Origin of the sequence: Streptomyces sp. NPDC006197, from assembly GCF_040613865.1 — a bacterium.
Lineage (GTDB): Bacteria > Actinomycetota > Actinomycetes > Streptomycetales > Streptomycetaceae > Streptomyces.
This window is the reverse complement of record NZ_JBEXSZ010000055.1, coordinates 1-46,600: the sequence shown is the minus strand read 5'-3', so window position 1 is coordinate 46,600 and position 46,600 is coordinate 1. Positions and strand designations below refer to the sequence as shown.

General features: G+C 71.9%; 49 protein-coding genes and 3 pseudogenes. 30 read left to right on the top strand and 22 right to left on the bottom strand.

From position 1 onward, the window contains the following. Positions 1-607, bottom strand: a pseudogene (locus ABZ318_RS19110) (IS5 family transposase); the annotation flags it as partial. Positions 608-775: 168 nt separating this feature from the next. On the opposite strand from ABZ318_RS19110, the gene ABZ318_RS19105 reads away from it, so the two are divergent. Together ABZ318_RS19105 and ABZ318_RS19100 are read left to right on the top strand one after the other, a co-directional pair. Beyond that, on the top strand, positions 776-2,224 hold the full coding sequence (locus ABZ318_RS19105) for a hypothetical protein (protein ID WP_356903628.1): 1,449 nt from the start codon (positions 776-778) through the stop codon (positions 2,222-2,224). A 77-nt stretch (positions 2,225-2,301) separates the two neighbouring features. Beyond that, positions 2,302-2,452 (top strand): annotated as a pseudogene (locus ABZ318_RS19100) (transposase); the annotation flags it as partial. A 422-nt stretch (positions 2,453-2,874) separates the two neighbouring features. On the opposite strand, the gene ABZ318_RS19095 reads toward ABZ318_RS19100, so the two are convergent. Next, positions 2,875-3,840, bottom strand: coding sequence for a pirin family protein (locus tag ABZ318_RS19095; protein ID WP_356903627.1), 966 nt, complete (start codon positions 3,838-3,840; stop codon positions 2,875-2,877). A gap of 104 nt (positions 3,841-3,944) precedes the next feature. Between ABZ318_RS19095 and ABZ318_RS19090 the strand changes: the two genes are divergently transcribed. The 3 genes from ABZ318_RS19090 to ABZ318_RS19080 all read left to right on the top strand — a co-directional run bounded on the left by ABZ318_RS19090 (position 3,945) and on the right by ABZ318_RS19080 (position 5,540). Then, positions 3,945-4,289 (top strand): tetratricopeptide repeat protein, encoded by a 345-nt coding sequence (locus ABZ318_RS19090; protein WP_356903626.1) that lies wholly within the window; start codon positions 3,945-3,947, stop codon positions 4,287-4,289. A 51-nt stretch (positions 4,290-4,340) separates the two neighbouring features. Continuing rightward, positions 4,341-4,787 carry a DUF6153 family protein gene (locus ABZ318_RS19085; protein WP_356903625.1) on the top strand — a complete coding sequence of 149 codons (447 nt, stop codon included), beginning with the start codon at positions 4,341-4,343 and terminating at the stop codon, positions 4,785-4,787. A gap of 99 nt (positions 4,788-4,886) precedes the next feature. Next, the gene (locus ABZ318_RS19080) at positions 4,887-5,540 is read left to right on the top strand and encodes a DUF305 domain-containing protein (RefSeq protein ID WP_356903624.1); all 654 of its coding nucleotides are present in this window, start codon (positions 4,887-4,889) and stop codon (positions 5,538-5,540) included. A gap of 330 nt (positions 5,541-5,870) precedes the next feature. Here ABZ318_RS19080 and ABZ318_RS19075 read toward each other — a convergent pair whose 3' ends face one another. The 3 genes from ABZ318_RS19075 to ABZ318_RS19065 all read right to left on the bottom strand — a co-directional run bounded on the left by ABZ318_RS19075 (position 5,871) and on the right by ABZ318_RS19065 (position 9,847). Continuing rightward, positions 5,871-6,395 carry a hypothetical protein gene (locus tag ABZ318_RS19075; protein ID WP_356903623.1) on the bottom strand — a complete coding sequence of 175 codons (525 nt, stop codon included), beginning with the start codon at positions 6,393-6,395 and terminating at the stop codon, positions 5,871-5,873. Positions 6,396-6,732: 337 nt separating this feature from the next. After that, positions 6,733-8,394, bottom strand: coding sequence for an amidohydrolase (locus ABZ318_RS19070; RefSeq protein ID WP_356903622.1), 1,662 nt, complete (start codon positions 8,392-8,394; stop codon positions 6,733-6,735). 49 nt (positions 8,395-8,443) lie between these two features. Then, positions 8,444-9,847 (bottom strand): cytosine permease, encoded by a 1,404-nt coding sequence (locus tag ABZ318_RS19065; protein ID WP_356903621.1) that lies wholly within the window; start codon positions 9,845-9,847, stop codon positions 8,444-8,446. 160 nt (positions 9,848-10,007) lie between these two features. Here ABZ318_RS19065 and ABZ318_RS19060 point away from each other — a divergent pair, with 160 nt between their 5' ends. Then, on the top strand, positions 10,008-10,655 hold the full coding sequence (locus ABZ318_RS19060) for a TetR/AcrR family transcriptional regulator (protein WP_356903630.1): 648 nt from the start codon (positions 10,008-10,010) through the stop codon (positions 10,653-10,655). On the opposite strand, the gene ABZ318_RS19055 is transcribed toward ABZ318_RS19060, so the two are convergent. After that, on the bottom strand, positions 10,643-12,085 hold the full coding sequence (locus tag ABZ318_RS19055) for an NAD(P)/FAD-dependent oxidoreductase (protein WP_356903620.1): 1,443 nt from the start codon (positions 12,083-12,085) through the stop codon (positions 10,643-10,645). The two genes, ABZ318_RS19060 and ABZ318_RS19055, sit on opposite strands and share 13 nt — an antisense overlap. A gap of 114 nt (positions 12,086-12,199) precedes the next feature. Between ABZ318_RS19055 and trxA the strand changes: the two genes are divergently transcribed. Beyond that, on the top strand, positions 12,200-12,565 hold the full coding sequence (gene trxA, locus ABZ318_RS19050) for a thioredoxin (RefSeq protein WP_356903619.1): 366 nt from the start codon (positions 12,200-12,202) through the stop codon (positions 12,563-12,565). Between the two features lie 70 nt (positions 12,566-12,635). On the opposite strand, the gene ABZ318_RS19045 is transcribed toward trxA, so the two are convergent. From ABZ318_RS19045 to ABZ318_RS19035, 3 genes are all read right to left on the bottom strand, one after another. Next, on the bottom strand, positions 12,636-13,823 hold the full coding sequence (locus tag ABZ318_RS19045) for a thiolase family protein (protein WP_356903618.1): 1,188 nt from the start codon (positions 13,821-13,823) through the stop codon (positions 12,636-12,638). 143 nt (positions 13,824-13,966) lie between these two features. Continuing rightward, positions 13,967-14,236 carry a hypothetical protein gene (locus ABZ318_RS19040; RefSeq protein ID WP_123456778.1) on the bottom strand — a complete coding sequence of 90 codons (270 nt, stop codon included), beginning with the start codon at positions 14,234-14,236 and terminating at the stop codon, positions 13,967-13,969. A 163-nt stretch (positions 14,237-14,399) separates the two neighbouring features. Then, the gene (locus ABZ318_RS19035) at positions 14,400-15,434 is read right to left on the bottom strand and encodes a LacI family DNA-binding transcriptional regulator (RefSeq protein WP_356903617.1); all 1,035 of its coding nucleotides are present in this window, start codon (positions 15,432-15,434) and stop codon (positions 14,400-14,402) included. A gap of 155 nt (positions 15,435-15,589) precedes the next feature. Between ABZ318_RS19035 and ABZ318_RS19030 the strand changes: the two genes are divergently transcribed. From ABZ318_RS19030 to ABZ318_RS19015, 4 genes are all read left to right on the top strand, one after another. Then, positions 15,590-16,906 (top strand): MFS transporter, encoded by a 1,317-nt coding sequence (locus ABZ318_RS19030; RefSeq protein WP_356903616.1) that lies wholly within the window; start codon positions 15,590-15,592, stop codon positions 16,904-16,906. Between the two features lie 76 nt (positions 16,907-16,982). Beyond that, a complete protein-coding gene (locus ABZ318_RS19025) occupies positions 16,983-17,690 on the top strand; it encodes an alpha/beta hydrolase (protein WP_356903615.1) in 708 nt (235 codons plus the stop codon). A gap of 14 nt (positions 17,691-17,704) precedes the next feature. Continuing rightward, complete coding sequence (locus ABZ318_RS19020; RefSeq protein WP_225802569.1) at positions 17,705-17,935, top strand: hypothetical protein; 231 nt, start codon at positions 17,705-17,707, stop codon at positions 17,933-17,935. 82 nt (positions 17,936-18,017) lie between these two features. Next, positions 18,018-19,460: an SPFH domain-containing protein gene (locus tag ABZ318_RS19015; protein ID WP_356903614.1), complete on the top strand. Its 1,443-nt coding sequence runs from the start codon at positions 18,018-18,020 to the stop codon at positions 19,458-19,460. Between the two features lie 63 nt (positions 19,461-19,523). Here the strand turns inward: ABZ318_RS19015 and ABZ318_RS19010 are convergent, their stop codons facing one another. Together ABZ318_RS19010 and ABZ318_RS19005 are read right to left on the bottom strand one after the other, a co-directional pair. Next, positions 19,524-19,694 (bottom strand): hypothetical protein, encoded by a 171-nt coding sequence (locus ABZ318_RS19010; protein WP_177181548.1) that lies wholly within the window; start codon positions 19,692-19,694, stop codon positions 19,524-19,526. Positions 19,695-19,771: 77 nt separating this feature from the next. Further along, entirely contained in the window at positions 19,772-20,602 is an 831-nt protein-coding gene (locus ABZ318_RS19005) for a TIGR02452 family protein (RefSeq protein WP_356903613.1), read from the bottom strand. 198 nt (positions 20,603-20,800) lie between these two features. On the opposite strand from ABZ318_RS19005, the gene egtA reads away from it, so the two are divergent. Genes egtA through egtD form a run of 4 tightly spaced genes read left to right on the top strand, consistent with a single transcriptional unit; the run spans position 20,801 to position 25,096 of the window. Continuing rightward, positions 20,801-22,060 (top strand): ergothioneine biosynthesis glutamate--cysteine ligase EgtA, encoded by a 1,260-nt coding sequence (gene egtA / locus ABZ318_RS19000; RefSeq protein WP_356903612.1) that lies wholly within the window; start codon positions 20,801-20,803, stop codon positions 22,058-22,060. Then, on the top strand, positions 22,057-23,382 hold the full coding sequence (gene egtB, locus ABZ318_RS18995; protein WP_356903611.1) for an ergothioneine biosynthesis protein EgtB: 1,326 nt from the start codon (positions 22,057-22,059) through the stop codon (positions 23,380-23,382). Before egtA ends, egtB begins: the two co-directional genes overlap by 4 nt. Beyond that, complete coding sequence (egtC, locus tag ABZ318_RS18990) at positions 23,382-24,134, top strand: ergothioneine biosynthesis protein EgtC (protein WP_356903610.1); 753 nt, start codon at positions 23,382-23,384, stop codon at positions 24,132-24,134. Before egtB ends, egtC begins: the two co-directional genes overlap by 1 nt. Continuing rightward, complete coding sequence (egtD, locus tag ABZ318_RS18985) at positions 24,131-25,096, top strand: L-histidine N(alpha)-methyltransferase (RefSeq protein ID WP_356903609.1); 966 nt, start codon at positions 24,131-24,133, stop codon at positions 25,094-25,096. The genes egtC and egtD overlap by 4 nt, the downstream gene beginning before the upstream one ends. Here the strand turns inward: egtD and ABZ318_RS18980 are convergent. The 3 genes from ABZ318_RS18980 to ABZ318_RS18970 all read right to left on the bottom strand — a co-directional run bounded on the left by ABZ318_RS18980 (position 24,991) and on the right by ABZ318_RS18970 (position 28,092). Further along, positions 24,991-25,905: a lysophospholipid acyltransferase family protein gene (locus ABZ318_RS18980; RefSeq protein ID WP_356903608.1), complete on the bottom strand. Its 915-nt coding sequence runs from the start codon at positions 25,903-25,905 to the stop codon at positions 24,991-24,993. The genes egtD and ABZ318_RS18980 overlap by 106 nt on opposite strands. Further along, positions 25,902-26,702 (bottom strand): GNAT family N-acyltransferase, encoded by an 801-nt coding sequence (locus tag ABZ318_RS18975; protein ID WP_356903607.1) that lies wholly within the window; start codon positions 26,700-26,702, stop codon positions 25,902-25,904. Before ABZ318_RS18975 ends, ABZ318_RS18980 begins: the two co-directional genes overlap by 4 nt. A 139-nt stretch (positions 26,703-26,841) precedes the next feature. Next, positions 26,842-28,092, bottom strand: coding sequence for an extracellular solute-binding protein (locus ABZ318_RS18970; RefSeq protein ID WP_356903606.1), 1,251 nt, complete (start codon positions 28,090-28,092; stop codon positions 26,842-26,844). Between the two features lie 278 nt (positions 28,093-28,370). Here ABZ318_RS18970 and ABZ318_RS18965 point away from each other — a divergent pair, with 278 nt between their 5' ends. Next, positions 28,371-28,595, top strand: coding sequence for a dodecin (locus ABZ318_RS18965; RefSeq protein WP_356903605.1), 225 nt, complete (start codon positions 28,371-28,373; stop codon positions 28,593-28,595). Positions 28,596-28,789: 194 nt separating this feature from the next. Here the strand turns inward: ABZ318_RS18965 and ABZ318_RS18960 are convergent, their stop codons facing one another. Continuing rightward, positions 28,790-29,278: a hypothetical protein gene (locus ABZ318_RS18960; RefSeq protein WP_356903604.1), complete on the bottom strand. Its 489-nt coding sequence runs from the start codon at positions 29,276-29,278 to the stop codon at positions 28,790-28,792. Positions 29,279-29,677: 399 nt separating this feature from the next. On the opposite strand from ABZ318_RS18960, the gene ABZ318_RS18955 reads away from it, so the two are divergent. The 3 genes from ABZ318_RS18955 to ABZ318_RS18945 all read left to right on the top strand — a co-directional run bounded on the left by ABZ318_RS18955 (position 29,678) and on the right by ABZ318_RS18945 (position 33,075). Beyond that, positions 29,678-30,337 (top strand): deoxynucleoside kinase, encoded by a 660-nt coding sequence (locus ABZ318_RS18955; protein ID WP_356903603.1) that lies wholly within the window; start codon positions 29,678-29,680, stop codon positions 30,335-30,337. A 589-nt stretch (positions 30,338-30,926) separates the two neighbouring features. Continuing rightward, a complete protein-coding gene (locus tag ABZ318_RS18950; RefSeq protein ID WP_356903602.1) occupies positions 30,927-31,391 on the top strand; it encodes a DUF4240 domain-containing protein in 465 nt (154 codons plus the stop codon). Between the two features lie 406 nt (positions 31,392-31,797). Then, positions 31,798-33,075, top strand: a complete 1,278-nt coding sequence (locus ABZ318_RS18945) for a hypothetical protein (protein WP_356903601.1) — start codon at positions 31,798-31,800, stop codon at positions 33,073-33,075. A 284-nt stretch (positions 33,076-33,359) separates the two neighbouring features. On the opposite strand, the gene ABZ318_RS18940 is transcribed toward ABZ318_RS18945, so the two are convergent. Beyond that, entirely contained in the window at positions 33,360-34,310 is a 951-nt protein-coding gene (locus tag ABZ318_RS18940; RefSeq protein ID WP_356903600.1) for a LysR family transcriptional regulator, read from the bottom strand. 71 nt (positions 34,311-34,381) lie between these two features. On the opposite strand from ABZ318_RS18940, the gene ABZ318_RS18935 reads away from it, so the two are divergent. Together ABZ318_RS18935 and ABZ318_RS18930 are read left to right on the top strand one after the other, a co-directional pair. After that, positions 34,382-35,035: a maleylpyruvate isomerase family mycothiol-dependent enzyme gene (locus ABZ318_RS18935; protein WP_356903599.1), complete on the top strand. Its 654-nt coding sequence runs from the start codon at positions 34,382-34,384 to the stop codon at positions 35,033-35,035. A 5-nt stretch (positions 35,036-35,040) separates the two neighbouring features. Then, positions 35,041-35,532, top strand: a complete 492-nt coding sequence (locus ABZ318_RS18930; RefSeq protein ID WP_356903598.1) for a DUF1772 domain-containing protein — start codon at positions 35,041-35,043, stop codon at positions 35,530-35,532. Positions 35,533-35,694: 162 nt separating this feature from the next. Here the strand turns inward: ABZ318_RS18930 and ABZ318_RS18925 are convergent, their stop codons facing one another. Beyond that, the gene (locus tag ABZ318_RS18925; protein ID WP_356903597.1) at positions 35,695-36,363 is read right to left on the bottom strand and encodes a GAP family protein; all 669 of its coding nucleotides are present in this window, start codon (positions 36,361-36,363) and stop codon (positions 35,695-35,697) included. A 69-nt stretch (positions 36,364-36,432) separates the two neighbouring features. On the opposite strand from ABZ318_RS18925, the gene ABZ318_RS18920 reads away from it, so the two are divergent. From ABZ318_RS18920 to ABZ318_RS18905, 4 genes and pseudogenes are all read left to right on the top strand, one after another. Beyond that, positions 36,433-36,900 (top strand): SulP family inorganic anion transporter, encoded by a 468-nt coding sequence (locus ABZ318_RS18920; protein WP_356903596.1) that lies wholly within the window; start codon positions 36,433-36,435, stop codon positions 36,898-36,900. Next, positions 36,888-37,487: a SulP family inorganic anion transporter gene (locus ABZ318_RS18915; RefSeq protein ID WP_356903629.1), complete on the top strand. Its 600-nt coding sequence runs from the start codon at positions 36,888-36,890 to the stop codon at positions 37,485-37,487. The genes ABZ318_RS18920 and ABZ318_RS18915 overlap by 13 nt, the downstream gene beginning before the upstream one ends. Further along, positions 37,406-38,485, top strand: a pseudogene (locus tag ABZ318_RS18910) (alkyl sulfatase dimerization domain-containing protein); the annotation flags it as partial. The gene ABZ318_RS18915 and the pseudogene ABZ318_RS18910, both read left to right, overlap by 82 nt. A gap of 27 nt (positions 38,486-38,512) precedes the next feature. Then, a complete protein-coding gene (locus tag ABZ318_RS18905) occupies positions 38,513-38,998 on the top strand; it encodes a DUF1269 domain-containing protein (RefSeq protein WP_356903595.1) in 486 nt (161 codons plus the stop codon). Between the two features lie 112 nt (positions 38,999-39,110). On the opposite strand, the gene ABZ318_RS18900 is transcribed toward ABZ318_RS18905, so the two are convergent. Beyond that, a complete protein-coding gene (locus tag ABZ318_RS18900; RefSeq protein WP_356903594.1) occupies positions 39,111-39,644 on the bottom strand; it encodes a DUF5994 family protein in 534 nt (177 codons plus the stop codon). Between the two features lie 247 nt (positions 39,645-39,891). Here ABZ318_RS18900 and ABZ318_RS18895 point away from each other — a divergent pair, with 247 nt between their 5' ends. Together ABZ318_RS18895 and ABZ318_RS18890 are read left to right on the top strand one after the other, a co-directional pair. Continuing rightward, a complete protein-coding gene (locus ABZ318_RS18895; protein WP_356903593.1) occupies positions 39,892-40,158 on the top strand; it encodes a hypothetical protein in 267 nt (88 codons plus the stop codon). A 344-nt stretch (positions 40,159-40,502) separates the two neighbouring features. Beyond that, positions 40,503-41,057: a DUF5994 family protein gene (locus tag ABZ318_RS18890; RefSeq protein ID WP_356903592.1), complete on the top strand. Its 555-nt coding sequence runs from the start codon at positions 40,503-40,505 to the stop codon at positions 41,055-41,057. A gap of 225 nt (positions 41,058-41,282) precedes the next feature. Here the strand turns inward: ABZ318_RS18890 and ABZ318_RS18885 are convergent, their stop codons facing one another. Both ABZ318_RS18885 and ABZ318_RS18880 read right to left on the bottom strand, forming a co-directional pair. Beyond that, a complete protein-coding gene (locus tag ABZ318_RS18885; protein ID WP_356903591.1) occupies positions 41,283-41,567 on the bottom strand; it encodes a hypothetical protein in 285 nt (94 codons plus the stop codon). A gap of 404 nt (positions 41,568-41,971) precedes the next feature. Next, on the bottom strand, positions 41,972-42,619 hold the full coding sequence (locus ABZ318_RS18880) for a peroxiredoxin-like family protein (protein ID WP_356903590.1): 648 nt from the start codon (positions 42,617-42,619) through the stop codon (positions 41,972-41,974). 250 nt (positions 42,620-42,869) lie between these two features. Between ABZ318_RS18880 and ABZ318_RS18875 the strand changes: the two genes are divergently transcribed. After that, positions 42,870-43,469 carry a TetR/AcrR family transcriptional regulator gene (locus ABZ318_RS18875; RefSeq protein WP_356903589.1) on the top strand — a complete coding sequence of 200 codons (600 nt, stop codon included), beginning with the start codon at positions 42,870-42,872 and terminating at the stop codon, positions 43,467-43,469. A 256-nt stretch (positions 43,470-43,725) separates the two neighbouring features. Beyond that, a complete protein-coding gene (locus ABZ318_RS18870) occupies positions 43,726-44,229 on the top strand; it encodes a MarR family winged helix-turn-helix transcriptional regulator (RefSeq protein ID WP_356903588.1) in 504 nt (167 codons plus the stop codon). 43 nt (positions 44,230-44,272) lie between these two features. Here the strand turns inward: ABZ318_RS18870 and ABZ318_RS18865 are convergent, their stop codons facing one another. Both ABZ318_RS18865 and ABZ318_RS18860 read right to left on the bottom strand, forming a co-directional pair. After that, a complete protein-coding gene (locus ABZ318_RS18865; protein ID WP_356903587.1) occupies positions 44,273-44,833 on the bottom strand; it encodes a DM13 domain-containing protein in 561 nt (186 codons plus the stop codon). A gap of 122 nt (positions 44,834-44,955) precedes the next feature. Further along, on the bottom strand, positions 44,956-46,365 hold the full coding sequence (locus tag ABZ318_RS18860; RefSeq protein WP_356903586.1) for a vanadium-dependent haloperoxidase: 1,410 nt from the start codon (positions 46,363-46,365) through the stop codon (positions 44,956-44,958). 26 nt (positions 46,366-46,391) lie between these two features. Here ABZ318_RS18860 and ABZ318_RS18855 point away from each other — a divergent pair. Beyond that, positions 46,392-46,600: hypothetical protein (locus ABZ318_RS18855; RefSeq protein WP_356903585.1), on the top strand; the 209-nt coding region annotated here is incomplete at its 3' end.

Genomic DNA, 46,600 nt, shown 5'->3' with positions numbered 1-46,600 from the left:
TCGGGGATGGTGGCCTTGATCCCGCGCCGGCGAAGACAGGCCCGGAAGGTGCGGGCCGAATAGCCCTTGTCCGCGACCACGTGCTCAGGCCGGGTCCGGGGCCGTCCAGGGCCTGGCCCCGGGACGCGGATCTTGCCGATGACGGTCTTCGCCTGGGTGCAGTCGTTGCGGTTGCCCGCGGTGACCAGGAAGGCCAGCGGCCTGCCCTGTCCGTCGCAGGCGAGGTGGATTTTGCTGGTCAGTCCACCGCGCGAGCGTCCGAGGCCGCGTTCTTCGAGCCCCCTTTGGCGGCCGCGTGCTGATGGGCCCGCACGATCGTGGAGTCGATCGCGACCAGCCAGTCCACCTCCGCCCGGGACTGGGCCGCTGACAGCAGACGGTCGAAAGTGCCGTCGGCGGCCCAGCGGGCGAACCGCCCGTGGACGGTCTGCCACGGGCCGAACCGCTCGGGCAGGTCCCTCCAGGGCAAGCCGGTACGGAACTTGAACACGATGCCCTCAAGGACCTGACGGTGATCCCGCCACCGGCCACGAGCCCGGCCCACGGGCGGCAGCAGTGGTGCGATCACCGCCCATGCGGCGTCAGAAATCTCCCCATCCCTCACCATCAGACCAACGATCCGATGATCGGAAAGACACCCTCTAGGGCGTGGTGTGGTCTGCGGGAGTGGAAGTTCCGGCCGATCAGCGCGGCCACAGCCCCATGTCTTCAGGAAGACACGCCCTTGGCCGTGCCAGGACAACGGGATCCGCTGCGTGGACACAAGACGCCGTGGATGTTCGTGCGTCGGCAGCGCCGCGCCGGCCGTGTCGTGTGGGTGGCCGCACACTTACCGCTGACGCACGCCGCGACGCCCGAGGAAAGCGACAAGCACAAGGCCATGAAGGAGCGCATAGCCCGCTCCGCCTTCTGTCACGGACTTGACGTCCAGGTGGAGGCTCGGTCGTCGGACGGCCGGATCGTCACCGACGTCCTGATGTCGGGTGCCGGCGGACGGGTGGGGTGGGAGGCACAGTACTCCCCCATCAGTGCGAGCCGAGTGCGGCGGCGCTCCGGGCGAGCCCGGGAGAACGGCATAGCGCCCCTCTGGGTGACCGGCGACGCGTCGTCGGAGATCATCGATCGCGCACCATGGACGAGGGTCGACGACGTGCCCTGGCAGCGCATCGTCTCGCCCCTGGCGATGATCGTCCGAGGTGGTGTGCGGCACCTCCAGATCTGGAAGTGCACCGCGAGCAGCGAGCGATCCTGCCCTGAAACGGGTTCCCACTGCGGCAAGTTCCACAGCGGCTGGTTCCTGCCCGCCCTCTGCGTCCCGCAGGAACGCGCCACCGCTCTGGATGAACTCGTCGTCACCAGTGCCGACGGCGAACACGTAGCCGTGCGGGTCCGCAACACCCAGGACCCAAGGCGCGCCTCCTACCTCTGGGCGCTTGCCGAAGACGTGCAGCGGTGGCGCGACCTCACCGACCACGGCGAAGGCGAGCCGGAGGACCTGCCGGCGGATGACGAGCCGGTCACCTACACCGAAGAGGAACTCGACAGCTCCTGCCGCTACGGCAACCAGGACCGCCGGTACTTCAGCGACCCACGACCCCGGCGGGACCTGATGTCCGCTACGGGCCCCCACACCTTCGACACCGCCCCCGATCAGCCCTACCGAGCCCCCCAGCCGGCCGGTGCAGATGCGCCGCCTGTCCACCCGCGAGCGCGCGGTCATCGCAGACGAACTGGGCTGCCCGGTATGGGAGATCGGGCCGTGCACGCTCTACGCGGAGCCGATCCACCGTTACGGCCGGTCGAGTGGCCTCGCCTGCGTCAGCTGCAGGGCCACAACCCTGAGCAGGTGACTGGTCACCGCCGCGGACGACGGCCCGTCCCTACAGCACCACGTTCTGCAACGCCCGCATGCAGGCTCACGTCCCTGGAGCACGCCTTCGGAGCAGCGGTGCCGTCCACGATCGACAGTCGCTCGATCGCCTCGTCCCGCGTGCCGCATCCGGACTCCTCGCGCTGCTTGCCCAGCGCGTCACGGAAGCGGATCGAGTACGGGTGGGGGCAGCGGGTGGGCTTCGTGCAGCCGCAGTCCTTGAAGAAGGACCCCATGCCGCGGGCGAGCTGTCGGGCCATGTACGCACCATCCGTTCCAGCCCAAGAACCTGCTCAGGCGCCGCTCTGTCGGTCGCAGGTCGGCAAGCGGGGACACGTCCGGGACGCATGCTGACCGTTTGCTGACCTGCGGGGGGCACATGATGCCCCTGACCTGCGGCAACGCCGAATAGTCAGATCTTGGACTTGAACATCCAACGCGCCCGCAACGTAGTCGAACGACGCTTCGCCCGCCTCAAGCAGTTCCGTGCGATCGCAACGAGGTTCGACAGGCTCGCAATCGCTCCGGGCTGGGATTGTCAAAGCAGCTCTGATCTTGCGGCTGCGAGAACCCGTCGGATGATCATTTGTCAGGCAGGCTCTGGACGAAAATTCCTCAGCGGTGCCGGACGTCTCGCATCGGCCGCCAGACCGTAGTGACCGGGAGCACCACTATGAGAGCACTGCTTTGCCCCTCACATCACCTCAGCAAAGCCGTCGCGTACGCCACGGCCTCTCTGAAGTCGGCGCTTCCCGCCACTCCGCCCCCTATCTACAACGGCAGCAGCGAGACTCACTACCTGACTACAAGTCAGGTAAGTCGGCAAAAGGTCAGCATCGATCCGATCGAACCCTGTCACACATGACTTGAGACGAGACTCGACACGCTCCCCCGCGAGCCCAGTGGACCCCGCCCCTCGGCCACAGGACCGGCAGCGGATCGGGGGGCCTGGCATGGCGGTCACGAGTAGGCACCCGACCCGCCAGGTCACACGTTTACCCAGGTCAGCGCACTCGTCCGCGCGGCTTCAGCGGGGTGGCGGGCAGTTCCGGGGCGGTCAGCCGGGCGCCGTCGTAGCCATGCACCTCGCCGAACCGCGAGCCTTTCTCCCAATCGTTTCGCGCCCGTACGATCTCGTCACCGGATCGGCCGACGAAGTTCCACCACATCACGATCTCCTCCTCGAAGGGTTCCCCGCCGAGGAGCATCAGGCCCGCGTCGGAGTCGGCGCGGAGGGGGAGTTCCGTGCGGCCGCAGCCGAGGTAGAGCATGGAGCCGGGCAGGACGGGGACGCCGTCGACGTGGGCCTCGCCGGACATGCCGAGGACCGCGTACTCGAAGTCGGGCTCCAGGGGCAGGCTCGTCTCGGCGCCCGCCTCGAGGGCGAGGTCCGCGCCGACGAGCGGGGTGTACGTGGTGCCCGGCGAGGCGGCGCCGTCGAGGGCGCCGAGGATCACCGTGGCGGTGAGGCCGGGCGCGGCGATCCGGGGCAGGTCGGCGTGGTGCTGGAAGTGCGGCTCCACGTGCCGGTGGGCGTCGGGGAGGGCGACCCAGAGCTGTGCGCCGTGCAGGAAGCGGGCGTGCGGCCGGGGGCTCTCCTCCGAGTGGGAGATCGCCCGGCCCGAGGTCATGAGGCCCAGTTCGCGGGGGCGGATGGTCTGCAGGCTGCCGGTGGAGTCGCGGTGGAGCACCTCGCCCTCGTGGAGCCAGCTGACGGTCTGCAGGCCCATGTGCGGGTGCGGGGGGACCTGCATGCCGGGCTCGTCGGCGATGTCGTCGGGGCCGTAGTGGTCGACGAAGGCCCAGGCGCCGACCATGCGCCGGCCGAGGTTCGGAAGCAGTCTGCGGACCTCGGTCGACTCGCCGAGCCGGACGCGGCGGGGACTGAGCAGCTCCCGCACCGGTTCGGCGACGACGAAGCCGCGACCGCCGCACACGGACAGAGTGGCCTGACGATCGAGATTGCTCATGGCGCTCAACCCATCCTTGGTGGAATGTTCAACTAACCGGCGGTGTTGACGTGGTCGACCACCTACCAGGGTGGCAGATCCGAAGCTCTGGAAAGGGAGCGCAAGTGAGCGACACGTACTACGAGTTCGGTACGGCCGGGGAACGCTGGGAACGGGCGCAGCTGTTCTTCGACGCGAAGGAGTACGGAACCGCCGTCCGCATCCTGCGCGGCCTCGTCGCCGAGCACCCGGAGCAGACGGCCCAGCGGCTCCTCCTCGCCCGGGCCTACTACCACTCCGCGCAGCTCTCCCGCGCCGAGACCGAGCTGCGCACCGTCCTGGAGCGCGACCCGGTCGAGCACTACGCCCACCTGATGCTCGGGCGCACCCTGGAGCGCCAGGGCCGCCCGGACGAGGCCGCGCCGCACCTGCGGATGGCCGCCGCCATGACGGGCGAGACCCTGTCCTGACGCGCGACCGATACCCCCACACGGTATATTCGCCGCCAGGAGGTCCTGGCTGTGCGTACACACCGAGCGGAACGCGGTGAGCGAGCGGGAGGTGCCCTCGGGCGCCTCCTGCTCGTCGTCGTGCTCGCGCTCGGGGTCTTCCTGATGCACGCCGTCGGCCACCCCGAGGGCTCCGGCGGAGGCATGGACACAGGCACGCATGCCGCGTCCGTCTCGCACCACGGCTCCCCCGCGTACGCCCCCGCGTCGCACGACGGCGCACCGCACGCCGGAGGGGACTCCGACGCCCGGCACGGACCGGGTACGGGGAGGGACATGACCACCCTCTGCGTGGCCGTCCTCGGCGCCTGGCTGCTCGCGGGACTCGTCCGGGCCGCGCTCGGACGCCGCCCCGACCGGCTCACCCTCTCCCTCGCACGGCTCGTCCGCGCCATCGGGCCGCACGCCCCTCCCCCACGGCCCCCTGACCTCGCCCAGCTGTCCGTCCTGCGGATCTAGACCGAACCCCACGCGCCCGGGCCGCTCCACGCTGCCCCCACGCGCCGCCGGTCGTTCCCTTTTCCGCCTGTACGTACACACAGCACACGAGGTATCCCCATGCGCGCCTTCACGCACCGCACCACCCGCAAGCTCGCCCTGGTCGGGGCGCTCGCCGGAGCCGGACTGCTCCTGACCGCCTGCGGCACCGGCGACGGCACGAGCGGGACGGACCACGGCGGTGCGTCCGCCACGTCCTCCGTCACGCCTTCCGCCACCGCCTCCGCTCCCGCCGCCGGCGCGGACTCCGCTCCCGGGGACTTCAACGACGCGGACGTCATGTTCGCGCAGATGATGATCCCCCACCACGAGCAGGCCCTGGAGATGGCGGAGCTCGCCGACGGCCGGGCCGAGGACCCCGAGGTCAAGAAGCTGGTCGCCGCGATCGAGCAGGCCCAGGGCCCGGAGATCCGGAAGATGAAGGCCTGGCTGAAGGGCTGGGGCGAGCCGGAGTCCGCCGGCCACGGCTCCGGACACGGCATGTCCGGGATGATGTCCGACCAGGACATGAAGGACCTGGCCGCCACGAAGGGCAAGGCCTTCGACCGGAAGTTCGCGGAGCTGATGATCGCCCACCACGACGGCGCCGTCGCCATGGCGAAGGACGAGCAGAAGGACGGCGCCAACGCCACGGCCAGGAAGCTCGCCGACGACGTCGTGCGGACCCAGTCCGCCGAGGTCGACCAGCTGCGGAAGATCCTCGACCGCCTCTGACCCCGCCCGGCGCCGGGCGGCCCGTCCCTCCTCGGACGGGCCGCCCCCGCCGTCGCGCCCCGCGCCTTCCGTACTTTCGGCCGCCGGCCGAGGGGCGGGATCCGTCACGCCGGGCGGGTGTCCCGCCTCCCGGAACCTCGACCGATCTCACGGAACCCTGACCGGTCGCGCCGCAGTCGGGCGATGCGGTGGCACGGAATCGTCCCAGGAAGGCGCCGGGTGCGGGCGTTGCTGGAGAAAGGCGGTCGGCGGCAGGGTGCCGACGTTGCCGTCGGCACCCCGTGGGCGTCGCCGGTCTCACCGGCGGCGGCCTCGCCGCTCATGCCGGGGTCAGGACGAGCCTTCCAGGCGGGTAAGGGTGAAGATCAGGGACTCGACGTGCTCGGGAGAGCCCTCGCTCCCGTCCGAGAAGTCCTCGAACTCCAGGACCACGGCGTCCTTGTCCCTGCGTACCTTCACCTTGTTGCCGAGGCTCGACGACCAGCCGCCGTTCATGGAGTACTCCCGCGAAAGGGCATCCTCAGCCGGCTCAGGAACCGACGGGATGCGGTACGGGTGGTGAACCGCGTTCTCGCTGTCGACGCCGTCCATGATGATCGTGAGGCGAGAGGGGTCGTACTCCCACCGGCCCGAGAGACCCAACCGGGTCTCCGACCACGTCCCGTCGCCGGTGATGGTCAGCACCCCGTCGATGTCCGTGTTGGTCGTGAACCTCCAGGAACCCCTGGCGTACGCCGTGATCGCCTTCTCCACCGGGCTCCCGCACCCTGACACGGCGGAAGCAGCGATCCCGGCCAGCAAGTACCGCAGCGCTGCCCGGCGACCTACTAAAGCCACAAGATCACGCCTGTTCATACGTCCCTCCCCCTCCGGAGCCCCCGTCCCGGACGCCCCGCTCATCCGACACCCACAGCGGCAACAGTGCGCCATCCTGCTACCGGGCACAAGGACCCGACGTGCCAACCGACATGGGCCGATCCCGAACGCGCCTCGGACACCGGCCGCATGCCGGCCCACCGCGAGCGCCTGAAACCACTCGCCCCGACTCCCGGCCCCACGGGGCCGGCCCGTGGTGCGCCCGGTCGAAGTCCGTCGAGATCGCTCAAGGTTCAGTGAGACGGGACAACGGGATCCGTCACGCCGGGCCGGATCCCGTCTCGCCCCCGGTCGCCGACCGTCGAGCCCGGATCCGTCACACCTCCTGCCTCCGGTCCACGACCACCTCTCCGCCCACCACGACCGTCTCCGCCACCGTGCCCGGGATCTCCTCGGGGGCGATGCGGAGGATGTCGCGGGAGAGGACGACGAAGTCGGCGAGCTTGCCCACCGTCAGCGAGCCGCGCTCGTGCTCCAGGAAGTTGGCGTAGGCCGAGCCCATCGTGTAGCCCTCGACGGCGGTGGCGACGTCGATCGTCTCGCCGGCCGTCCAGGCCTCTCCGCCGCCGGGCGGCCGGCGGGTGACGGCCGCGTGGATGCCGACCATGGGGTCCATCTCGGCGACGTTCCAGTCGCTGGAGAGGGCGAGGACCGCACCGGCCGCGTGCAGGCTGCGCAGCGGCCAGGCCTTGTGCCAGCGCTCGGGGCCGACGTTCTCAGCCCAGTCCTGGCCGGGTCCGGCGATGTCGGGGGCGGCGTGCCGGGGCTGCATGCAGGCGACGACGCCGAGCTCGGCGAAGCGCGGGGTGTCGGCCGGGTCGAGGCACTCGACGTGGACGACCTGGTGGCGGGCGTCGCGCGGCCCGTTGACGGCGCGGGCCCGCTCGACGGCGTCGAGGACGGTGCGGATGCCCCGGTCTCCGGTGGCGTGGACGAAGCACTGGAAGCCGCGTGCGTCGAGCCGGGTGAGCAGCTCGGCGAACTCCTCGGGCGGGTAGAAGGTGTCGCCGCGGTGGTGGGAGCAGCCGGCGTACGGCTCCAGGAGGGCGGCGGTGCGGGGTTCGACGACGTCGTCGATGTACAGCTTGAGCGGTCCGACCCGCAGCCGGTCGTCGGCGTACTCGTCGGCCGCCGTCTCGAAGTCGTCCAGATCCGCTTCGGTGGTGCCGCGCGGATGGAAGAGCGCGGCGACGATCCGGGAGCGGAGCCGGCCCTCGGCGCGGGCGCGCTCGAAGAGGGCGAGGTCGTCGAGGGAGTTCTGCGGTTCGACGACGGTGGTGATGCCGTAGCCGATGGCGTCGTCCAGGCTCTTGGCGAGCCGTCCGTACTGCCGGTCGGGCGAGGCCCAGGGGAGGCCGAGCTCGCGCAGGGCGCGGTGGCCTTCGCGGGAGAGACCCTTGACTGCGAAGTCCTTGACGAATCCCGTGGGTTCGCCGGTGGCGGGGTCGGTGACGGCCCGTCCGAAGGGCAGCTCGGTGTGGTCGCGGTCGACGCCGAGGCGGCGGAGGGCGGCGGTGTTGAGCCAGGCGGTGTGGACGTCGTAGCTGAGGACGAGGGCGGGGGTGTCACCGGTGGCCGGGTCGAGGGCGGCGGCGGTGGGCATCCGTCCGTCGGGGATCGCGGAGTAGTCGAAGGCCTCGGCCTCGATCCACCCGGCGTCCGGGTGGGCGGCGTGCCAGGTGCGGATGCGCCGGTGGATCTCGTCGAGCGTGCGGGCTCCGGCGAGCTGGACGCAGGCGTCGTCGGAGCCGAGGCGGACGTGGTTGTGGGCGTCGACGAAGCCGGGCAGGACGAGTCGCCCGCCGGCGTCGAGGATCCGGGTGTCGGGGCCCGTCCAGTCGGCCGCTTCGGCGGCGGCGCCGATCCAGACGACGCGTCCGGCGCGGACGGCGAGGGCCTGGGCCTCGGGGAGCGCCGGGTCGACGGTGTGGATGCGGGCCCCGGTGAGGACGAGGTCGGCGGGGGCGGTGCGGTTCATGGGTGGGGCTCCGTGTCGTACGGGAGGGCGGCTACTGGGCAGGGGGCGGTTACTGGACGGGGGTCACGGTGCGGCGGGCGAGGAGCACGTACACCAGGGCGGAGACGGCGGCGCCGAGGAGCGTGAGGTCGGCTCCGCCGAGCGGGGCGACGAGGGGGCCGGTCCACAGCTCGGAGTCGCAGGTGAGCGCGGAGAAGAGGAGGCCGGCGAGGAGGGCGGTCATCCCGGCCGGGTGCCAGCCGGAGCGGTACCAGTAGGCGCCGCCGGTGTCCGCGTGCAGGGCGGCGGAGTCGTAGGTGCAGCGGCGGAGCACCATGTCGGCGAGGAAGACCCCGCCCCAGGGGGCGAAGACGATGATCAGGAGGGAGAGGAAGGAGAGGAGGGAGGTGGTGAAGTCGGTGAGGAAGAGGGCGCCGAGGGAGCCGACGGCGGTGACGGCCGCGCTGATGACGATGGCGCGGGCCCGGCTCCAGGGGATGCCGAGGACCTGGAGGTTCAGGCTCGACGAGTAGAGCGTGATGATCGAGTTGGTGACGGAGCCGCCGAGCACCAGGGCGAGGAAGAGGGGCTGGAACCAGCCGGGGAGGAGGCTCTCGGTGCCCGCGACGGCGTCGGTCATGTCGGCCTGGGTCGCGGCGGCGACCCCTGCGACGCCGAGCGCGACGGAGGAGACGAAGCCGCCGAGGGCGCCGCTCCAGGTGACGGCCTTGAGGCTGGTGGTGCGGGGGAGGTAGCGGGTGTAGTCGGCGGGCATGGGGAGGTACGAGAAGGGGCCGGCGAGCATGACGACGAAGGCGAGGCTCCAGCCGGAGGCGCCGGGCGCGGCGGCGGGGGCGGAGGTGTCGGCGCCGGGCAGGACGAGGACGAGCAGGGCGGCGAAGCCGGCGGCGAGGACGTACGCCATCCAGCGCTCGGCGAACTGGACGGTGGCGTGGCCCCAGAGGGCGACGGCGAAGGTCAGGGCGAGGGTGACGGCGAGCGCGAGGGCGCGGGCGGTGTGTCCGCCGTTCCAGCCGAGGTCGGCGAAGAAGGCTTCGAGGGCGAGGGTGCCGACCACGGTGTTGACGATGGTGTAGCCGATGCTGACGATCCAGTTCAGCAGGCCGGCGGGCCAGTTGCCGCGGCGGCCGAAGGCCGCGCGGGAGATGACGAGGGTGGCGGTGCCGGTGCGCACGCCGCTGAGGCCGGCCGCGCCGATGGCGAGGAAGGAGAGGCCGCCGAGCACGACGACGGCGGTGGCCTGCCAGAAGGAGAGCCCGAAGGCGACGGCGAGGGCGCCGTTGATGACGTAGGTGAAGGTGAGGTTCGAGCCGAACCAGAGCCAGAAGACGTCCTTGGCCCCGCCGTGGCGTTCGGCGTCGGGGATGGGGTCGATCCCGTGTTCCTCGACCTGGAAGACCTCGTCGGTGGCTGTCCGGCCCGTGGTCACGGGCGCCGTCTCGCGTTCGAGCACATCGCACTCCTGTCCTGATGACATCTTGAATGCCGTTCTAAGTTTTAGAACGGCATTCAAGATGCGTGAGGGTTCAGGCCACGTCAAGACCTCCGGAGGTTGCGGTTAAGGTCGACCCCGGACACGGGACGTGGTGGAACGGCAGGACGGGACGGCGGCGGTGGCAGGCGCGGCACGACGGCGGGACGGGAACGTCACCCAGGAGCGGATGCTGGAGGAGGCCATGGCGGCGATCGCCGAGGACGGCCTCGCCTCCCTCACCATGTCGGCGCTCGCCGAGCGGCTCGGCACCAGCGGCGGCCACATCCTGTACTACTTCGGCAGCAAGGACCTGCTGCTGCTCGCCGCCCTCCGGTGGAGCGAGGCCGCGCTCGCCGAGGAGCGGCGCGCGCTCCTCGCCCGGCGGATCACGGCCGAGCGCAAGCTCGACCTCTTCCTGCGGCTCTACCTCCCGCGCGGCCCGCGCGATCCGCGCTGGACCCTGTGGATCGAGCTCTGGGCCCGCACCCCCGGCAACACGGCACTGCGCGAGGCGCAGGCCGAACTGGACACGGGCTGGCAGGAGGACCTGGAGGCCCTGCTCGCGGCGGGCGCGGCGCGGCGGCGTTTCGCCCCGCTGGACGCCGCCGCCCGCGCCTCCGAACTCCTGGCCCTCCTCGACGGGTTGAGCACCCGGGTGGTCCTCGGCCAGGAGCCGGGCCGGGACCCCCGGCCCGCCCTCGAGGCCGCGCGCTCGGCGGCGCGCGCCCTGGTCCCCCCGTACCCTTCAGGCGGGCAAGGGACGGTGACGGTGCGTCAGCCCCGGTAGGCCTCCAGGAGGCGCAGCCACGCCTCGCTCAGCGTCGGGTACGCGGGGACGGCGTGCCACAGGCGGGCGATGGGCACCTCGCCCGTGACGGCGACGGTCGCCGAGTGGAGGAGCTCCCCGATGCCGGGCCCCACGAAGGCGGCGCCGAGCACCACCTCCCGGTCCAGGTCGACGACCATGCGCGCGTGCCCCTTGTACCCCTGGGCGTAGAGTCCGGCCCCGGCGACGGACCGCATGTCGAGGTCCACGGCCCGGACCCGGTGCCCGGCGCGCTCCGCCTCGGCGAGGGTGAGCCCGACGGAGGCCGCCTCCGGGTCGCTGAACACGACCTGCGGCACCGCCGCGTGGTCGGCGGTGGCCGCGTGCGCGCCCCACCGCCCGGTGTCCAGGGAGGCGTCGCCCCGCGCGCGGGCGGCGATCGCGGCACCCGCGATGCGGGCCTGGTACTTGCCCTGATGGGTCATGAGCGCACGGTGGTTGACGTCGCCGACGGCGTAGAGCCAGTCGCTCCCGGTGACCCGCAGGGTGTCGTCGACGTCGAGCCAGGAGCCCGGCGTCAGTCCGACCGTCTCCAGGCCGATGTCCTCGGTGCGCGGCTTCCGGCCGGTCGCGAAGAGCACCTCGTCGCCCTCCACGTGGTCGCCGCCCTCCAGGACCACGGTGACCGGTCCGCTGCCCCCGTCGCGCACCACCGCGCTCACCGTCACGCCCGTACGGACGTCCGCACCGCGCGTGCCGAGCGCGGCGGCCACGTGCTCGCCGAGGAACGACTCCATGCGCGGCAGCAGCCCCCCGCCCCGTACGAGCAGGGTCACCTTCGACCCGAGGGCCTGCCAGGCGGTGGCCATCTCCACGCCCACCACTCCCCCGCCGACCACGACGAGCCGCTCGGGCACCCGGTCGGAGCTGGTCGCCTCCCGGCTGGTCCAGGGATGCGCCCCGGGCAGTCCCGGCAGCTCCGGCAGGAGGGCGCGGGTGCCGGTGCAGACGGCGACCGCGTGCCGGGCGGTGAGCACGTGACGCTCGCCCTCGGGGCCCGCGACCTCGACCCGGCGCGGTCCGAGGAGCCGCCCGTGGCCCCGGAAGACCCGGACGCCCACGGAGTCCAGCCAGTCCAGCTGGCCCTCGTCCTTCCAGTGCCCGACGACCCTGTCCCGGTGGGCGAGGACCTCCATCGCGTCCAGAGGGCCGTAGACCGACTCGCGCAGACCGGCGACCTTGCGCGCGTCGGAGCGGGCGATCGCGGGGCGGAGCAGCGCCTTGCTGGGCATGCACGCCCAGTAGGAGCACTCGCCGCCGATCAGCTCGCTCTCGACGATCGCCGCGGTGAGGCCGCCGGCCCGCACGCGATCGACGACGTTCTCGCCGACCGGACCCGCGCCGATCACCACGACGTCGTAGGTGTGCTCGTCTTCCACCGTTCGTGTCATGGGTCCCAGTCTGGTGCCGGAGGCACGGAATAGCGCGGCTCGATACGCCGTTGTGCCGGGCGAGTCCCCAGGGGACCGTGAGGACACCGCCAGGAGCCCCGAAAGGTAGGCAGCATGAGCACCGTAACGCTCACCAAGGACAACTTCGACGAGATCGTGAGCGGGAACGAGTTCGTCCTCATCGATTTCTGGGCCTCGTGGTGCGGTCCCTGCCGTCAGTTCGCCCCGGTCTTCGAGGCGGCGTCCGAGCGGCACCAGGACCTCGTCTTCGCCAAGGTGGACACCGAGGCGCAGCAGGAGCTGGCGGCCGCGTTCGAGATCCGCTCGATCCCGACCCTGATGATCGTCCGCGACAACGTGGCCGTGTTCGCGCAGCCCGGCGCGCTGCCGGAGACCGCGCTCGAGGACGTCATCGGGCAGGCGCGGCAGTTGGACATGGACGAGGTCCGCAAGTCCATCGCGGACGCGCAGCAGAAGTGACCCACAGCGAGAGGGGTACGGGAGGCTCTCCCGTACCCCTCTCGCGTGCTGTGCGCGGGCCGCGGGCCGGTCAGCGCTCCAGGACCAGCGCGAGGCCCTGGCCGACGCCGATGCAGAGCGCCGCGAGGCCCGTGCCGGAGCCGGCCGCGGCGAGCTGGTGAGCCACCGAGCCGGCCAGCCGGGCGCCGGACGCACCCAGCGGGTGCCCGATCGCGACCGCTCCGCCGCGAGGATTCACGATCTCGGGGTCGAGTTCCGGCCATTCGGCAAGGCAGCCGAGCGACTGGGCCGCGAAGGCCTCGTTGAGCTCGAAGGTCGTCAGGTCCGCGAAGGAGCGCCCGGCCTTCTCCAGGGCCCGGCGGACCGCCGCGACCGGGCCGAGGCCGAAGAGCTGGGGCTCGATCCCGGTGACCGCGGAGGTGCGGATCCGGGCGAGGGGTTCCCGGCCGGTCTCGCGCAGCCCGTCCTCGTCGACGAGGAGCAGCGCCGCCGCGCCGTCGTTGAGCGGCGAGGAGTTGCCCGGCGTGACCGTGCCGCCCTCGGGGCGGAAGGCGGGCTTCAGCTTGGCGAGGGCCTCCATGGACGTGTTGTCGCGGATGCACTCGTCGCGGGTCAGCTCCGCCCCGGGGTAGGGGACGACCTCGTCGTCGTACAGCCCCTTCGCCCAGGCCTCGGCCGCCTTGCGGTGGCTGGCGAGGGCGAAGGCGTCCTGCTGCTCGCGGGTGATGCCGTGCTTGTCGGCGACGAGCTCCGCGCCCTCGCCCAGCGCGACCGTCCACTCGGCGGGCATCCTCGGGTTCGTCATGCGCCAGCCGAGGGTCGTGGAGTGGAGCTGCTGGTGGCCGGCGGGGAAGGCCCGCTCGGGCTTCTGCAGGACCCAGGGGGCGCGGGACATCGACTCGACGCCGCCCGCGATCGCCACGGAGGCGTCGCCGAGGGCGATGGCGCGGGCGGCCTGTATGACGGCCTCCAGGCCGGAGCCGCAGAGGCGGTTGACGGTGACGCCGGGGACGGTGACGGGCAGTCCGGCGAGGAGGACGGCCATGCGGGCGACGTCGCGGTTGTCCTCGCCCGCGCCGTTGGCGTCGCCGAAGTAGACGTCGTCCACGCGCGCGGGGTCGAGCGCGGGCGAACGGTCGACGAGCGCGCGGACGACATGGGCCGCGAGGTCGTCGGGGCGCACGGAGGCGAGGGCGCCCCCGAACTTCCCGATCGGGGTGCGGACGGCGTCGACGATGTAGACGTCGCGGATGCTCATCGGTTCTCTCTCCCACGTGACCTGCGAACGGCTCTGTTCGCCTGGTGAAGCAATCTTCGCCCCCTTGGGCGCGCAGAGTCTCTGCCCGTTGGGCCTCGCTGTCAACGGGCCGATTCGGGTCACACCGGGGAGGACGTCACGGCTCAGCCACGTGCGGCGGGGCGGACCAGCGCCGTGAGGCCGTAGTCGAGCTCGCTGCCGTCGACGAGCAGCGCCTCGACCGTGCGCGTCTCGGGGTCGATGTCGGCCCGGATGCCGTGTCCCTCGTAGATCGGATAGCCCGACTCGCCGTGCCGTCCGGTGGCCTCGACGACGGCCGAGCGGACGGCGCTGTCCGCGACGGCGGCGCCGCCGCGGTCCTCGACGTGCTCGGGCACCAGAAGGATCTCGAACCGCTTCGGAACAGTGCTCATGCACCGAAGCTAAGCGCTGGGCCGGACTCGCGCCGGACGACACCCCTGGAGGGCGGCGGCTCGACTCGCCCCCGGACGCCAAGGGGCCCGGTCCCCTCCCCGCCGACCGCCAGGGGCCGGCTCATGCCCGCCCGACGCCACCTCCCCCCGGGCGCCAGGGGCCTCAGCTCGACTCCCGTCGCACGACCCGTGAGTCCAGCAGGGAGCGGGAGACCGCCGGGGCGTCCGGTTCCCGTACGGCGCGGTCGACCAGTTCCGCCAGCTCGCGGCCGAGCACCATGTCGATCCGTACGGTGCTGAGCCGGGGCCGCAGCAGCCGTCCGAGGAGCAGATCGTCCGCGCCGACCACCGCGGTCTCCCCCGGTACGGAGATCCCGGCGTCCTGGAGCGCGCGCATCAGGAGCATGGCGTACTCGTCGTTGTACGCGAAGACGCCGTCGAGCCCGAGCCCGCGCCACCGTGCGGCGAGCTCGGCCGCCGACTCCTCCTCGTACCGCAGCGGCAGGGGTACGACGGTGGCGCCGGCGCCCTCGGCGGCACGGCGCGCGCCGTCGAGGCGGGGTCCGGAGAACATCGCGAGGCCCGGCTCCTCGGGCACGACGACGCCGATCCGGCGTCGGCCTGTCTCCAGGAGGTGCTCGGTGGCCACCTCGCCGACCCGCCCCTGCTCCAGGACGAGGGCGTGGGTGCCCTCCACGCGCTGGGTGCCGAGGGTGATCACGGCCCGGGCCCCGGACCGCTTGAGGACCTCGACGCCCTGCCCGGTGAGCTCGACCTCGCCGAGGGAGACCACGGCCACCGGCCGCAGCTCGGCCCAGGCGCGGGCGGCCTCCTCGCCCTCCAGGCCGACGCTGCCGTACTGCACGACCGTGTAGTCGAGGCGGCGCAGGGCCCACTGGAAGTCGTGGAAGAACTGGCTGTAGAGCGGCCCGACGGGGACGTGGGAGCTCGGGATCAGCACCATGCGGCTGTGACCCGCGCGCAGGCTGCGGGCGGCGGCGTGCGGCACGTAGCCCAGCTCCTCGGCCGCCTCGCGCACCCGCTGCCGGGTGGGCTCGCTGATGCGGACGGCCGAGGTGTTGTTCAGGACGTACGAGACGGTGGCCCGGGAGACGCCCGCGAGGCGCGCGACATCGGCGCTGGTGGGGACCGCTCGCCCGGAGGGGCGTTCGGGGGAGTGTTCGGTTGGCTGGCTCATCGATCCGGCATCTTTCCAGAACGATCCGGCGCAGGGTCTGGCGGATGGCCGGATTTGGGTGCTACACAGTGCCCACACGTGTCACTGACACGTGTAACCCTACCCTTCCATCCGCTTCTCGCCCCCGCATCGGGCGATCTCCTCAGGAGGGCACAGTGGCCCTTTCCTCCCCCGGGACCGGCCCCGACACGGGCGCCACCCACTCCGCGGACACCGGCGCCGCCCGACCCGCCACCGACCCGACCGCCGGCACGGGCGTCCCCGACGGCCTCACGGCCCCCCGGCCGACGCGCGGCCTGCTGCCCCTGCTGCTCACCGGCAACACCGCGATGTACGCCCTGTACATCGGCGTCCCCGGCATGCTGCTCGCGCTCCAGATCGAGGCCATCGACCCCGCGGACAAGGTGGCGAACTTCGGCCTCGTCTCCGGCATATCCGCGATCTTCGCCACCGTCTTCAACCCGGTCGCGGGTGCCCTCTCGGACCGCTCGGGCCGCCGCAACCCCTGGATCCTCGCCGGCGGCCTGCTCGCCCTCCCGGTGATGCTGCTCCTCGGCAGCGTCCACACGATCCTGCTGGTCACCATCGCCTGGTGTCTGGGCCAGGCCGTCATGAACATCTACCAGGCGGCCCTCACCTCCGTCGTCCCCGACCGGGTGCCCCTGGCCGCGCGGGGCAAGGCCTCGGCCGCCGTCGGTCTCGGCCTTCCCGTCGGCTCCACGATCGGCGCCCTCGTCGGCGCGGCCTTCTCCGAGCACTACCGCACCGGCTACCTCGTCTTCGGCGCGATCGTCGCCGCCACCGCCGTGCTGTTCACCGCCTGCGCCCGCGAGGAGCGCATGCCTCCCAAGGCCCCGATGCCGGTCAAGGAGCAGATCGCGGCCTTCGGCAGCGCCCTGAAGGACCACGACTTCCGCTGGGCCTTCATCGGCCGCGCCCTGCTCGTCCTCGGCTACTTCGCCGTGGCCGGCTTCCAGCTGTACATCCTCAAGGACCACGTCGACCTGCCCGCCGGGCTGAGTGCCGAGGAGGCCGTGGCGATCCTCATGCCGGTCAACTCGGTCGCCATGGTCGTCTCCACCGTCCTCGGCGGCTGGCTCTCGGACCGGTTCGACCGCCGCAAGCTCTTCGTGGGCGCCTCCGCGGCGCTCGCCGCCCTCGCGCTGCTCATCCCGGCCCTCTCGACGAGCTGGACCGCGATGCTGGCCTTCTCCGTCGTCAACGGGCTGGGCTTCGGCTGCTACATGGCCGTCGACACCGCCCTGGTGACCATGGTCCTGCCCAAGGCCGAGGACGCGGCACGGGACATGGGCGTCCTCAACGTCGCCAACGCCGGTCCGCAGATCGTCGCCCCCTTCGTGGCCTCGCTCGTCGTGTCCCTGAGTGGCGGATACACGGCGCTCTTCCTGGTCGCGGCCGTACTGTCGGTACTCGGCGCGCTGGCCGTGCGCCCCATCCGCAGCGTGCGCTGACCCCGTCGGCCGCGCACCGTCCGCGGCGTGCGCCGCCCCATCGGCGCACGCCGAACACCGCAGGAGAGGCGGCACCGTGCGCCTGCACACGACCACGTGGGGGTCCGGCGACCGGACGGCCCTGCTCGTCCACGGCATCATGGCCGACCACCGCACCTGGCGCCGGGTCGGACCGGCGCTCGCCGAGCGCGGCTACCGGGTGGTCGCCGTGGACCTGCGGGGGCACGGGGCGAGCGAACGGGCCGCGGGGCCGGAGGCGTACCGGCCGGAGGACCACGCCGACGACCTCGTGGAGTCCCTCCCGGCCGGCGCGGAGCTGGCGATCGGCCACTCGCTCGGCGGGCTCGTCCTGGCCCGGGCGGTGGAGCGCCTGGCGCCGGCCCGGGCGGTGTACTCCGACCCGGCCTGGCACCTGGCGGCCGGTCCCTGCGGCTACCGGGCCGACCTCTTCGTCCGGGGCAAGTCGATGTCCCGGGAGCAGATCAGGGGATTCAACCCGCACTGGTCGGACGAGGACGTCGACGTCGAGATGGCGTCGGTGCGGGACTGGGACGAGCGGAGCGCCCACGGCCTCACGGCGTTCGTGGGCGCCGACCTGTGGCCGGACCGGCCCGTGGTGCCCTCCCTGGTCACCCTCGCCGATCCGAGCACGCTGGTCCGGCCGGAGCACGCCCGGATGCTGGCGGCCCGTGGATTCGAGCTCCGTACGGTAAAGGGAGCGGGGCACACGATCCACCGGGACGACTTCGACGGGTTCATGTCCGCCCTGGACGGCTGGATCTGACGTACCGTTCAGCCATGGACGACACGTCGATGGACAGCTCGATGGTGGGACTGCTCGGCCGTGTGACCGGCACCGTCGGCCCCGGCCTCGTCGGCGAGGTGATCGTCCGGATCCGCGGCGGCGCCGAGCACTTCCTCGCGTACCCCGCCTCGCCGAAGGAGCGGATCGAGGTCGGCACGGTCGTGATGGTCATGGAACATCTCCCTCCGCGCACCGTCTATGTCACAGCCGCGTACGACAGTTGACCGAACCGTTGAGCCGTGCCCGTCACGGGCGCACACTCCCTTCACCGGATCCGTTCGGCTCCGGTGAAGGGGGACCTTGTCCATGGGCATCGGCATTCTGGCGGGCGTCGTCGTCGGCGCGCTCGCCGTTCTGATCGGTGTGTTCAAAATGATGTGGCGCGTCGCGGAACCCAACGAGGCGCTGATCATCTCCGGTTCCAACCACAAGAACGAGGGCCTCGGCGCGGGCATGGGGTTCCGCATCGTCACCGGCCGCGGCACCCTCGTGCTCCCCGGCGTCCAGGCGGTGCGGAAGCTCTCGCTGGACCTCAACGAGACGCAGCTGTCCGTCGAGTGCGTCACCCACCAGGGCATTCCGCTCAAGGTCCGCGGTGTGGTGATCTTCAAGGTCGGTGACGACTTCGTGTCGATCGCCAACGCCGCGCGCCGCTTCCTCGACCAGCAGAAGCTGATGAGCGAGCGGGTGCACATCGTCTTCGCCGGTCATCTCCGTGCCATCGTCGGCGGGTTGACCGTGGAGGACATGATCCGTGACCGGGAGAAGCTGACCGGGCAGGCGCGTTCGGCCTGTGGCACGGAGATGGAGAAGCTCGGTCTGATCGTCGACTCGCTGCAGATCCACGAGATCGAGGACCCCACCGGGTACATCAAGAACCTGGCCGCCCCGCACGCGGCCGCCGTCCAGCGGGACGCGCGGATCGCGCAGGCGGAGGCGAACCGGCGGGCGACCGAGGCCGAGCAGCAGGCCGCGGCGCGCATGTCGGAGGCGACCCGCGACAGCGAGATCCTCCAGGCGGGCTACCAGGCCGAGCGGGACCAGGCCTCCGCCCGGGCCCGGCAGGCCGGCCCGCTCGCCGACGCCGCCTCGCGCCAGGAGGTCGTCGTCCAGGAGACCCGGGTCGCCGAGCTGGAGGGACATCGCAAGGAGCAGCAGCTCCAGGCGGAGGTCCGCAAGCCGGCCGACGCGATGGCGTACGAGACCCGGACGCTGGCCGCGGCCGAGCGTGACGCCCGGATCTCGGCCGCCGAGGCCGAGGCGAAGGAGACGGAGCTGGCGAGCGCGGCCAAGGCGACGGCGACCCGGCTCACCGGTGAGGCGGAGGCGGCGGCGCAGCACGCCAAGGGCCTCGCGATCGCCGAGGCCACGCGTGCGAAGGGCCTGGCCGAGGCCGAGGCCATCAAGGCGCGGGCGGCGGCGCTCGCGGAGAACCAGGAGGCGGTGGTCGCACAGCAGCTGGCCGAGAAGTGGCCGGAGATCGTCTCCGCGGGTGCCTCCGCCTTCGGGAACGTCGACCAGATGGTGCTGCTCAACGGCGCCGACGGCATGGCGGACGTCTTCGCCAAGGCGCTGACCATGGGCGGGACGGGTCTCGGCCTGGCCCGGCAGCTCCTCGCCACGATGAGCCCGGCCGCGCAGGAAAAGCTGGGCGGGGCGGAGCTGTCGGTGCCGCCGGCGCAGCGCACGGAGAAGAGCGTGGAGATCCCGGTGAAGAGCGTGGAGATCCCGGTCGTCGACGGGCGGTGAACCGCGTGTGAAAGGGCCCGGTGCCGTCATGGCACCGGGCCCCTTCATGCCGTCCGCTCGACCTCAGTTGTGGCCGAACCTGCGTTCCTTGCGGTGGGACGCGTGCTCGACGAGGGGCATCGGTGCCGCTCTCGTGGGGGTCGGCGCGCTCTTCTCCTTCGCCGCCGCTTCGGTGCGGTGCTCATGGCCGCCGGTACGGGCTCCCCGGTTCGTCCGGGTCTGTTTCTTGCCCACGATCGTGCCTCCCGTGACGAGTGTCGGACGGTGGTCCGCATGTGCTCAGCCTGGCACGGGGGCAGGAGAGCCGCACGTCAGAGCGGGTGCGCGAGAACTTTCCGGAAGGCGGCGAGGGTGGGCGTGCCGGCGGAGCGGTCGAGGACGGCGAAGACGACCTCCTCGAAGTGCCCGGCGAACCGGCCGTCGCCGGTGAGCAGCGCCTTGAACGCGCCGGCGACGTCCGCCGGGTCGTTCTGGAACACCCCGCAGCCCCAGGCGCCGAGGACGAGCCGCCGGTATCCGGCCACTGCCGCCGTCTCCAGGACCCGCTCGGCGCGGGACGCGAGCGCGGCGGGCAGTCGGTGTGCGAGGTCGGGGGTGCGGCGGCGGACCACGCCCGCGTTGGGCGCGGGAGAGGTGAGGAAACCGACCGTGAAGGGCTCGGCGAGCAGTGCGCCCCGGTCGTCGCGGAAGACCGGGACCCGGGGCGAGTGGATGACCCGGTCGGTGTAGAAGGCGTCCCGCTCCTCCCGGTGGTGGGCGTAGTAGTCGGGCGCGCGCAGCAGGGTCGCGTGGAGGGCGGAGGACCGGCAGAGCGCCTCCTCCTGCGCCTGGGCGCCGTTGAGGTAGCCGCCGCCGGGGTTGCGGGCCGAGGCGAAGTTCAGGACGGCGACCGGGCGGGTGGGGTCGGTCCCGGTCATCCGGCGGGCCGCCGCCAGGCTGCTCTCGGGGGTGACGGTGAGGGCGGGCGCCCGGTCGGTGTCGGGCGTGACGGCGAGGGGCTCGGGTCCGTGGAGGCGGGTTCCAGCCAGGGCGGCCTTCAGGTCCTCGGTGAGGGAGACGGTCCGGCCGTCGGGGGCCCGGTAGTGGCCCTCGGCAACGATCTCCTCGGTCTGCCGCGCGATGGCGCGCAGTCGTGCACTCATGTCTTCAGGATGATCGTTTCGTTGCGGTGGGGACAAAGGGTTTTCCGGGACGGCGGGGATTTTCGGCCGAGCAGGGGCACAAGGGGCGCGTGGGGGTCGTGCAAGGCGCTCTTGCACGCCGGTCGGTGGTGGCTTTAGGTGGAAGCAGCGACTCACCGGGCGGGTCCCGCGTGGCCCCGAGGACCAGGAGGTGCACGGATGTCGCCGAGCGGCATACCGCGTGGCGGCCCCCCTCTCACCGAGGCGGAGGCGGAGGACCTGCTGCGATGTATCTGCTTCAAGACCGGCCCGCCCCGCACGGTGGGGGTGGAGCTGGAGTGGCTCGTGCACGAGCTGCGGGACCCCCGGCTTCCCGTACGGCCGCCGAGGCTCGCGGCCGCGCTGGACACCGTACGGGCGCTGCCCCTGGTGTCGGCCCTCACGTTCGAACCCGGCGGGCAGCTGGAGCTCAGCTCGCGCCCGGCCGGCTCCCTCATGGAGTGCCTCGACTCGCTCGCCGCCGACCTGGCCGCGGTGCGGGCGGCGCTCGGGCCGCTCGGCCTGACCCTCAGCGGTTACGGGGTGGACCCCTGGCACGCACCGCGCGGCCGGGTCCTGCACGAGCCGCGGTACGACGCGATGGAGACCGCACTCAACCGGACCGGGCCGGCCGGGCGGGCGATGATGTGCGAGTCGGCCTCGGTGCAGGTCTGCCTCGACGCCGGCCTGGAGGAGCCCGGTCCGCTCGGTTACCACCGGCGCTGGCGGCTCGCCCATCTGCTCGGCGCGGTCCTGGTGGCCGCCTTCGCCAACTCCCCGGTGCACGGCGGTCGCCGGACCGGCTGGCGCTCGACGCGGCAGGCGTTGTGGGCGGAGCTCGACCCCCGGCGGACGCTCGCGCCGCCGCCGGACGGGGAGCCCCGCGCGGAGTGGGCGGCGCACGTCCTGGACACCCCGGTGATGTGCGTACGGGCCGAGGAGGGGCCGTGGGCGGTGCCGGAGGGGCTGACGTTCCGGGAGTGGCTGCGGACGGGCCTTCCCCGGCCGGCCGACGCCGACGACCTGCGCTATCACATGACGACCCTGTTCCCGCCGGTGCGGCCGCGCGGGCACCTGGAGCTGCGGATGATGGACGCGCAACCCGGCCGGGACGGCTGGATGGTGCCGGTGGCGGTGACGACGGCCGTCTTCGACGACCCCGAGGCGGCGGAGACCGCGTACCGGGCGGTGAAGCCCCTCGCGGAGCTGGCGGGCCCGGGTCCCGCGCCGCGCAATCCGCTGTGGCTGACGGCGGCCCGTGACGGTCTCGCCGATCCCGAACTGCACGCCGCCGCCCGCGCGGTGTTCTCCGCCGCGCTCGACGCGCTGCCCCGGATCGGGGCGAGCGAGGGGGTGCGGCGGGCGGTCGCCGCCTTCCACGAGCGGTACGTGATCCCCGGCGGCTGCCCGGCCGACGACCTCCAGGTGGTGACGTCATGACCACGGCCGACACGGGAGCCGGCCCCGAGGCCCTGCGGCGGCGGGCCCTCGAAGCCCTCACCGCCGCGCGGGACCGTACCGCGCTCCTCACCTCCTGCGTGGAGGACGGCGAACTCACCGCACAGCACTCGCCCTTGATGTCACCGCTGGTCTGGGACCTGGCGCACATCGGCAACCAGGAGGAGCAGTGGCTGTGGCGGGCCGTCGCGGGGCGCGAGGCGCTGCGGCCCGAGATCGACTCGCTGTACGACGCCTTCCAGCACCCGCGCTCCTCCCGTCCCTCGCTGCCGCTGCTCGCCCCCGGCGAGGCGCGGGCCTACGCCGCCGACGTACGGATCCGGGTCCTGGACGTGCTGGAGAGCACCCCGCTGGAGGGGCGGCCGCTGGTGGACGCCGCTTTCGCGTTCGGGATGATCGCCCAGCACGAACAGCAGCACGACGAGACGATGCTGATCACCCATCAGCTGCGGAAGGGGCCCGTCGCCCTGACCGCTCCCCCGCCGCCCGCCCTGCGGTCCGGTCCGCTGCCCGCCGAAGTCCTGGTGCCCGGAGGCCCGTTCACCATGGGCACGTCGGACGAGCCGTGGGCCCTGGACAACGAACGGCCGGCGCACCCCCGTCTCGTCCCCGCCTTCCACATCGACACCACGCCCGTCACGAACGGCGCCTACCTCGCCTTCATGGCCGACGGCGGCTACACGGACCGGCGCTGGTGGCGGCCGGAGGGCTGGGCGCAGGTCCGGGAGCACGGCATCACGGCTCCGCTGTTCTGGCGGCGGGACGGCGGGCAGTGGCTGCGCCGCCGGTTCGGGGTGACGGAGCCGGTGCCCGAGGAGGAGCCGGTCCTGCACGTCAGCTGGTACGAGGCGGACGCCTACGCGCGCTGGGCGGGGCGACGGCTCCCGACCGAGGCGGAGTGGGAGAAGGCGGCCCGCCACGACCCGGTCACCGGGCGCTCCCGCCGCTTCCCGTGGGGCGACGCGGACCCGGGTCCGGAGCACGCGAACCTCGGGCAGCGGCACCTGCGGCCCGCGGCGGCGGGCAGCTATCCGGCGGGCGCCTCGCCCCTCGGCGTACGGCAGCTGATCGGGGACGTGTGGGAGTGGACCGCCAGTGACTTCCTGCCGTACCCGGGGTTCACGGCCTTCCCGTACAAGGAGTACTCGGAGGTGTTCTTCGGGCCCGAGCACAAGGTGCTGCGCGGTGGTTCGTTCGCGGTCGACCCGGTCGCCTGCCGGGGCACCTTCCGCAACTGGGACCTGCCGGTGCGGCGCCAGATCTTCGCCGGCTTCCGGACGGCGCGCAGCGCGGAGCTCGACTGATGTGTCGTCATGTCGCGTACGTCGGGGCGCCCGTGGCGCTGGGAGAGCTCCTGGTCCGGCCGCCGCACGCCCTGCTGCGCCAGTCCTGGGAACCCCGTACGCAGGACAGCGGCGTGGTGAACGCCGACGGGTTCGGCGTCGGCTGGTACGCCGAGGGGGACCCGGTGCCGGCCCGGTACCGGCGGACTGGCCCGATCTGGGGCGACCTGTCCTTCGCGGACCTCGCCCGGGTGGTGCGCTCCGGGGCCTTCCTCGGGGCGGTCCGGGGGGCCACGTTTCCCGGCGCCGACGGGGAGGCCGCCGCGGCGCCGTTCACCGCCGGGCCCTGGCTGTTCAGCCACAACGGCGCGGTCGACGGCTGGCCCGACTCGCTCACCGCGCTCGCCGGGACGCTGTCGGCCGATGAGCTGCTGCGCCTGGAGGCGCGCACCGACTCGGCGCTGCTCTGGGCGCTCGTGCTGCACCGGCTGCGGGCCGGGGACGCGCCGGGGGCGGCGCTCGCCGACACGGTGCGGGAGGTCGCGGCGGTGTCGCCCGCTTCCCGGCTGAACCTGCTGCTCACCGACGGCGACCGGATCGCCGCGACCGCCTGGCGCAACAGCCTCTGGTACCTGTCGGCCCCCGGCCGGGTGGCCGTGGCCTCCGAACCGTACGACGACGATCCGCGCTGGCGGGAGGTGCCGGAGCACACGCTCGTCACCACCGACCGCGCCGAAGTCACCCTCACCCCGCTCAAGGAGCCGTCCGCGTGAGCCCGTTCCAGCTGACCCGCACCCTCGCCCCGGACGCCGCCGGCGCCGATCTCCGTACCGACGTCCTGCACGGTCTGACCCGCTCCCCCAAGGAGCTGCCGCCCAAGTGGTTCTACGACGCCCGGGGCAGCGAGCTCTTCGAGGAGATCACCCGGCTGCCCGAGTACTACCCCACGCGTGCGGAGCGGGAGATCCTGGTCGCGCGGGCGCCGGAGATCGCCGCCGCCACGGGGGCGCGGACCCTGGTGGAGCTGGGTTCCGGTTCCTCCGAGAAGACGCGGTTCCTGATCGACGCGCTGCTGCCGGGACTGGACGCGTACGTGCCCGTGGACGTGAGCGAGTCCGCGCTGACAGGGGCGGCGGAGTCGCTGCTCGCGGACCGGCCGGAGCTGTGGGTGCACGCGCTCGTCGCCGACTTCACGCGGGGGCTCGCGCTGCCGGGGACGCCGGGGCCGCGTCTGATGGCCTTCCTCGGGGGCACGATCGGCAATCTGCTGCCCGCCGAGCGCGGTACTTTCCTGCGTTCGGTCCGCGCCCTGCTCACTCCGGGCGACGCGTTGCTGCTCGGCACGGACCTGGTGAAGGACGAGGCGACGCTCGTGGCCGCCTACGACGACAGCGCCGGGGTGACGGCCGCGTTCAACAAGAACGTGCTGTCCGTGATCGACCGGGAGCTGGGCGCGGACGCCGATCCGGCCGCCTTCGACCACGTGGCGGTGTGGGACGCCGAGCGGGAGTGGATCGAGATGCGGCTGCGGGCCCGCCGCGCGCTGACCGTGAAGATCCCGGAACTGGATCTCGTCGTGCCGTTCGCGGCGGGCGAGGAGATGCGGACGGAGGTGTCGGCGAAGTTCCGTCAGGCGGGTGTACGGGAGGAGCTGGCCGCCGCGGGCCTCGAACTGGCCCACTGGTGGACGGACGACGAGGGCAGGTTCGCGCTGTCCCTGGCCACGGTCGGCTGAGCGACGGCTCGTTGGGCTGCGGCGGCCAGGGCGCGGCGGTCTGGATACTCAATACTGGATATCGGATCCAGTATTCGAATATTGACGACAATCCGCCGCGCGGTGACGACCCGCCACAGGGACGCGCCCAACGGATCGTCCCCCACGTACGCGGCGGCCCAGCTGGGCCGGTAGTCGATCCGTACCGGCAGCACGGCGCATCCGCTGTCCAGGGCGGCCTGGAACGCCGCCGGGCGGAAACGTCCCCCGGCCCGCCCGCACCAGGTCGATCCCTCGGGGAAGACGACCACCCGGCCCCCGCCGGTGAGCACCGCGGCCATGGCCCGGACGGTGCCGGGCAGGGCCCTGAGCCGGTCGCGGTCGATGAAGAGGGTGCCGCCGAGCGCGGCGAGCGGACCGAGGACGGGCCAGCGGCGGACCTCCGTCTTGGCCACCATGCGGCCGGGCAGCACGGCCGCGAGGAGGGGGATGTCCAGCCAGGAGACGTGGTTGGCGACGACGAGGAGCGGGCCCGTGACCGCGCCGGCCGTCCCGTCGTACCGGGCGCGCACCCCGAAGGCGCGGACCACCGCCCGCGCCCAGCCCCGGACGAGGGCGAGCCGGGCGGTCGCCGGGAGCAGCCCCGCGGCCGGGGCGAGCAGGACGCCGAGGAGGACGGCGCCGGTCCCGGCGGTCAGCCGGGCCACGGCGAGGACCGTACCGGCCCGCTCGTCCGGGCCGGCGGACCCGGTCTCGGGGTGGGCCGCGCAGTGGTTCGGGGTGCAGGGCGCCGTGGGGAGCCACGGCGGGAGGGCCGTGGACCCGTTCACCGCGCCGGGACGAGCGACAGGAAGTGGTCGAGGTAGCGCGGGTTGGTGCGGCGCAACGAGAGCAGCACGTAGAGGTCGGCGACGCCGAAGTCGGGGTCGTGCGCGGGGGCGCCGCAGACCCAGGCTCCGAGGCGCAGGTAGCCGCGGAGCAGCGGCGGGAGCTCGGTGCGGCCCTCGGGGCGGGCGATGCCGTCGGGGCTCCACAGCTTGTGCGGGGTGACCCAGTACTCCTCGGGCGCGAGGTGCTTGGCCCTGACGGTGTCCCAGGTGGCGGCGGCGAGGGTGCCGCCGTCGGCGAGCGGGACCGAGCAGCAGCCGGCGAGCCAGTTGTGGCCGGTGCGGGTCATGTAGCGGGCGAGGCCGCCCCAGATGAGGGCGATCACGGCGCCGTTGCGGTGGGCGGGGTGGACGCAGGAGCGGCCGACCTCCACCAGGTCGTGCCGGACGGGGGCGAGCCTGGTGAGGTCGAACTCGCTCTCGGAGTAGAGACGGCCGGCGACGGCGGCCCGGTCGGGCGGCAGGATCCGGTAGGTGCCGACGACCTCGCCGGTGCTCTCCTCCCGTACCAGGAGGTGGTCGCAGTACGCGTCGAAGGCGTCGGTGTCGAGGCCGGGCTCGGGGCCGTCGAGCCGGGCGCCCAGCTCGCCGGCGAAGACCTGGTGGCGCAGCCGCTGGGCGGCCCGGACGTCCTCCTGGTCCCGGGCGAGGCCGACGACGTACCGGGGCGTGGGCTGCTCGGTCGGGACCTGGGGCTGTGCGGGCACGGGCACGGCGAGCGTGGGCGTCGGTGCGGACATGGCGGGCTCCTCCGGCGGGACGGAAGGGGAAGGGACGGGACCGGGCCGCGTGAGCGGTGGCCCGGCTCCTCGTTTCTTCCGTCACCGGCTGGATTCGACATGACCGTCCGGGGGCTCGCGGGTGTGCGAACGCTGAATGCTATTCGGCGAGGGTGTCCGTGATCGCGGTCGAGGCCTCCTTCGCCGCCTTGACGGGGTCCTCGCCCTGGAGGACGGCCGTCATGTACGGCTTGATGGGGTTGTCGGCCTCGACGCTGGCCCACTGCGGGGAGTTGGGGGTGGCCCGGCCTCGTGCGGCGCCCTTCGCCATGGCGGCGGTGGCCTCCTGGCCGGCGACGACGGAGGCGAGGCTCTTCTTGTTGGGCACGTAGCCCATGGCGCGGGCGAGTTCGGACTGCCACTTCTCGCCGGCGAGGGCCTTGACGACGTCGAGGGCGGCGCCGCGCTGGGGGGCGTTCTCCGGGATGATGAGATCGGAGCCGCCGGTGAAGACGGCGCAGGGCCGGCCGGCCTTCTTGCCGGGTATCGGGAAGTAGCCGAGTTTGTCCTTGAGGCCCGGGTCGGCCTTGAGGATGGCGGCGACGGCGCTGGGCGTGGCGATGAGCTGGGCGACGTCGCCCTTGGCGAAGACGCCGGCCTGCGGCGGGGTCTGCTCGTCGGCGTTCTTCGGGCCGGAGCCGAGGGCCTGGAGCTCCTTGTAGAAGGCCATGCCCCGCTGGGCGGCCGGGCTGTCGAGCGCGCCGGTCCACTGGCCGCCCTTGTCGACGGCGAGTTCGCCGCCCTCGTCCCAGATGAAGCCGGCGAGGGTGTACCAGTCCTGTCCGGCGAGGTAGATGCCCTGGGTGCCGTTCGTGTTGAGCTTCTCGGTGTCGTCGAGCCACTCGGCCCGGGTGGCCGGCGGCTTGTCGATGCCGGCGTCCTCGAACAGGTCCTTGTTGTAGATGACGATGCGGTTGGCCGCGTACCAGGGGATGCCGTACTGGGCTCCGGCGATGCTGCCGGGCTCGGCGAGACCGGGCAGCCAGTCCTCGCTGCCGAGGTCGCGGACCGACTCCAGGGTGAGGTCGAAGAGCTTCTCGGTGTCGGCGTACTGGGCGACCTGGGTGTTGCCGACCTCGATGACGTCGGGGCCGCCGGAGCCCTGGATCGCCTCGGTGACCTTCTTCCCGATGCCGGTCCACTCCTGGATCGTGAACTCGAGCTCGACCCCTTCGTGCTCCTGCTCGTACTCCTCGGTGAAGCGCTTCAGGAAGTCCTCGCTGACGCTGTCCCGCATGAGCCAGACGTTCACGGTCCTCGTCCCGCCGTCGCCGCTCGGGAGCATCCCGCAGCCGGCGAGGGCGAGCGCGGTGGCGGCTGCCAGGGGGCAGGCGAGAGGGCGGTTCTTCACGTGGGTCACCTTCTGCTCAGGTTCAGCACAGGGTCGTGCGCATGGGGGCTGACCCGGCATGGGGGGACCGAACGGGGTGTTCGCGCGGGTATGTGGCCTGGATTCTGGTCTGGACCAACGGGATGGTCAAGTCCTTGACGACCTCGCCGCGCACCCGGACGGACGATCCACTCGTTACCCTCGGTAGTTACTCGTGAGTCGCCCGGCCGCCGTCGTGTCGCGCGCCGACGCGCCCTGGGGCACCGTGGAGGGACCGCACCGAGAGGAGTTCGGCCCCCATGTCGAATCACACCTACCGCGTCACCGAGATCGTCGGCACCTCCACCGAGGGCGTCGACCAGGCCATCCGCAACGGCATCGAGCGCGCCTCGCAGACCCTGAGGGGACTCGACTGGTTCGAGGTCACGCAGGTGCGCGGCCACCTCGTCGACGGCGCGATCGAGCACTACCAGGTCGGGCTGAAGGTCGGCTTCCGCCTGGAGGACGAGGACACACTGTCCTGACCTCCGCACGGCCGGGTCGGGGATGCGTCGTCCCGACCTCCCCACGGCCGGGGCGAGGGCGCGTAGTCCTGACCTCCCCACGGCCGGTCGAGAACACACCGTCCTGACCTCCCCACGGCCGGGTGCCGGCCCGGGCCCGACCGGTTCCGACCCCGGTCGGCACCTCGCCCGGGCCTGACCTCGTGCGGGCTTCCTCAGGTGCGCCCCTCCTCCTCCTGAGCCTCCCTCAGCGCCTCGGAGGGCTCCGCCCAGCGGGCCCGTACGACGCGGAAGCCCGCCGCCTCCGCCGCGTCGCACACCGCCGGATCGTCGTCGACCAGCACCCTGACCGTGCGGTCGGCGGCGAGACGGCGCAGGATCTCCACCTTGGTCACCCTGGCCGGCCGGAAGTCACGGTTGCGCCGCATGTGGACGGCCCCCTCCGGCAGGCCCTGCCCGGCCAGCCACTCCACGGTCGCGCGTCGGCAGCGCTCGGGCCGCCCGGTGAGGTAGACCACCTCGCACTCCTCGGCCGCCTCCAGGCACAGCGCGATGCCCTCCTCCAGCGGCGGATCGTCGGGCGCCGCCGCGAAGAAGCCGTCCCAGTCCTTGGGCCTGCGCTCCAGGAAGTGCTGGCGGTGCGCGGTCGCGGCGAGGGTGTTGTCGAGGTCGAAGACGGCCAGGGGCCTGTTGTCCGATGTCACGGGCCCAGCGTAGGAGCCGCATGACGGGGGGCGCCCGGAATCCGCGCGCGGGGCAGCCGGGCCGGAGGGAGCGGCGGGGCGAGGCGCCACGCCGCCACCCCACCGTGCAGGCCGGTCCCGGCACACCGGCCGGCAGGGGGAGAATCGTCACCTAGGATTCAAGGCGGCCGCGGGGCCGCAGCCTGTCGCTGTGTGCGACAGCCGCGGAACGGCCGGCCCGCCGGCCGAGGCGAGCGGTCCGGTCCGGTCGGTCCGGAGCAAGCCTTCGGGCCTGACGGTCCTCATGATGTTGATCACGAGAATCCCGGGAATCGCGGGACCACCGGTGTGCGTCTCAGTGGTGCGGGAGGCCCAGCTCCCCCGCCCACGAGAAGAAGAGCCCCCAGGGAGAAGTGAGGTATGTCGGTGATCTGCGTCGGAGGCATGATCGGGATCGGCAAGACCAGTGTCGCCGAACTGCTCGCCAAGGAGCTGGGCAGCGAAGTCTTCTACGAGAGCGTGGACGACAATCCGATCCTCCCGCTCTTCTACTCGGCGAGCCCCGAGGAGATCCAGGCGAAGCGCTACCCCTTCCTGCTCCAGCTGTACTTCCTGCAGACGCGGTTCGCCGCGATCAAGGAGGCGTACAAGCAGGACGACAACGTGCTCGACCGCTCGATCTACGAGGACTGGTACTTCGCCAAGGTCAATCACGAGCTGGGCCGGATCAGTTCCCTCGAGATGCAGGTGTACGAGGGGCTGCTCGAGGAGATGATGCGCGAGATCGACGGCCTGCCGTACCGCAAGGCACCCGATCTCATGGTCTATCTCAAGGCGGACTTCGAGACGGTACTGCACCGCATCGGGCTGCGGGGACGCGACTTCGAACAGGACGAGAGCCTCGTCGAGTACTACCGGACGCTGTGGTCCGGCTACGACGACTGGGTCCACAAGCACTACTCGGCCAGCGAGGTCCTCGTCATCGACATGAACCGCACGGACGTGGTGAACAACCCCGACGACGCGGACCGCGTGGCGCGCGAGGTCAAGGACGCCCTGGCGGCGGGCCGGCGCGTCTGAGCCCGCGCTCTACGACCGGCCCAGGGTCCGAGCCCGGCCTGCCGGACCCGCGCCGGGGTGAGGGAGCCCCGGGGTGCGCACCACCGCCGGCCACAGCACCGTCCCCGCCGCGCCCACCACCGGGACCCCGGACAGGACCGTCACGGCGAGCTCCGTGATCGGTCCGGCCTCTCCGGGGACAGTGTGGCGAGTTCCGAGGCGATCCCGTCCGCGATCGCCTGCGGTTCGGGTACCCGCCACCGGGGCGCCGTCTGCCTGGCCACCTCACGCGCAGCCGGGTCAGCCGCTCGACGGTCAGCCGCTCCCCCACACACGCTGTTGTGGCGTCCGATGCCGCCGCCCCGGCTCTGGTACTCGTATCCGCGCATGTGAACGGACGCCTCCCCCACCACCCGACACTTCCACCAACTCGCCACGGCGCCAGGGGCGTCGGTGGCGAGACGAGGTGACTCAAGGGGGACGGACCGGATCGGTCCGCCACCGGCGGGAGGACGAGTCGGCCCCTCCCGCCGAGATCGATCTCTCCCACCTTGCCCCTTTTCGAGGCGTCAAGTATGTTGCCCACAAAGCCGTGCTGGAGAGGTAGAGGGTGCAAGACTCCGATTTTTGGGAAATCGTCGAAACGTCCGCCCAGGCCGATATCTCCAGCCACTGCGGCGCGATCTCGTCCAGACTGGAAAACTGTACGGCGAACGAGATCACGGGATTCGCCGACACACTGGCAGAGCACCTCTTTCGGCTCGACCTCAAAGTTCTTGCCGACACTCCAGTGAAGGGCGAGACTTCTGGATCCGGCCGACCTGTTCCGCAATCCGAGGACGGGTTTCTTTATGCGCGATGTGCGGTGATCCTGACAGGCCGGGACACGTACAGAGAGATTGTGTCGAATCCCGAGGGAATCGACTTCTCCCCTTATACGACCGACGACGCGGTCGTAGCCGAAGAGTTGCTTGAGGCCGCCCCGACCGCCTTCAAGAAAGTGACCGGCGCAGAGTGGGATCACATCGAGCCCTTTGACTACGAGACGGGCAGCAATGAGGACGGGTGGCCGTAGCTACCTCCACCTGCCGCCGGGGCCACGTTGCGAAAAATTCTCCCGCTCGGTCCAATCCCGAAACATCAAGCGGCGTCACTCGCGGAGACGGATGCGATGCGGGGAGGGTGGAGCTCGGCCGACCGTCAGACATTCGGGTTCTCCACTCGGACCGCCCTCGCATGTACGACCGCCATGAAGAGCACGACGGCCACCGGCGCCCCCAGGACACGAGCGCACCTGACGCCAGTGCGCACGACGCCATCACCTCAGCGCTCGTCAGCTGCCCCCACAGCCGCTCCACGCACGTCCTCCTCCAGGAGTCAGCCCCATGGCATGGCAGTGGGTCGGCCTGCTGATCCACTGCCACCGCGCCTGTCAGAAAAGACCCGCCTCCGTTGCCAACGGAGTGCCGCATAATCCTCGGGTGTCCCAGACTTCCCTGCCCATATCGACGGACTCCGCTTCCGAAGAGGTTCCTGCCTGGCTGTCCGCCGACGCGGCGGCCTGGGCGAGCGCCCGCCCAGCCTCGTGGGCGAGGCCGCTGTGGTCCGTCCTGGCGCTGCTGGCGACAGTGGCCACCGCGATCGCCATGGAACCGCTGTCCGTGTGCAGCGACGCGGCCCCGTGCGGTCCGGACTGGATCGGCATGGTGCAGGCGGGCCTGGCCATCGGCTTGTTGTACTGGAATGCCAGGCTCCCGGAGCTCGCTCTCGTCGCCGCGCCGGTGCTGGTCGCCATCGTGGCATGGGAGGAGCTTCCCTCCGCCGGCTGGGGATCCCGGGCAGCGAATCTGGCCGTCATCGCGGCCCTCGGCCTCGGCTGGGCGGCGGCATGGGTCAGGCTGGCGGCCCGGCGGAGGCAGTGGCAGCTCGTCGGCCGGGCCGCCACCACAGAGCGCCGGCGGTGGGAGCCGGCCGGCCCGCGGAGGCGGGGGACGATCCCGATCGCCGCCGGGCTGGCCCTGTGCGCCGTAGCCGCCGGCGCGATCGCCCTCGGCCTGCGCGCCGTACACGAAGACGAGCGGCAGGCCGCCCGGGCGACCCGTACCCAGACCGAAGTCACCGGCCGTACGGACATGTCGCTGCGGGTCCGCGCCCATGACGGGCGTCGTATCACCGTCGACGCCCTCTTCCCCGAGGACTACCGCCTCGGAACCACCGTCACAGTGCTGGAGGACGAATCGGGGCCGCGCCTGGCCGCCGAGCCGTACGACGCGCTCGGCTGGCAGTTGCTGGTCCTGGCCGGCGGATTGCCCGGGCTCTCACTGTTGACGACAGGGCTTCTGGCACGCCGACGAAGCACGGCGCTGCGCCTCGCACCGGTGCCCGCCCTGAGGGTGCTGGAGCGGTTGGGCCACGACGGCCGGACCTGGGTCTACGCCGCCGACGACACCGCAGGAAGCGCACCTCTGTTCACTTGTGTCTGCGTACCAGTGCTCCCGGACGCGGACGAGCGCGAGCAGTTCGGTGCGGAGATCACTGTCGCCCACCACACCGACGACATCGACGACATCAACGACGTCCCGATCACCGAGACGCGACCCCACGAAGCCGTCATGCTCGGCGCGCCCTACGAAGGCGGCGAGCTGGCCCTCATCACCCCAGGCGCCGACGGGAACCCTGTAGTGACCCACACCATCGGACCCGTCCGGCTGCCCCGCCCCGGGAAGAGGCCGGCCGGGGAGACCTCTGCGGACTCTTGACGCGCGCCGTCAGCGGTACCCACCTGAGCCAATGGTGGGCATCGCCGAGGAGGCATGCCCCATCCGTGCCCTCAAGCGGAACCTCTCGGCAGGCCCGACAAGGGGACTTGCCCGCAGGTCAGATGCCGTATTGGCGGCCCGAGCGGCGGTGATTCCCAAGCTTGTGGCGCGGGTTCGACTCCCGTCATCCGCTCTTCGTGCGAAGCCCCAGGTCGGTGACCCGGGGCTTCGTCCTCGTCCAGACTCCTCAGGGCCCGCGTGTCACTCCCGTGGCACAACCGCCCTCACGGTGCGTCAGGCCCGGTCCCGAGGCACTTCTCACCCGGTGGTGTGAGGGTCTTGCGCAGCAGGTCCAGCAAGACGGTGGCCGCGGGGCTGGAGGGGCCGTCCGCCCGCCAGGCCAGAGCGACGCGGCCGCGCAGCCGCGGCTCGGTGATCTCCAGCGTCCGCAGCCCGAGGGCTGCGGCCACACCAGCGGGGAGGGCTGGAACCACCGCCACGCCGAGACCGCGGGCGGCGAGCTGTGCGAGGAACAGCGGAGCGGCTGCCTCGAAGGCGATGCGGGGCTGGAACCCGGCCCGCGCGCACGCCCGGTCGAGGACCCCGCGCAGCCCCGTGCCACGGGGCAGGCTGATCAGTGGACGATCGCGGAGCTCGGCCAACGGAATGCTCGTGCGGTCCGGGGGCGTCAGGGCGCCGTCGTCCGGGGCCACGGCTGCGACCAGGGGTTCGTCGACCAGGACCTGGACCGAGGTGCCCGGCGGGGGTTCCTCGTCCGCGAGTCCGATCACGGCGATGTCGAGGTCCCCACGATTCAGTGCGGTGAGCATCCGCTCCGAGGTGTCCTCGGTCAGGGCGATCTCGACCTTGGGGTGGTCCTCGTGGAAGCCGGCCAGTACGGCGGCCAGGTCGAACTCGTGGGCCGCCGCGGCCGCACCCGAGACGAGGCCGAGGGTGACCTGGCCACGGAGCAGCCCGGTGAACTCCTCCGCGGTCTGCCGTGCCGCTTCGACGGCGGTGAGTGCGGCCCGTGCGTACGGCAGTACGGCCTCGCCCACCTCCGTCAGGGTCACCGAGCGGCCGGAGCGGTCGAGCAACGGGTGCCCGAGTTCCTTTTCGAGCCGGCGGACTTGGGCGCTCACCCCCGGCTGTGCCAGGTGCAGACGGGCGGCGGCACGAGTGAAGTTGGCTTCCTCCGCGACCGTGACGAAGTACCGCAGCTGCCGAATGTCCATAACTGATCATTCTAGTTGCGAGACATGCAAACTCTTGGACTTATGGCGACGCTGCCGAGAGCCTTGAGGCCATGGGGAACACGATGCACCGGAGACCAGCGGCGGATGTCAAAGCCGCGATCGCAGCCGAACGCCGGGAGTTGGCGGCCGTGCTGGACGGCTTGTCGGCCGAGGAGTGGGACGCTCCGAGCCTGTGCGGGGGTTGGCGGGTGCGGGAGGTCGCGGCCCACATGACGATGGGGTTCCGGTATTCGCTCCCCAAGATCGCGCGGGAACTGATCAGAGCACGAGGCAGCCTTCACCGGATGACCGACCGATGTGCCCACAAGGACGCGGCCGTCCATTCGACACGCGAATTGGCCGCGTTCCTCGGTGACAACGCGGATCACCCTTGGAAGCCGCCGGTCGGCGGGATCGAAGCGGCCCTGGGCCACGACGTGATCCACGGCCTGGACATCACGGTCGCTCTGGGCCTCGGCCGCCGGGTTCCCGAGGATCGCGTGCGCATCCTCCTGGAAAGCGTCGACGCCAGGACCCTCGGGTTCTTCGGAGCCGACCTGGACGGCATCGAACTCCGCGCCGACGACCTCGACTGGTCCTTCGGTACCGGAACGCCCCTGTCCGGCGCCGCACAGGACCTCCTCCTGCTCGCATACGGCCGACGGCTCCCACCGGGACACCTCCACGGCGAACCGCGCGACCGCTTCGTCACCGCGCAGGGGTGACGAACATGCGCGTCCGACTCCTCCAGGGGCTGGCCCTGCTCGCCACCGGTCTCCTCGCCGGCGCGTTCGGCTACGGCGCGGCCAACCTCGTCCCCACCTTCAACGCGGTACCGCTCGACATGCGGCTGTCGTTCCACGCCGAGCTGATGAAGATGAACGGCATCACCGTGCAGGCGGCGATGGCTGTGTCGACGCTGAGCTCTCTCGCTCTCGCGAGCTCGACACGTGGCCGCGCCCGGCTGGTCGCGGGTTCGGCGGGTCTGCTGACCCTCGCGTCCTTCCTGATCACCCGGCTCGGCAACGTGCCGATCAACGGCCGGATCAAGGAATGGGCGCTCAGTTCGGCACCGCTCGATCACGCGGAGATCCTGCGGCGCTGGGAACTGTTCAACACCTTGCGCACGCTCACCGCCCTCATCGCGTTCGCTCTGCTGATCAGCCTCTCCCTGAGACAACCGCCGGGAGACGGGAAGCAGCCGCGGACCACCCCGGCCTGAAAACGATCAAGGCGTGACTCGGGGACGGCGCCGCAAGTGCCATGACGAGGCGCCGGATCGGGCTTCCGACGGTCGCTCACGTCCACCGGCCGTCGCACCGGCCCATCCGCCCGCGTGGTGTGTTCCGGGGTCGGTGCCCCGGGCTCTCGTCGTCCCGGTCTCTCAGGTGGTCAGGCCGCTGATCGCGTCGCCGACGTACTTCGCGCCGAGGACGACGAGAACGGTGGTCATGATCGCGGCGTTGTGGGCGGCCATCCATGCCTTCCACTCGCCGAGGACCTTCGCGGACCTGGCGCCGCCGAAGAGGTAGACGGCGAGCGGGAGGAGGGTGCAGAGGGCGGCGATCAGGACCATCAGGGCGGCCGCGACGGTCTTGCCTCCGGTGGAGGCCGTGCTGGAGGCGATGGAGACGGCGCCGCCGACCGCCAGGACGAGGTTCTTGGGATTGGCGACGGCCAGGGCGGCGGCGAGGCCGGCGGCCTTGGCGGGGGTGAAGCGGTCGATGGCCTTCATCCAGCCGGGCGGCTCGCTCGTACGTCCTTCCCCGGGACGGCCCTTCCACTGTTTGACGCCCATGAGCAGGAAGAGGACGCCGAGAGCGAGCTTGAGCCACAGGGTCCACGTGGCGGGGCCTTCGTCGCCCCGGGAGGCGTCGGCGCCGGAGCCGGCCACGACGATCGCCGTGACCAGGGCGGCGAGGGACAGGACCCAGCCGGCGGTGAAGGCGAGGCCGTTGCCGCGGCCCTTCGGCGTGGCCGGCATCAGGATGACGGCGATGAGGGGGAGCGGGCTGATCGCGATGCCGGAGGGGATGGCGTACGCGGCGATCACCGGGTTCAGCCCGGTCGCGGGCGTGGCGCCGGCGATCGTGGGCTCGCTGACCCCCCCCGTACCGTCCTCATGGTCACGACGCTGACCAGCGCGATCGTACTCACCTCGCAGAGCGTGCTGTCCGACGCCGGGCACGGCCCGAAGGACGCCGGCAACGTGGCCGTGCTGACGGTGACGGTGACGGTCGGCGCGGTGATGCTGCTGATGGGCGTGCTCCGGCTCGGCGCCGTCATGAGCTTCGTGTCGAACGCGGCGATGACCGGGTTCTCCACCGGCATCGCGCTGCAGATCATCACGGGCGTGCTGAAGGGCGCGACGGGCTACCAGCCGCAGGGGCACAACAAGCTGTACCAGCTGGGCGACTGGCTGGTGCACGTCGGGGACTGGAAGGGAGCCACGACCCTCGTCGCCGTCGTCACCCTGGGCGTCTGGGCGGCGGCGCGGGCGGTGAAGCGGCTCGAACCGGTGGCCCTGCTGATCGCCATGGTCGTCGCGAGCGTCGGGGGGCGGCCTTGTCCGTCGACGTGGAACTGGTGAAGGGCATCGCCTCGATCCCCGCCGCCCTGCCCTCCTTCACCGCCCCCGACCTGTCCGCCGTGCCCGAACTGATCGGCGGGGCGTTCTCCGTGGCGCTCGTCGCCCTCGCGCAGGCAGCCGGGATCTCGCCGTCCATGCCGAACCCGGACGGCTCGCGTTCCGACGACAACGGCGACTTCCGCTCCCAGGGCTACGCGAACCTCCTCGGCGGCCTGTTCCAGGCGCTGCCCTCCGGCGGCTCGATGTCCCGCACCGGGGTGGCCGTCTCCGCCGGGGCCCGCACCGTGCCGGACGTGCCGTCCTCGGCCGTGTTCAAGCTCCTCGACCGGTACGCCCGGGCGCTCGCCGACGCCGGAGGCCGGCTCGTCCTGGCCGGGGTCCAGCCCCCGCTCGTACGGGCCCTGGAGGCGTCCGGGCTGGGCGGCCGGCTCGGCGAGGGAGGAGTCGTACCGGCCCGTTCCGAGCTGTTCGGGGCCCTGCACACGGCGGTCGCCGAAGGGCACGCCTGGATCGCCGCGCGGTCTTCATGTACGGCGACCGGCTGCCCAAGGCGCCCGACGGCCAGATCGGCGCCGGCCTCGGCATGACCACCTCCACCGGCACCATCACGCTCATCCCGCCCACCGTGGACATCACCGCAACCAGCCAGGAGGAGACGGTCGACGGCGTACGGATCGTCTTCCAGCTCACCCCCGGCACCGAGGCCCCGGCCGAGATGAACTTCCTCTTCCCGGACAAGCGGGCGCTGTGCCTGGCGGAGAACGCCACGCACAACATGCACAACATCCTGACCCTGCGCGGCGCCGTCGTCCGCGACTCCCGCATCTGGTCGCACTACCTCGACGAGGCCATCGACCTCTTCGACGGGCAGTACGACGTCGCCTTCGCCTCCCACCACTGGCCCACCTGGGGCCACGACAACGTCGTGCGCTTCCTCTCCGAACAGCGCGACCTCTACGCGTACATGCACGACCAGACCCTGCGCCTGCTCAACGGCGGCCTGACCGGCCCGGAGATCGCCGAGGAGATCCAGCTCCCGCCCGCCCTGGAGAACTCCTGGCACGCGCGCGGCTACTACGGCTCCCTGAACCACAACGTCAAGGCGATCTACCAGCGTTACCTCGGCTGGTTCAACGGCAACGCGGCCACCCTGTGGGAGCACCCGCCCGTCGAACTCGCCAAGCGGTACGTCGACCTCGCCGGCGGCCCCCGCCAGGCCCTCGCCAAGGCCCGCGACTACATCGAGCGGGGCGACCTCCGCTTCGCCGCCACCCTCCTCAACCACCTCGTCTTCGCCGACCCCGGCGACACCGAGGCCAAGGAGACCCTCGCGGGGGTCTACGACCGGCTCGGCCACGGCGCCGAGAACGGCACCTGGCGCAACTTCTACCTCACCTCCGCGATGGAACTGCGCCACGGCGAGAACGCCGCCCTGCTCGACACCGCCAACCCCGAGATGGCGATGGCGCTGACCACCGACATGCTCCTCGACGGCATCACCACCGACGGCGATCCGGCCCTACTGGCCCGCCTCTTCTCGTACGTCACCCAGCCCGACCCGGGCTTCCCGATCGTCACCCCCTGAACACCGCACCCCGCGAAAGGACCCCCCGTGGCCACCCTCACCGCCTGGAAGTTCCCCACCCCCGACGGCGCCGCCCAGGTCGAGGAGACTCTGCTCTCCCTCCAGAAGCAGGGCCTCGTCCAGGTCCACGACGCGGCCGTCGTGACCTGGCCGGAGAACCGCAAGCAGCCCAAGACCAAGCAGCTGAACAACCTCACCACCACCGGCGCCCTCTCCGGCACCTTCTGGGGCATGCTGTTCGGCCTGATCTTCTTCGTGCCGCTCCTCGGCGCGGCCCTCGGCGCCCTCGGCGGCGCGCTCGGCGGCTCCCTCGCCGACGTCGGCATCGACGACGACTTCATCGAAAGCGTCCGGGGCGAGGTCAAGCCGGGCACCTCCGCCCTCTTCCTCCTCACCTCCGACGCCGTCCTCGACCGCGTCCACGAGGCCCTCCCGGCCGGCAGCGCGGAGCTGATCCGCAGCAACCTCTCCAAGGACGACGAGGCCAAGCTCCGGGAAGTCTTCGACGCCTGACACCCTCGCGGTTTCCCCTCCACGACCAGCCCACGGCTGCGCGTGCCTCGACGTGCCAGGCGGGTTCGATTCCCGTCGTCCCCCGTCATCCGCTCGTGAACGAAGCCCCGGGTCAGCGACCTGGGGCTTCGTCATTGTCCAGGGCGGTGTCGCCCGACGGGGCCGCGGGGTGCGGGAGTTCGGCGAGGAGGATCTCGGCGGCCTGGGTGACGTTGTCGGCGTGGACGGCGCGGGCCATGGCCGTGCGGGCGGCATCGGACGTCGTGTTCGGCGGGACGACCATGAGGGAGAAGTGGTCGTTGTCGCCGCGGGTGATCAGGACGGTGTCGTCGCCGACGGGGAAGGAGTCGAGGTGCACGACCCGGTCGTCGACGATGAGGCGGGGCGGGATGCCGTTCCAGGCGGAGGCGTCCAGGCCGACCCGGGTGACGGGCCCGAGGTGCTCGGTCAGGGCGGTGATCAACGGCGGGATCTCCCGCTCGACGTCACGCGAGCGCGGCCACCACGCGCCGTCGAGGAGGCTCTGCCGGGACCCTGTCGTCTCCAGTCGGAGCAGCGCGGTGCCCGGTCCGACGGCCCGGTGGATCTCGTCCGGCAGAAGGCGCGGAGGCGTGGGGACGTGGGGGGTGAAGCCTGCGTCGGTCATGATCGATCCGCCCGTCCGCGGGGTGCTTCCGCTGCCGTCCCTCGGCGGCGCGGCGGGTGCGGGCCAACGGGCGGGACGACGGCCCCGTTCTTTCACCGTACTCCGGGAGGGCGCGGGTACGCGCCGCTCCCCGCTGCGGAGCCGTCCGGCACCGGGCTCGTCGGACGTACGGTGGACGTACCGGGGCGTGCCCACCTCGCTCGGCCCGCCCGCAGACGCGTCCCCGTGCCGAAAGGACGGTGCCACCTTGGACCGCAACGAACCAGAAGCCCTGCCTCCGGCGGGATACGCGGAGGTCCGCATCGTGGCCGCCTCCCCGGACGCCGCCCGTATGGTGGCCGACATCCTCCGCCACTGCTTCGCCGGCGGCGAGCAGCGCAGCTACCCCACTCCGGGCGGCGGCACCCGCCTCCACCTCACCGTCGACACCGCGCACCCCGCCGGACCGGCCCGGTCCTGGCTGTCCACCAGCAGGCCCCCGAGCGGCACCGGGCCCCACGCCGAGGAACCCTGACCGGCCCTTCGCCCCCGGGTGGGCACGCGTGGCGGCTCCCGCTGCCGGGGAGCATCCTGGAAGCCGCACCGCGATGCCGCCGGACCGGGCACACGCCGGCACCGGACCAGGCCGTCGGCCTGTCGGCCGCTTGGAGGCTCCGTGCGTCCCGCTTGGAGGCTCCGCACGTCCGACGGCACGGCCACCGGAAGAACCGGCCCGGCCCGTCGCCCCCGTCCGGCCCCGGCGCGGAGTACGTTGGAGGTACCGGAAGCACCTCGTACGCCCGCCTCCACGCGGACGTCGTTCCCGGCGATCGATACGCCGGGCCGCTCGCGGGCGTCCCGGGGACGGGTCTCGGTCTCATGACCAGCACGACCGCTCCCACCCGCCAGGCGCGCCTGGCGCTGACACCGAACACCTCCCTGGCCGGCCTGCTGGACGGCGCCTGGTGGCCGTACTCACGCGATCTCGCCACCGAGCTGCCGCCCCTGGTGGACGCGCTGCGGAAACGCTGGGGACGCGTCACGCGCATCACGGCGAACCCCGCGCCCTGGCCGGTCTCCCCGTACAAGGTCTCCGTCGGCGAATATGCCGTGTACGTCGGCTGGTTCACCGGTCAGGACCCCGACACGATGATCCTGCTGTGGTACGGCCGCGACCGCTGCGACCTGCTGGTAATTCCCCCCGAGACCGAACCCGCCTCCGCCACACGCCTGATGGCCGCCGCGTCCACCCCTGGCAACCTCCACACCGCAGACATCCTCATGTCCGACGAGAACGCGACCGGTCGCCGCCTGCGGGAGGCCCGAGCCGGTGAGGACGCTTGGGAGGCGGAAGGCGGGACCCCCGTACGCCCCCACCTCCGCCCCGTCGTCGGAGCACGCATGATCCCTCTGCCGCGGAGCATGCGAAGGTGACGCAGGCCGCCCCCGCCACCGTGCCGCTCCCCTGTCCCGGGAGGCGGCACGGCTGCTGCGCCCCGCCCTCCGGTTGCTCCCCAAGCCCCCGCGAGACCACCCGAGCCCACCGCGCTCCCCAACCAGCAAGTGCCTTCTCTGTACTTGGCGGCAAGGACGAGCCGGCGTGGAGCGCGTGGCATGAGCCGGCGGGCCGGGGGGACGCAGCCGTCCGGTCCGTCGGCGTCAGGGGCGTTTCTCCAGGTCTGCTTCCTCGTCGGCGGCGTAGGGGTGGACATATCTGTCTTCGTTGAACGGGGTGAACCATCCGCTGAAGGACAGGGGGGTGATGCCCATGGCGTCCAGGGCGGGGTCTTCGTCGGTGCCGTTCTTCGAGTCGTCGTAGAGCCACTCGAAGTCCATGTCCTCGTAGATCTCGTCGGCGAAGCGGTCGAGGGCGCCGGCGGCCTCCAGGCTCTCGCGGGTCAGGTCGATGTGCAGCTTGACCTCGCTTGTCACGGCGTACCTCACGACGGCAAGCCTGCCAGGTCGGTCCTCTCGCCGGGGCGAGTCCAGGAAGAAAGCTCGGCGCCGAGGAACGACGCGTCCCGGGGGTACGCGCCCGGCGAAGGAGCGGAGCGCGTACCCCGGGCGGGGCTGGCGGAGGCGAAGAGGGCGGGGAGGTCCTGTCGGCGGGGGGTGTGGGGCGAACTCGGTGAGAAGGCGGCCAGTGCGGGGGCGGCGGTGTCGGTGACGAACCACGGGGATTCCGGGGAGACGGTCGTGTCACCGAGGAGTACGGAGCGGGGTGCGGGGCGGAAGAGACCGACGCCGGGCCGACGGGGAACACCGGCGACTGACCCGGCTCGAAGCAGCAGGACGGCTCCCCGTCCGCCCGGAGAACGGCACGACCCGGGCGCCGCTGCGCGGTGGGCTCAGGCGAGGGCGTCGAGAGCGGCCAGGATGTCGGCCGGCTCCGCACGGGCGGTGTAGTCCGTGTCGGCGAAGGCCCAGCGGATGGTGCCGTCGCGGTCGATGACGTACGTCGCCGGCAGGGGAAGGGTGCGCGGGTGGCCGCCGTTGACTCGCTGGAGGTCGAAGCCGAGCTTTTCGTAGACGGCCGCGAGGTCGTCCGGCAGATCGAACGCGAGCCCGTACTGCTTGGCGGTGTCGGACCCGATGTCACTGAGGACGTCGAAGGCGAGCTCGTGCTTCTCGGTGAGGGACAGCGATTCGTCGGGGATCTGCGGGGAGACGGCCACCAGACGGGCTCCGCGGGCCGTGATGTCCGCGTGGTGCTGCTGGAGCGAGCGGAGGGCGATGTTGCAGTACGGGCACCAGGCGCCGCGGTAGAAGGTCAGGACGACGGGGCCGTCGGCGAGCAGTGCGTCGAGGGAGACGGTCCGGCCGGTCGCGGACGCGAGGGTGAACCGCGGGGCCCGGGCTCCGGCGGCGAGGGCGCGCTCGGCCTGCCCGGACGCGGCGAGCTCCTGGCCCGCGCGGTTCATGACGGCCCGCACCTCGGCGGGGATCTGCTGCTGTCGGGCCTCGTAGAAGCTGCGCAGCTCGGCGTTGAGGGTCATGGCTGGTTCCTCCTGAACTGGGCCTGGACGTAACTCGGAACGATCGTTTCAAGATAGCGGCGGGCGAGGACATGCACCAGCCGTGCCACGGCAGTTGGGGCGACAGAGGGTCGTGAAGGGACCGTGGTCGGCGAGCGCGAGCGCCCGGGTGAACGCGCGGGCCCGGACCGCGTGGCGCGCGACGAAGCGAAGCGCGGATGACCGGTCCCCGCTATCTTGGAACTCTTATTTCAAGATAGCGGGGTGGAACATGCCGGACATCAAGCACTTCGATCCGGACGCGACCCTGGAGACCGTGGTGCGGCTCTTCTGGCGTCAGGGAATGGCGTCGACCGGAATCCAGGACATCGTGAACGCCACCGGAGTCAACCGCTCCAGCCTCTACTCCACCTTCGGCGACAAGCAGGCGCTCTACCTCGCAGCCCTGCGCCGCTACCTCGAGTACCGCTCCCAGCCGGTGTTCGAGCGCCTCACCGAGGACGACAGAGGACTGCCGGCCATCACCGAGTTCTTCACGGGGCTCATCGCGGCCCGCTGCTCGGGCGAGTACGCCCGGTGGGGTTGCATGGTCTCGAACGCTCACGCCGGGGCCGAGAACGGCGACCCCCAGGTGCGCGCCGTCCTCGACCAGCATCACCAGCGGTTGCGTGACGCCATGCACGCGGCGTTGGTGACCGCGGAGGCGCAGGGACAGCTCGCCCGTGGCGTCGACGCGGGCTCCTCCGCCGATCTGCTGGCTCTGCTCGCGTACGGGGTCAACGTGCGGTCACGCGCCGGAGCGGACGAGCAGGCGCTCGTAGAGACCGTGAAAGCCGCGCTGGGGGTGCTGAGCGCTCCGGCGGCCGCTTGACGGCCGGACACGATCGACGCGTCGCGGGGCCGGACGGAAATCCTCGCCCGTCCGACCCGGCCGCTTCGGTCCCTCTGCTCAGCCTGTGGCCGGCGAGGGCTCGGTCCGGGCCCTTCCGACGTCCTCGGCGTCCGCCGTGCGGGCCTCCGGGGTTGATGGCGACCGTCCTGTCCACGGTCTCGGAACCCTTCACGTAGAAAAGCCGGTTCGCAGCATCCACTGGTTCGACGCGCCGGCGGAATGTAGCGTCTCGATCATGGAATTACTGACTGGATCCACCACCGACCAGGCGCCGGCGAACCCGGCCGCCACCGATGACATGCTGGTCACTCAGCCGATCGGCTACTGGTGCGGCCTGACCCAGACGGCCGTCACCCGGCATCTGCGGGACGCCATGGCCAAGATCGACGTCACGCAGCCGCAGTACTGGGTGCTCAACCGCGTGAACGGCGGCCCCGCGGCGCCGAGCCGCGAGGAGGTCGTCGCCCAGCTGACGCACCTCGCCGACGGCCCGCACGAAATCGGCAGGGTCATCGACCAGCTGCTCCACCGCGCATGGCTCCGGATCGACGACGGGCAGCGCCTGCACCTCACGGATGCCGGGGAGGCCGCCAGAGTACGGCTCCGTGAGCTGGCGACCGAGGTACGCGCGGTGGTCCACCAGGGCATCAGCGACGAGGAGTACGTGGCCGCCCTCAAGGTGCTGCGCAGGATGGTGGCCAACGTCGAGGGCGACGGGGGCCCTCGCGACCCATCCTGATTCCGCTCCGGGGCGTCGGCGGCGCGCACCCGTCGTACCGGTGTCAGGTGCGAGCGAGCGCCGCAGCGCCGAAGGACACGTCGAACCGGTCGCACCAGATGCTGACGCTCGGGTACTTCGACCAGTCGAAGTCGGAGGGCAGCGGATAGTTCTGGTCGCCCTTGTTGCCCTTCAGCTTGGCCAGGTCGACGTATCTCCCGTCGTCGAAGACGTCCCAGCCCGCTTCGCCCTCCTTCACGGGCGCGTCGCTCAGCCAGACGCGCAGGTCCGGGCCGTTGCTCGTGTCCAGGCCTTCGAGCCGGAGCGTCTGGGTGCCGTCCGCGAACCGGACGATCCTCACCGTGCCGGTCGTGGCGTGCTCGTGGCTGACGAAGACGCCCTGCGCGACGGTGACCGGGCCGGACGGTGCGGGAGTGACCGACGCGGAGGAAAGCCCACTCGTCGCAGGTCCGTTCGGAGTCGCACGCGCGGAAGGCAGCGCCTCGTTCACCGTCTCGTCCACCCACAGCGCCCAGGGCTCGAACCACAGCGACCCGGCCACTGCCAACGCAAGGCCCGCGACGATCACCACGGCCCACCGCTGCTTCCTCGTGACGCGCTCCACGACGCCCCCTTCCACGTCTCTGTTCGCCTTCCTCCGCCATCCAAGACGTTCTGACCCCCGTCGGACAGCCCCGGCCCGATGACGAAAGGCTTACGTCATCGGGCCGGGACGTGTCCGCCCGCTCAGAGCGTGCGCAGCCTGGTGGTGAAGACGTGGCCCGCGATCCTGTCGCCGAGGGTGAGACCGTCTTCGGCGTCCCACGGGAAGTGGACGCCGAGCCAGATCCTGCTGTTGGCGTCCTCGCGGGCGGCGGCGCTGAAGCTGGTGAAGTGACGGGACTTGACCGGGGAGCGGGGTTCGTCGGTGGTCATGTCGAAGGCGATGCCGTCCGAGCCGAAGTACCGTTTCATGATGCCCGCCCAGGCCGCTCCGAACGTGGCGTGGCCCGATGCCCACGCCGGGAAGCACGGTGTGACGTTGACGCCTGCCGGGTTCTTCAGGAGCGGCTTCCACTCCGGGTCGAGCCCGCCTTCCCGGATGGCGGAGACGGGTCGCCACAGGTCGATGGGCGTCAGGTACTTCACGTCGCGGACGGCGATGCCGGCATCGGCCATCGCGATCGACACGAGGGCGAACAGCTTCGCGTTCTCGTACGTGGTCAGCCCGCGCGTGGTGGCGATCTCGCGGGTGGCCTGGAGGAGCTGGCCGGGCGGCTTGTACGTGCCGTCGTTGTCGTTGGCCCAGAACCAGGCGGCAGCCTCCTGGTCGGGGGTGCGGTTGATCACGGGCGTCTTCGCGGTCGGCTTGTCGGCGCCGGCCGACCGGGCGGCCTCCACCTGGGCCTTGTACGCGTCGCTGGCGAGCAGCTGCTCGTACGTCCCGTACAGGCCGGGCGTGGGCGGCCGGAACTGCGATCCGGAGGTGAGGGCGAAGGGCTTGACCAGACCCCAGTACGGCGTGACGGCCTGGCTCGCCCGGGTGCAGTGGGGGTCCTGCATGTCCGGGTAGCTGGTCGGCCGCCAGGCCCCCGGCGCGGAGTCGCCGACATAGACGCGGTCGTCGTCCGACCCGTCGCCGTTCCGGGCGTCCATCATCTGGGTCACCATCTTGCCGACGACGGTGGCGTCGAGGAGGTCGAACTCGGTCGGCTCGGTGCCGAACCGCTCCCGGAAGCGGGCGTCGAGGTAGGCCGTCTGGTTCCTCCCGTACAGCTTGAGAAGGATGTTGTAGGCCGTACGCCCGACGACCCGCTCCTCCTCGTCCGGGCCTTCGATCCAGCCGGCGTACTTCTCGGCGTGGATGTACGGCTCCGAGGTGATCCTGCCCTTCCACTTGAGCTGGTAGGAGCTCTCGGCATCGTAGATCGCGGCGTTCAGCATGGCCGCGGCGCGCGCCATCGGCCCGGGGCCGCCACCCTCGCGCCGGACCACGTTCAGCAGGACGTCGTTCCAGTAGTGGACGGGGTCCTTGATCGCCTGCGGCGGCAGGGCCGCCCGCGCGGGCTGCGGGGAGACGGTCAGAAGCGTCCCGGTCGTGGCGAGGACGGCGGCGACCGCCAGGGCTCTGAGCCGGTTGCGCGGAGTGGGTGCCATCACGATGCTCCTTGTGATCACGTCGGTTGATCACCACACGTCTGGTGGCGGGCGAGATCATGGCGTGGGTCATGGGCGGACTTGGTCCGTACCGGCGCGGAATGGCCGACCCCGCGCACGTAGATGACCGAAAGGCCGGTGCCCCCGGCGACCTCAATGCCGACGGCAAGGGCGACCTGCTCGGCGTCACCTCGGGCGGCGACCTCTACCGCTACCTGAACACCTCGCCGGGCAA

What these genes read in the sequence shown, in the direction of transcription:
- ABZ318_RS19105 (WP_356903628.1), top strand. Translation starts at nt 776, where the DNA reads ATGTTCGTGCGTCGGCAGCGCCGCGCCGGCCGTGTCGTGTGGGTGGCC.
- ABZ318_RS19095 (WP_356903627.1), bottom strand. Translation starts at nt 3,840, where the DNA reads ATGAGCAATCTCGATCGTCAGGCCACTCTGTCCGTGTGCGGCGGTCGC.
- ABZ318_RS19080 (WP_356903624.1), top strand. Translation starts at nt 4,887, where the DNA reads ATGCGCGCCTTCACGCACCGCACCACCCGCAAGCTCGCCCTGGTCGGG.
- ABZ318_RS19075 (WP_356903623.1), bottom strand. Translation starts at nt 6,395, where the DNA reads ATGAACAGGCGTGATCTTGTGGCTTTAGTAGGTCGCCGGGCAGCGCTG.
- ABZ318_RS19070 (WP_356903622.1), bottom strand. Translation starts at nt 8,394, where the DNA reads ATGAACCGCACCGCCCCCGCCGACCTCGTCCTCACCGGGGCCCGCATC.
- ABZ318_RS19055 (WP_356903620.1), bottom strand. Translation starts at nt 12,085, where the DNA reads ATGACACGAACGGTGGAAGACGAGCACACCTACGACGTCGTGGTGATC.
- trxA (WP_356903619.1), top strand. Translation starts at nt 12,200, where the DNA reads ATGAGCACCGTAACGCTCACCAAGGACAACTTCGACGAGATCGTGAGC.
- ABZ318_RS19045 (WP_356903618.1), bottom strand. Translation starts at nt 13,823, where the DNA reads ATGAGCATCCGCGACGTCTACATCGTCGACGCCGTCCGCACCCCGATC.
- ABZ318_RS19040 (WP_123456778.1), bottom strand. Translation starts at nt 14,236, where the DNA reads ATGAGCACTGTTCCGAAGCGGTTCGAGATCCTTCTGGTGCCCGAGCAC.
- ABZ318_RS19035 (WP_356903617.1), bottom strand. Translation starts at nt 15,434, where the DNA reads ATGAGCCAGCCAACCGAACACTCCCCCGAACGCCCCTCCGGGCGAGCG.
- ABZ318_RS19020 (WP_225802569.1), top strand. Translation starts at nt 17,705, where the DNA reads ATGGACGACACGTCGATGGACAGCTCGATGGTGGGACTGCTCGGCCGT.
- ABZ318_RS19015 (WP_356903614.1), top strand. Translation starts at nt 18,018, where the DNA reads ATGGGCATCGGCATTCTGGCGGGCGTCGTCGTCGGCGCGCTCGCCGTT.
- ABZ318_RS19005 (WP_356903613.1), bottom strand. Translation starts at nt 20,602, where the DNA reads ATGAGTGCACGACTGCGCGCCATCGCGCGGCAGACCGAGGAGATCGTT.
- egtA (WP_356903612.1), top strand. Translation starts at nt 20,801, where the DNA reads ATGTCGCCGAGCGGCATACCGCGTGGCGGCCCCCCTCTCACCGAGGCG.
- egtB (WP_356903611.1), top strand. Translation starts at nt 22,057, where the DNA reads ATGACCACGGCCGACACGGGAGCCGGCCCCGAGGCCCTGCGGCGGCGG.
- egtC (WP_356903610.1), top strand. Translation starts at nt 23,382, where the DNA reads ATGTGTCGTCATGTCGCGTACGTCGGGGCGCCCGTGGCGCTGGGAGAG.
- ABZ318_RS18975 (WP_356903607.1), bottom strand. Translation starts at nt 26,702, where the DNA reads ATGTCCGCACCGACGCCCACGCTCGCCGTGCCCGTGCCCGCACAGCCC.
- ABZ318_RS18965 (WP_356903605.1), top strand. Translation starts at nt 28,371, where the DNA reads ATGTCGAATCACACCTACCGCGTCACCGAGATCGTCGGCACCTCCACC.
- ABZ318_RS18955 (WP_356903603.1), top strand. Translation starts at nt 29,678, where the DNA reads ATGTCGGTGATCTGCGTCGGAGGCATGATCGGGATCGGCAAGACCAGT.
- ABZ318_RS18940 (WP_356903600.1), bottom strand. Translation starts at nt 34,310, where the DNA reads ATGGACATTCGGCAGCTGCGGTACTTCGTCACGGTCGCGGAGGAAGCC.
- ABZ318_RS18935 (WP_356903599.1), top strand. Translation starts at nt 34,382, where the DNA reads ATGGGGAACACGATGCACCGGAGACCAGCGGCGGATGTCAAAGCCGCG.
- ABZ318_RS18930 (WP_356903598.1), top strand. Translation starts at nt 35,041, where the DNA reads ATGCGCGTCCGACTCCTCCAGGGGCTGGCCCTGCTCGCCACCGGTCTC.
- ABZ318_RS18920 (WP_356903596.1), top strand. Translation starts at nt 36,433, where the DNA reads ATGGTCACGACGCTGACCAGCGCGATCGTACTCACCTCGCAGAGCGTG.
- ABZ318_RS18900 (WP_356903594.1), bottom strand. Translation starts at nt 39,644, where the DNA reads ATGACCGACGCAGGCTTCACCCCCCACGTCCCCACGCCTCCGCGCCTT.
- ABZ318_RS18890 (WP_356903592.1), top strand. Translation starts at nt 40,503, where the DNA reads ATGACCAGCACGACCGCTCCCACCCGCCAGGCGCGCCTGGCGCTGACA.
- ABZ318_RS18880 (WP_356903590.1), bottom strand. Translation starts at nt 42,619, where the DNA reads ATGACCCTCAACGCCGAGCTGCGCAGCTTCTACGAGGCCCGACAGCAG.
- ABZ318_RS18875 (WP_356903589.1), top strand. Translation starts at nt 42,870, where the DNA reads ATGCCGGACATCAAGCACTTCGATCCGGACGCGACCCTGGAGACCGTG.
- ABZ318_RS18870 (WP_356903588.1), top strand. Translation starts at nt 43,726, where the DNA reads ATGGAATTACTGACTGGATCCACCACCGACCAGGCGCCGGCGAACCCG.
- ABZ318_RS18860 (WP_356903586.1), bottom strand. Translation starts at nt 46,365, where the DNA reads ATGGCACCCACTCCGCGCAACCGGCTCAGAGCCCTGGCGGTCGCCGCC.